The following is a 47,704-nucleotide window of genomic DNA, read 5'->3' on the forward strand; positions in this document are numbered from 1 at the left end:
CCGGAAGCTAAGCCTGCCAGCGCCGATGATACTGCCCTGCACGGGCGGAAAAGTAGGACACCGCCGAACACAAATTACCTCAGCCCCCCGATGAAAATCGGGGGGCTGAGGCATTTTTGCGTTCAGGACGTTTTTGCATTTCGGCGCCGCGGCAATACGTGGCGCCGAAATGGCATTCATCAGTCGAACAGCGTCGGCTCTTCTGCTCCTGATCGGCTCTTTTCCAGATCGAGCAGCAGCCTCTTACGGTCCAGTCCGCCGCCATATCCGGTCAGGCTGCCATTTGCCCCGATAACGCGATGGCAGGGCACGATGATGCCGACGGGATTGTGTCCATTCGCCAATCCGACGGCTCGTGAAGCACCCGGTGATCCGACCTGTAAAGCGATTTCGCCATATGAACGCGTTTCGCCGTACGAGATGGTCAACAATGCACCCCAGACCCGTCGCTGGAATTCCGTGCCGACGAGGTCGAGTTCCAGATCGAACTCCTGGAGTTCGCCGGCGAAGTACGCGGTGAGTTGCTCGACGGCCTCTGGAAATGCCGACTCATCGGGCTCCCAGCCCTCATGGCTGGGCTCATATGTCTGATCGTCCATCCGCAGGTGCCGGATGCGTCCGTCGCGACCGGCGATCGTGATGGTTCCGACCGGGCTCTGCATCGTCCTGGTCTGCAACGTGGCGGTCATGCCTGCTCCTGTTGTGGTGATTGCGGTGGGTTGGCGGTCAGGGGCGGCCACTGGTTGACCGCGTGATCCAGGGAGGTCCACAGGTATTGGGTGGCGTAGGCGCGCCATGGGCGCCAGTGCGCACTGTGCTCGATCAGCCGGCGTGAATTGTCCGGCAGCCCAGCTTGTTTGGCTGCAGCCTGAACGCCGAGGTCGCTGGCCGGAAACGCATCCGGATCGCCGAGTCCCCGCATTGCGATCACCTCGGCGGTCCATGGTCCGATACCGGGCAGTTCGGCCAACTGAGTTCTCGCCTGCAGCCAGTCCGATCCGGCGTCGAGCTCGAGGGTGCCGGCCGCGAGTGCATCGATCAGCGCCACGAGCGTGCGCCGGCGGGATTCGGGGAAGGCCAGGTGGCTCGGATCGATCTCGGCCAGTTGCGTGACGGACGGGAAGACATGGGTCAGGGTGCCCACCGGGTCGTTGATCGTCGTGCCGTACGCCAGTGCCAGCCGACGCGTGTGTGTCGCAGCGGCCTTCATGGACACCTGCTGACCGATCACCACCCGTAGTGCCAACTCGTTCTCGTCGACCGTGCGGGGGATGCGCTGCCCGGGCGCCTTGGCGACGATAGGGGCAAGGTGCCGGTCGGCATTGAGGACATCGATGACGGCCTCAGGATCGGCGTCGAGGTCCAGGAGTCGCCGGCAGCGGGCGATGGCGGTGGCCAGATCCCGGAAGTCGTCGAGGATCAGCGTGCACTGCACGTGGTCCACGCGTGGCGACAACCCGACTATGCCGGTGCCGTTGGGGAGCCGCAGGGTGCGCCGGAACGCGCCGTCGTGCACCTCTTCGACGCCGGGCACCGCACCGGCCGCCAGGTGGCCGAACACTCCCTCGTAGGCGAAGGGTGTCCGCACCGGTAGCCGGACGGAAAGTGTTCCCGTGCCGGGGGTTTCGTTGGGTTCGAAGCGCGCTTGGGCCCGTTGCCGGAGTTCGGTCGGCGTCAGTGCGCAGACTTCGCGAATGGTGTCGTTGAACTGGCGGATGCTGGAGAATCCCGCGGCGAACGCGACGTCACCGAAGGGCAGTTTCGTGGTCTCGATGAGTACCCGCGCGGTCTGGCTCCGTTGGGCGCGGGCGAGCGCCAACGGGTTCGCGCCGACCTCGGCCTGGAGCAGGCGCTCGAGTTGTCGAGTGGTGTAGCCGAGTCTGGCGGCCAGTCCGGTGACGCCCTCGCGATCGACGGTGCCGTCGGTGATCAGTCGCATGGCGCGGGCGACGACGTCGGTGCGGATGTTCCACTCCGGTGACCCCGGTGATGCGTCGGGTCGACAGCGCTTGCAGGCCCGGAAGCCGGCCCGCTGCGCTGCCGCGGCGGTCGGGTAGAAGCGGACGTTGCGGGCGAACGGCGGCCGGACAGGGCAACTGGGGCGGCAATAGATACCCGTGGTGAGGACGGCCGTGACGAACCAACCGTCGAACCGCGCGTCCTTGGATTGGACTGCCCGGTAGCAGCGGTCGAAGTCGTCGTACATGTCTTCGACAATGTCATGCGGCAGACTCGAGTACTAGCGGAAAATCGACATCAACGTGGCTGGCGAGACATATTTAATCATTTGTCTCGTAAATGGCTGACGTGCGAGTTCCGCCCTGTTATAACTGGAACGCGTTCTAGTCGGGGTCTCGGGGTTCAGGGGAGTTGCATGTCGATCAACAGTCGTGATGAGTTGTCAACTGGCGCAGCCAGATTCGTGGGCCGCGTTGGCGCCTTGGCGGTCGCCCTGGGGATCGGCGCGGCAGTGGCGAGCAGCCCTGGCATCGCCTTCGCCGCTCCGAGTGACGCCGCGGGGGCGCCGTCGGACACTCATGCCAAGAGCGAGAGTCCGGCCAAGAGCGACGGAGACAAGACCGACACGAGCAAGCCGAAGAAGGACAAGGGCACCAAGCGTCCTGGCATCGTGAATCCGGGTAAGAAGTCGTCGAAGCGGCCCGCGGCGCAGGCGGATGTGGAAAAGCCGTCGGCTGCGAAGGATGCGACCGACACCGGCAAGACATCTGAGCCCGACGCGAAACCCGCGACCAAAAAGGTCACCAGGACGCCGGTCGTGACCTCGGCTCAGAAGCCGACGAAGCCGCAGGTGGCCGCGACGGCCAAGGCGGACGCGCCCGTGAGCTCTGTGCCGCGCCTGCACGCGGTCGCGCCGGTGGCGGCACTGGGTGCGCCCGTCGCAGCGGCGAGAGCGGCGGTGTCGCACGCGCTCTCGGCCGTGGGCCTCAACGGGGCGGCGAACGCGTCCGGGAACCCCGTCGCGCCACTGCAGAACGCCGCGTTGTCCGCGCTGCTCGGCGTCACCCGCCGCGAGACGGCATCCACCTCCGCGACAACGGCATTGGCGGCCGCGCCGTCGTCGCTGCAGAGCGTGCCCACGGTGCTCGGCACGTCGCAGCAGTTGGCCGCCGAGCGGAAAGCCACCGCCATCGTGAAGACGGTGCCGATGCAGATCATGAAGGCGATCATCAAGTTTGCGTTCCAGCTGAACGCCAAGCAGCAGTACTCCCAAGTGGGCGGACCGGACCAGGAGAACCTGGACCAGCTGAACCAGGCGGTGGACGAATACGCCCAGCAGGCCGCCATGGAGTACCAGCTGCTCAACCCGATGCGGCCGACGGTGCTGGAAATGGTTATGCCGCCGCATGATTGGTTCGGCCAGGCGATCACCGGCACGCGTATCCTGTACGACAACCCGGACACCATCTACCGGATGATGGCGGTCAATTCGACGTCCACGTACGTGATCAGCGGGAAGTTCGGCCCGGGGGGGCGCCCGGCGGAGACGACCTTCAGCGTGCTGACGGGCCTCGGCGGCAAGACGGCCGCGGTACTCAACGCCAAGGACATGCAGATCAACCCGGACGGTAGCTTCACCGTGACGGTGAGTTCGCGTCCGGCCGAGCCGGGCCAGACCAACCATCTGCAGATTCCGACCGACACGACCTTGATCGTCGCGCGGAACACCCTGTCGGACTGGAACACCCAGGATCCGATGAGCTTGTCCATCGAACGGGTCAGCGGCCCGCGCAACAGTCTGTTCGCGCAGATCGGCGGCTTCGACATTCCCGGTCTGGGCCCGGCTGTCTCCGGCAACCCGTTCCTGACCAACCTGGTCTCGCTGGTCCCGCCGCTTCCGGTGATGCCGCGGTTCCTGCAGGGTTTGGAGGCGTCGGTGATCCTGGCGCTCGGGTTGCGGATGGAACCGCAGTACATGGATGTGGCGACGAAGGATTCGTCGGGAAAGACGAAGCCGCCCAACGTCTTCACCGATCCCGAGAGCAACGCGACGTTCCTGTCGACCCAGGTGCAGAGCCCGGGATACTTCCAACTGGCCGACGACCAGGCGCTGGTGCTGACCATCAAGCCCGGCGACGCCGGCTACTTCGTGGTCCCGGTGACCAACGACTGGACCATCACCAAGAACTACTGGGATCAGCAGACCAGCCTGAACATCGCGCAGTCGGTGGCCAATGCGGACGGCAGCTACACCATCGTGGTGTCGCCGACCGATCCCGGTGTGGCGAACTGGGTGTCCACCGGTGGCCTCAACCAGGGGACCATCTCGATCCGCTTTCAGGACATCGACACCACGGGTACCAACCTGCCGAAGGTGAGTTCGCAGGTGGTGGCGCTCAGTGATCTCGGTAGCGTGCTGCCGGCCGGGACGGTGTATGTCACTGCGGCGCAACGGCAAGCGGCACTGGATGAGCGGAAGGCCGGCTACGACAAGCGCTTCGCGCCTTACCCGCAGGTGTGATTCACCACTCGTGGTTCGGGCACTGCACGTCGACGTAGACGGTCGCGGCCACCGGGCCGCCCGGCTTGAAGTTGCCCGGGTTGTTCACGCCGGTGACCCAGCAGATGTTGAGCGGTTTGACGTCGAAACCGTTGGTCCAGTTGATCTGTACGAGGTAGCCCTCGGCCTGGAGGTTGTTGATGACGTCGGCCGCCGAGCCCCCGGTGTCGAGGGTGGGATCGGCCGCCGCCTGCGGAGCGAGCGCGAACGCCACGGCGAGCGCACCGACAGCTGCAGCCATGACGGGATATCGCTTCATGCTCACCATGATCCTCCGGATCTGTGTGAAGCAGATGTGAATTTCAGGCCAGGATCGCCAACTGCGTCGGTTCGGACAGGCCACGCAGCGTCACGGTGTCGCCCAATGCCCAGTGCGCTCTTTCGGATTCGCTGACCGCGTCGAGCATGTCCGCGGCGGCCGCCAGCTGCCCCGGTACCGACTTGGCGAGCTCGCACAGGCGGGCCGCCTCGTTGACCGGTTCACCGATGACCGTGTACTCGAACCGCTCCTTGGCCCCGACGTTGCCGGCCACCACGGTGCCGGCCGCGACCCCGAGGCCGGCCTGCAGTTCGGGCACTTCGTCGCGCAGGCGTGACGCGATGGCCCGGGCGGCGGCGAGCGCGTCACCCTCGGTGCACTGCAGCGATACCGGCGCGCCGAACACCGCCAGCACCGCGTCGCCCTCGAACTTGTTGACGAACCCGTGGTGCCGGTCCACCTCGTCGACGATGACGGCGAAGAAGCGGTTCAGGAGGTCGACGACCTCGACGGCCGGGCGGCTGGTCACCAGCTGGGTGGAGCCGATGACGTCGACGAAGATCACCGCGGCGTGCCGCTCTTCGCCGCCGAGTTGCGGCTTCTCCTGTTCGGCGAGCGCCGCGACCTCACGTCCGACGTGCCGGCCGAACAGGTCGCGTACGCGTTCGCGTTCGCGGAGCCCGTGCACCATCGAGTTGAATCCGCGTTGCAGCTGGCCCAGTTCGGTGCCGTCGAAGACGACCAGATCCGTGGTCAGGTCGCCCTGCTCGACTCGGCTGAGTGCCTGTCGCACAATGCGGATCGGGCTGGCCGTCAGCCAGGCCACGATCCACATCAGCAAGGCGCCGAAGACCAACGCGAACACCGCGAGCACCAGGACGGCGAACGCGAATTGGGTTGGCGTGAGCGTGCTTTGGGTCAAGGCGAACACCGCGGCCAGCAGCACGCCCAGCATCGGCACGCCGGAACCGAACGCCCAGACGACCATGGTCCGGCCCATGATGCCCGGTGACAGCCGCGACGGCGGCCGGCCGGCCTGCAGGGCGTCGGCGGCAACGGGGCGCAGCGCGAACTCGGTGTACAGGTTGCAGCTGGTGGATACGACGATGCCGGGGAACGTGACGCCCAGCAGCAGTTTGGGGATGAACTGGGTGTCATGCATCGCGTAGAGCGTCGTCAGCAGTACGGCGCCGGCGCCCCACAGGGAGAGCAGCACGCGCGTCAGCTGGCCCGGGGCGCGGAAGGTGTTGCGCTGGTCCTCGACCGTCGGCGTGCGTTCTTCGATGGCCCAGCGCACGCTCTGGATCACCCTGTTGGTCGCCCACACCACGCCCACGAGGAAGGCGAACACGATGTACGCGGGCGCCACGATGGTGGTGATCCACCAGACATCGGCCCGGAAGACGTTGGGGGTCGGGAACAGCACCGTCTCGATGAGGATCGAGACGCCGACGCCGATCATGTTCGCGACGATCACGAAGGTGGTCAGGATGAGTTGGATGCGGATGCGTCGCCGGCGCTGGGTCTCGGAAACGCGGCCCAGAATCCACGATCCGTATTCGGGTGTGGCCTGCAGGCTGCTACGCGGGGTGATGGCTTCCCGTATCCGTGCCAGGCGCGTCGTCCCGGTCTGGTCCGCAGTCATTGGCCGTCAGCCTAGTTCGTGGGGCGGGTCCGGACCGGGATTCAATACCCCTAAGGTGGTTCGGGTGCGTCTCGTGATCGCCCAGTGCACCGTTGACTACGTCGGACGTTTGACCGCACATCTGCCGTCGGCCCGTCGCCTCCTGTTGTTCAAGGCGGACGGATCGGTGAGCGTGCACGCCGACGACCGCGCCTACAAGCCGCTGAACTGGATGACGCCGCCGTGCTGGACCGTCGAGGAGGCGCCGGTGGACGGCGTTTCGGCTCTGGTCTGGGTCGTCGAGAACAAGGCCGGTGAGCAGCTACGGATCACGGTCGAGGACATCGAGCACGACTCCAGCCATGAGCTCGGGGTCGATCCCGGCCTGGTGAAGGACGGTGTGGAGGCGCACCTGCAGGAGCTGCTCGCCGAGCATGTCGAGCTGCTGGGTGTCGGCTACACGTTGGTGCGCCGCGAATATCCGACGCCGATCGGTCCGGTCGACCTGTTGTGCCGCGACGAGACCGGTGCGTCGGTCGCGGTGGAGATCAAACGGCGTGGTGAGATCGACGGCGTCGAGCAGCTGACGCGGTACCTGGATCTGCTCAACCGGGACAGCGTGCTGGCGCCGGTGGCCGGGGTGTTCGCCGCTCAGCAGATCAAGCCGCAGGCGCGCACACTCGCCACGGACCGTGGAATCCGTTGCGTCACTTTGGACTACGACAAGATGCGCGGCATGGACAACGACGAGTTCCGGTTGTTCTGATGCCTCGGCGACGTCCGGAGCGGCCTCGGCGCGATCCGCCGCCACTGCTCGGGCTGTCGTCGCGCCGGGTGGAGACCGGGCCCGACGGGTATGACTACGAGGTGCGGGCCGTCGCCGGTTCCCGCGCGGTCAAGACCTATCGGTGCCCGGGATGCGATCACGAAATCCGCCCGGGCACAGCGCATGTGGTCGTGCTGCGGGTCGACGACGCCGAAGACCGCCGGCATTGGCACACGCCGTGCTGGGCGAACCGGGGCAACCGGGGACCGACGCGAAGGTGGTCCTAGCTCGAGCTCAGTGCTCGGCATCCTTGGCCGGCTCGACCAGTTCGATCAGCACGCCGCCGGCATCCTTCGGGTGGATGAAGTTGATGCGCGAGTCGGCGGTGCCGCGGCGCGGGGCTTCGTACAGCAGGCGGACGCCGTCGGCGCGCAGACGCTCGGACAGGGCGTCGATGTCGCTGGTCCGGTAGGCCAGCTGCTGCAGGCCGGGGCCGCGGGTGTCGATGAACTTGGCGATGGTCGACTTCTCGTCGAGCGGGGCCAGCAGCTGAATCTGTGCGCTGCCGACGGGCGCGCCACGGACGGAGAGCATGGCCTCACGGACGCCCTGGTCCTCGTTGACCTCTTCGTGCAGGACGATCATGCCGAGGTGGTCGTGGTACCACCGGATGGCGACGTCCAGATCCGGCACGGCGATCCCGACGTGATCAATAGCGGTCACGAGGGCGCTGGCCAGCGCCGGACGGGCATCGACGTGTTCGGTGGTCATAACGTAAAGGTAACCTGATACGACCGAATTTGCGCCTGTGGGATCGGCCACATTAGCCGTTACAGATTTGTTGGAGGATGGAAATGACGACCTCGGTAATTGTTGCTGGAGCCCGCACTCCAGTTGGCAAACTGATGGGTTCGCTGAAGGACTTCTCGGGTAGCGACCTGGGTGCCATCGCGATCAAGGGCGCGCTCGAGAAGGCCGGCGTCGACGCCTCGCTGGTCGATTACGTGATCATGGGCCAGGTCCTGACCGCCGGTGCCGGGCAGATGCCGGCCCGCCAGGCGGCCGTCGGCGGCGGCATCCCGTGGGACGTGCCGTCGCTGTCCATCAACAAGATGTGCCTGTCGGGCATCGATGCGATCGCGCTCGCTGACCAGCTGATTCGCGCCGGGGAGTTCGAGGTCGTGGTGGCCGGTGGCCAGGAGTCCATGAGCCAGGCCCCGCACCTGCTGCCGAAGAGCCGTGAGGGCTACAAGTACGGCAACGTCACCGCGCTGGATCACCTGGCGTACGACGGCCTGCACGACGTGTTCACCGACCAGCCGATGGGCGCCCTGACCGAGCAGCGCAACGATCAGGACAAGTTCACCCGTGCCGAGCAGGACGAGTTCGCCGCGCAGTCGCACCAGAAGGCCGCGGCCGCGTGGAAGGACGGCGTCTTTGCCGACGAGGTGGTTCCGGTGTCGATTCCGCAGCGCAAGGGCGACCCGATCGAGTTCGCCGAGGACGAGGGCATCCGCGGCAACACCACCGCCGAGTCGCTCGGTGGCCTGAAGCCGGCGTTCCGCAAGGACGGCACCATCACCGCGGGCTCGTCGTCGCAGATCTCCGACGGCGCCTGCGCCGTCGTGGTCATGAGCAAGGAGAAGGCCGAGTCGCTCGGCCTGACCTGGCTGTGTGAGATCGGCGCGCACGGCGTCGTCGCCGGCCCGGACTCGACGCTGCAGAGCCAGCCGGCCAACGCCATCAAGAAGGCCGTCGAGCGCGAGGGCATCACCGTCGACCAGCTCGACGTCATCGAGATCAACGAGGCCTTCGCGGCGGTGTCGCTGGCCTCGACCAAGGAGCTGGGCGTCGACGGCGCCAAGGTCAACGTCAACGGTGGCGCCATCGCCATCGGTCACCCGATCGGCATGTCCGGTGCCCGTATCACGCTGCACGCGGCGCTGGAGCTGGCCCGCAAGGGTTCGGGCTACGCCGTCGCCGCGCTGTGCGGCGCCGGTGGCCAGGGTGACGCCCTGATCCTGCGTCGTCCGTAGTTTCCCGCGAGGTGTGAACTACGCCTCGTAGTAGTCAGCCCGTCACTCGGGCACAATGGCGCCATGAACGCTGTTGTGCCCCGGGTGGCGGGCTGGTTTCGTTTGATCGCTCTGGCCGAGGCCGTCAGCTGGGTCGGGCTGCTGACCGGCATGTACTTCAAGTACCTCGGTACGCCACGCACCGAGATCGGCGTGCAGATCTTCGGCATGGTCCACGGCGTGGTGTTCCTGGCGTTCGTGGCCACCGGGCTGGTGGTCGGCTGGGCCGCGCGCTGGTCGCTCGTGACGTGGGTGGCTGCGGCGGTGTCCAGCATCGTGCCGCTGGCCAGTGTGGTCTTCCTGCGCTGGGCCGAGCGCAACGGGGCGTTGGCAGTCGGTGCCGCTGCCGCAGAGGCCGAACCGGAGACGTCGGCCGTCGCGTGACAAACTGGAGAGCGTGACTCGTCCGCGTCCTATCGGTCCCGCGCTGGCTGGCGCGGTGGACCTCTCCGCGCTCAAAAACCGTCCCGCTGAAGGTGCTGCCGGTGCCGGTGGCGCACCCGGTGGTATCGAGATCACCGAGGCCAATCTCGAAGCCGAGGTGCTGATCCGCTCCGGTGAGGTACCGGTCGTCGTGCTGCTGTGGTCGCCGCGCAGCGACTCGAGCGTCCAGCTGGGGCAGACCCTGTCCGCGCTGGCCGCCGAGGATGGCGGCAAGTGGTCGTTCGGCACCGTGAACGTCGACACCTCTCCGCGCATTGCCCAGATGTTCGGCATCCAGGGCGTCCCGACGGTCGTCGCGCTCGCCGGCGGCCAGCCGATCACGAGCTTCGAGGGTGGCCAGCCGGCCGACCAGCTGCGGCGCTGGGTGGACTCGCTGCTGCAGGCGACGGCCGGCAAGCTCGGTGGCGGCGGCGAGGGCGAGGACGAGCAGGTCGACCCCGCACTCGCACAGGCCCGCGAGTTCCTCGACAGCGGCGATTTCGACGGCGCCCTGGCTGCGTACCAGGCGATCCTCGATGCCGACCCGAACCACGTCGAGGCCAAGGGCGCCGTGCAGCAGATCGCCTTCCTGCAGCGTGCGTCCGCGCAGCGGCCGGAGGCCGTGCGTCTCGCCGATGCCTCGCCCGACGACATCGACCTGGCTTTCGCCGCCGCCGACGTGCAGCTCTTCCAGCGTGACGTCGACGGCGCGTTCAATCGGCTCATCGCACTCATCAAGAAGACCTCGGGCGACGACCGCACCCGCGTGCGGACCCGGCTCATCGAGTTGTTCGACCTGTTCGACCCGGCCGACCCCGAGGTCATCGCGGGCCGGCGCAATCTCGCCAACGCGCTCTACTAGGCATCACTGAGCCGGCACAGAGGCCCAGAAGTCGGTGACGGCTTGAGCGATCAGGTCGGTGTCGACCAACAGCGGGCCGACGTGTCCGGCGCCGGTGAGTGCGACGACGCGTGCGTCGGGCATGGTGGCGGCCGTGGCGCGGGCGTGGGCGGGGCTCCAGTGCTGGTCGCCGAGATCGCCGGTCATCAGCAGCGTCGGGACGGTGACGGCGGTGATCTGCTCGGTCAGCGCATGCCAGCTGTGCATGTATTGGATTGTGCGCCTTACTGATTCGCGGTCCATTGCGCGGAACGCGGCTTCGAGCTCGGCCGCCTGATCGGTGCGCGTGGTGTCGGCGCCACCGAGAAGCACGTCGAACAGAATCCTGGTCAGCAGGGGATCGGGTCCGAGCAGCCGGTAGGCGACGGCGAGCGGGTACGTCTGGGTCCAGCGCTGACGTCGGCTGACGGGCCGCAGCGGGGCGGCGATGGTGGTCAGGCTGCGCAGCCGGTGCGGTTGGGTCGCGGCCAGCGTGATGCCGACGTGTCCGCCCCAGGCGTTGCCGATCCAGTCGACGGTATCGAAACCGAGTGCGTCGATCACTTCGCCTGCGGCACTTGCACATTCGTCGAGGGTGAAATCCCGGCGGATGGGGCTGCTCGTGCCGTATCCGGGTCCGTCGATGGTCACCACCTGTCGCTGGGCGGCGAGGGTGTCGACGAGCGGACCCCAGCTGCGTGAGTCCACCCAGAGGCTGTGCCACAAGACGGCGGCAGGCCCTGTCCCGGTGCGATGTACGTGCAGATCTCCGAGGCTGGTCGGGACTTGGGTGTCGAGTGTCGTCATCGCGACCTCCATACAGGTTGTATGCTGCTACCATACAACCTGTATGGTCACCGTCAAGGGGGATTCGCGGGAGCGGCTCGTCGCAGTCGCGACCGAGTTGTTCGGCGAACAGGGCTACCACCAGACCGGTACCGAGGAGATCGTCCGCCGTAGCGGCGTCACCCGTGGCTCGCTCTATCACCATTTCGCGGACAAGGAAGCGCTCTTCGAAGAGGTCTTCGACCGTGCCGATCAGGTGGTGAGCGGGCGGGTTCGGGCCGCTGCCGCGGCGGCGGCCGACCGCGGCGAGGACGCGTGGTCGGTGTTCCTCGCCGGCTGGGATGCCGTGCTGGACACCGCGGTCGATGCGCCGCTGCAGCGCATCCGCGTGGTCGACGCGCCCGCGGTGCTCGGCTGGCAGAAGTGGCAGGAGCGCAACGCGCGGTACACCCTGGCCAATATCGAGGCCGGTCTCGTCAGCCTGCTGGAACAGGGTGTGCTTGCGCCGCAGCCGATTTCACCGCTGGCCCTGCTGCTGATGGGACTCAGCAACCAGGCCGTGGCCGCGATCGCGGGCGCGCCTGATCCCGTTCGCGCGCGCCGCGACATCGGTGCCGCGGTGCGTCGCCTGCTTGACGGGCTGCGCACCTAGTCTCGCGAGCAGACGTAAAACTGTCGATTTCACCCACAAATCGACAGTTTTACGTCTCCTCACGGAGGGAACTCAGGCAGGTTTGAGCCAGAGCGCCGACAGTGGCGGGAGGACCAGGACGGCGGAGGCGGGACGGCCGTGCCAAGGTTCGTCGGTGGCCTCGACCGCGCCCATGTTGCCCGCGCCGGCGCCGTGATAGACGGTCGCGTCGGTGTTCAGCAGCTCCTGCCACGTCCCGGCGTGCGGCAGGCCCAGCCGGTACTGCGAGTGCTCGCTGCCGGAGAAGTTGAAGACGCAGGCGATCGCCGACCCGTCGTCACCGAACCGCAGGAAGCTCAGCACGTTGCTGTTGGAGTCGTTGGCATCGATCCAGGAGTAGCCCTCGGGGCTGCTGTCGCGGGACCACAGCGCGCGGTTGTCCCGGTAGATGCCGTTGATGTCCCGCACCAGCTGCTGCACGCCGGTGGAGAAGCTGTGCTCGCCGAGCTGGAACCAGTCGAGCCCGCGTTCCTCGGACCATTCGGCGCGCTGGCCGAATTCCTGTCCCATGAACAGCAATTGCTTGCCCGGGTGCGCCCACTGGTAGGCCAGCAGCTGACGGAGGCCGGCCGCCTTGGCGTGGTCGCCGCCGGGCATCCGGGTCCACAGTGTGCCCTTGCCGTGCACGACTTCGTCGTGGCTGACCGGTAGGACGTAGTGCTCGCTGTAGGCGTACAGCATCGAGAACGTCATCTCGTGGTGGTGGTAGCTGCGGTGCACCGGGTCGTGGCTGATGTAGTCCAGGGTGTCGTTCATCCACCCCATGTTCCACTTCATCGAGAAGCCAAGGCCGCCAAGGTTTGTCGGGCGGGTGACGCCGGGCCACGAGGTGGATTCCTCGGCGATGGTGACGATGCCGGGAACCAGCTTGTGGACGGTGGCGTTCATCTCCTGCAGGAACTGCACCGCCTCCAGGTTCTCCCGGCCGCCGTAGATGTTGGGAGTCCAACCACCTTCGGGGCGCGAGTAGTCCAGGTACAGCATGGAGGCGACGGCGTCGACGCGGAGACCGTCGACGTGGAACTCCTCGAGCCAGTACAGCGCGTTGGCGACCAGGAAGTTGCGGACTTCGTTGCGGCCGAAGTCGAAAACGTAGGTGCCCCAGTCGAGTTGCTCGCCACGGCGGGGGTCGGCGTGTTCGTACAGCGGCGTGCCGTCGAAACGGCCCAGCGCCCACGAGTCCTTGGGGAAGTGCGCCGGCACCCAGTCGACGATGACGCCGATGCCGGCCTGGTGCAGCGTGTCGACCAGATAGCGGAAGTCGTCGGGAGTGCCGAGCCGTGACGTCGGCGCGTAGTACGACGTCACCTGATATCCCCAGGACCCGCCGAACGGGTGCTCGGCCACGGGGAGCAGCTCGACGTGTGTGAAGCCCTGCGCCACCACGTATTCGGTGAGCTCGACGGCCAGTTCGCGGTAGCTCAGCCCCGGCCGCCAGGACATCAGGTGCACCTCGTAGGTGCTCATGGGCTCGAAGATCGGATTGAGCTCGGCCCGGGCGGCCATCCAGGCGTCGTCCTGCCAGACATGGGAGCTGACAAAGGTTTTCGATGCGGTGAGCGGCGGCACCTCGGTGCTGAAGGCCATCGGGTCGGCGCGATCACTGACGGCGCCGTTGCCGCCGTGGATCCGGAACTTGTAGAGGCTGCCGACTTCGAATCCGGGCCAGAACAGTTCCCACACCCCGGAGGAGCCGAGTGCCCGCATCGGGGCCTCGCTGCCGTCCCAATGATTGAAGTCGCCGATCAGGTTGACGCCCTTGGCGTTCGGCGCCCACACCGCGAACGAGAAGCCCTCCACCACGCCGTCGGGTGTCTTGAACGAACGAGGCTGTGCGCCAAGGATTTCCCACAGCCGCTCGTGCCGGCCCTCGGCCAGCAGGTGCAGGTCCATGTCGCCGAGCGTCGGCAGGAAGCGGTACGGGTCGGCCGTCGTGTGCACGACGTCGCCGGAGTACTCGACCTCGAACCGGTAGTCGGCCAGGTTGTCGAACGGCACTTCGACCGCGAACAGGCCGCCCTCGATGGCTTCCATCGGGTACCGCTTCTTGCCGATCAGCGCCGTGACCCCGAGAGCGTGCGGCCGCAGCGCCCGGATGACCGTGCTCTTGCCGTACTCGTGCGCGCCCAGGATGGAATGCGGATCGTGGTGCTCGCCGGCCAGCAGCCGGGCCACGTCGGCGGCGGGTGGTCGGAGCTGGCTCGTCACGGTTGTCTCCGCAGGAGAGTCAGCCGCTTGTCGTACGGGATTTGCGGCATGTTCAGTATGTGCGCTACCGCTTTGCTCGGGTCTAGTCGCACGTAATTTGCTGCGCCCCATTGATATTCCTCACCGGTGATCTCGTCTCGTACCCAGAACCGGTCGTGGTCCTCCATGCCGAGGGCACCCATGTCCAGCCAGAGCGTTGCCTGCTCCGGGCCGAATGGGTTCAGCGTCAGCACAACGAGGACGGTGTCGCCGGTAACGGGGTCGAACTTGCTGTATGCCAACAACGCATCGTTGTCGACGTGATGGAACTTGATGGTCCGTAATTGGCTCAGTGCCGGATGCACGCGCCGAATCTCGTTGAGCCGCGTCAGCAGCGGCTCCAGGGACCGACCGCCGGCGAGCGCCGCCTCGAAGTCCCGTGGCCGCAGCTGGTACTTCTCGGAGTCCAGGTACTCCTCGCTGCCCTCGCGCACGGCCTGGTGCTCGAACAGTTCGTAGCCGGAGTAGACGCCCCACGACGAACTCAGCGTGGCCGCCAGCACCGCGCGGATCGCGAACATCCCCGGGCCGCCATGCTGCAGGCTGGCATGCAGGATGTCGGGGGTGTTGACGAACAGGTTGGGCCGGTAGAAGTCGGCGTACTTGGCGATCTCCTGGCCGAACTCGGTGATCTCCCACTTGGCGGTGCGCCATGTGAAGTACGTATACGACTGCGTGAAGCCCAGTTTCGCGAGTCCGTAGAGCCGCGCCGGGCGGGTGAATGCCTCCGACAGGAACAGTACGTCCGGATCGATGTTCTTGGCCTGGCCGATGAGCCAGGCCCAGAAGTTCGCGGGCTTGGTGTGCGGGTTGTCGACCCGGAAGATCTTGACGCCGTGCGACATCCAGAACTTGACGACGCGCAGCACCTCGTCATAGAGGCCCGCCGGGTCGTTGTCGAAGTTCAGCGGATAGATGTCCTGGTACTTCTTCGGCGGATTCTCGGCGTACGCGATGGTGCCGTCGGGCAACACGGTGAACCACTCGGGATGGTCCTTGGCCCACGGGTGATCCGGCGCGCATTGCAGCGCCAGGTCGAGCGCCACCTCGAGCCCGTTTTCGCGGGCCGCGGCGACCATGTCGTCGAACTCGTCGATGGTGCCAAGGTCCGGGTGCACCGCGTCGTGCCCGCCCTCGTCACTGCCGATGGCCCACGGGGAGCCGACGTCGCCGGGCGCGGCGGTCACGTTGTTGTTCGGGCCCTTGCGGTGCACCTTGCCGATCGGGTGGACCGGGGGCAGGTACAGGACGTCGAAACCCATTGCGGCAACGCGCGGGATGGCCTTCGCGGTTGTGGAGAACGTGCCGTGCACCGGCCTGCCGTCGGCATCCCAGCCGCCGGTGGACCGGGGGAAGAGCTCGTACCAGGCGCTGAACCGGGCCCGGGGCCTGTCGACCCAGATGCCGTATTGCTCTCCGCGCGTGACCAATTCGCGCAACGGGTACTTGCGCAGCAGGTCTGTCACGTCCGGCGCCAGCGCCGCGCCGGCACGGATGTACGGGTCGCCCGGTTCCCGGAGCCGCCGCGCGGCGGCGAGCAGCGGGGCGCGGTCGTCCTGGGGGACGGCCGTGGCGGCGCGCTCCAGCAGGCCCGCGCCGACCAACAGGTCGTTCGACAGCTCGGCCTCGCTCTGGCCGGCGTCGAGTTTGGCGGTGATGGCGTGCCGCCAGGTCGCGATGGGGTCGCCCCAGCCGTCGACGCGGTACGTCCACAGCCCGACGCTGTCCGGCGTGAACTGACCGTGGAAGACGTCGGGCGTGAAGCCCGGGGCCATGGGCAGCCGGGTCGGCTTGACCTTGGCCCGCGGCGGGGCGGGCGTCGGCGTCGCACCCGGCGGGGTCTCGGCGAGCTGCGGGTAGAGGGGGCCGTGGTAGCGCACCACCAGCGTTGCGGCGACAGCGTCGTGGCCTTCGCGCCACACGGTCGCGCTGATCGGAACCACTTCGCCGACCACGGCCTTGGCGGGGTATCGGCCTGCGGACACCACTGGTGCGACGTCGTCGATCTCGATCCGACCGGCCACCAAATCACTCCTTACCCGGGACTACGGGATTACCCATACCCACCGTAGTAGTCCGTGACACTTGAAGGGCAGTGACCAGTTGGATGGGCAGTTGGGCTGTCACCGAACTGACCCTGCACGTGGAAAAAATGTCAGTAAGGTTGGCTCGTGTGAAAGCCCTTCGCCGGTTCACCGTCCGTGCCCACCTGCCCGAACGTCTCGCCGCCCTGGAGCGCCTGTCCATCAACCTGCGCTGGTCCTGGCACACGCCGACTCAGGAGCTGTTCGCGGAGATCGATCCGGTGCTGTGGGAACAGGTCGGCGCCGACCCGGTGGCGTTGCTGGGGGCGGTCAGTCCCGCGCGTCTGGACGAACTGGCGGCAGACGACGACTTCGTCGGCCGGGTGAACCACCGGGCCGCGGATCTGGACAGCTATCTGACCCGGCCGCTGTGGTACCAGGAGCAGGCCGACCTCGCTGAGGACGGCGGCCCCGCGATGCCGAAGGGCATCGCGTACTTCTCCATGGAGTTCGGCGTGGCCGAGGTGCTGCCGAACTACTCGGGCGGTCTGGGCATCCTCGCCGGCGACCACCTCAAGTCGGCGTCGGATCTCGGCCTGCCGCTGATCGCGGTGGGGCTGTACTACCGGTCCGGTTACTTCAAGCAGTCACTGACGGCCGACGGCTGGCAGAACGAGAACTACCCGTCGTTCGATCCGCAGGGCCTGCCGCTGCGGCTGCTGACCGGGGCCGACGGCCAGCCGGTGCTGGTGTCGCTGAACCTGCCGGAATCACAGGTGCTGCGGGCCCGCGTGTGGGTCGCGCAGGTCGGGCGAGTTCCGTTGCTGCTGCTCGATTCCGACATCCCGGAGAACGAGCACGAGCTCCGTTCGGTGACCGACCGCCTGTACGGCGGCGACCAGGAACACCGGATCAAGCAGGAGCTGCTCGCCGGCATCGGCGGCATCCGCGCGATCCGGGCGTTCACCGAGATCGAGGGCATCGAGGCGCCCGAGGTCTACCACATGAACGAAGGCCACGCGGGTTTCCTTGGCGTGGAACGCATTCGGGAATACATCAGCGGGTCGGGGCTGGATTTCGAGACCGCGCTGGCGGTGGTCCGGTCGTCGACGGTGTTCACCACGCACACCCCGGTGCCGGCCGGTATCGACCGGTTCCCGGTGGAGATGGTCCGACGCTATTTCGACGACACCGTCGCTTCGCCGCTGCTGCCCGAGGTGCCGTTGTACCGGGTGGTCGCGTTCGGCGCCGAGGACGACCCGGACAAATTCAACATGGCGCACATGGGCTTACGGCTCGCCCAGCGGGCCAACGGGGTCTCGCTGCTGCACGGCCGGGTCAGCCGCGGCATGTTCAACGAACTGTGGCCCGGCTTTGACCAGGCCGAGGTACCGATCGGCTCCATCACCAACGGCGTGCACGCGCCCACCTGGGCCGCGCCGCAATGGCTCGAGCTGGGCCGCGAGTTGGTCGGCGTAGAGGGCATGACGGCCGTCGACCAGGCCGCCGGGGAGCCCCAGCTGTGGCAGCGGTTGCACGACGTCGATCCCGGTCACCTGTGGTGGATCCGGTCCCAGTTGCGCGAGTTGCTCATCGCCGATGTGCGGGCCCGGCTGCGGCGGTCATGGCTCGAACGCGGTGCCACCGAGGCCGAACTGGGCTGGATCGCAAAGGCTTTCGATCCTTCGGTCCTGACCATCGGCTTCGCCCGCCGGGTGCCGACCTACAAGCGGCTGACGTTGATGTTGCGTGATCCGGAGCGGCTGGAACAGCTGCTGCTCGATGAGCAGCGGCCGGTGCAGTTGATCGTCGCCGGTAAGTCGCATCCGGCCGACGACGGCGGCAAGGCGCTGATCCAGCAGGTGGTGAAGTTCGCGGACCGGCCCGAGGTGCGGCACCGGATCGCCTTCCTGCCCGACTACGACATGTCGATGGCACGGCTGCTGTACTGGGGTTGTGATGTGTGGCTCAACAACCCGCTGCGTCCGTTGGAGGCGTGTGGCACGTCGGGCATGAAGAGTGCGCTCAACGGCGGGCTGAACCTGTCGATTCGTGACGGCTGGTGGGATGAGTGGTATGACGGCGAAAACGGTTGGGAAATCCCGACTGCCGACGGCGTCACCGATGAGGCTCGTCGCGACGACCTGGAGGCCGCGGCGCTGTACGACCTGATGCAGAACTCGGTGGCGCCGAAGTTCTACGAGCGCAATGAGCACGGCGTCCCGACGCGGTGGGTCGAGATGGTGCGGCACACGCTGCAGTCGCTGGGACCGAAGGTGCTGGCGTCGCGCATGGTGCGCGACTACACCGAGAAGTACTACGGCCCTGCGGCACAGTCGTTCCGGCGAACCGTAGAGCCGATCGACGGTGTGCCGTTCGGCGCGGCCCGCTCGCTGGCGGCCTATCGCCAGCGGGTGACCGAGGCCTGGCCGAAGATTCAGATCACCGAGGTGGACAGCTACGGTCTGCCGGATACGCCTCTGCTGGGTTCCGAGTTGTCGTTGACCGCCACCGTCCAGTTGGCCGGGTTGCGCACCGATGAGGTTGTGGTGCAAGCGGTTCTGGGCCGTGTCGACGCCGGTGACCAGTTGGTGGAGCCGGTGACCGTGCCGATGGCGCACACGGGTTCCGGTGAGGGCGGCGTCGAGGTGTTCTCGGCGACCATCCCGCTGCCGGTGGCCGGCCCCGTCGGATACACCGTTCGAGTGTTGCCGCACAACGCATTACTGGCCGCCGACAACGAGCTCGGGCTGGTCACGCTGGCGTGAGCGCACTGACTGTTGCGGTCGATGGCGGACCGTACGGGCTGGCGGCCGGCCCGGATGGCGCGATGTGGGTGACGTTGGTGTCAGCGGGTGCGGTGGCCCGGATCGATGCCGGGGGCGAGGTGCGGCGGTTCGACGTCGGTACCGACAGCCGGCCGATGCAGATCTGCGCGGGACCCGACGGAGCCGTGTGGTTCACGTGCTCGGGCACTGACCGGCTGGGCCGGATCGCCGGTGACGGTGCTCTGTCGTTCGTCGAATTGGACACGGGCAGTGCACCGTTCGGCATCACCGTCGGGCCCGACGATGCGGTGTGGTTCACCGCGATGGACGCGGGGACCGTCGGCCGGGTGGACGCCGCCGGCACGGTCGAGCTGGTAGCCGCGCCCGGCGGGATGCCGTCGATGATCACTGCAGGTGGTGACGGCGCGCTGTGGTTCACGTTGAATCAGAAATCCGCGATCGGCCGAGTGACGGTTGCCGGCAAGCTCTCGACACGGCCGACGCCGACACCGTCGGCAGGGCCCGTCGGCATCTGCGCGACCCACGATGATGCGGTGTGGTTCACCGCAATCGGAGCGGACAAGCTGGGCCGCATCCCGCTGAACGACGCCATCCAGGAGCTGGATCTGCCGGGCAAGCCGCACGCGGTGGTCGCCGATGTCGCCGACGGGGTGTGGGCGAGCCTGTGGGGCGCGGACGCGATCGCGCGGGTCAGTGCCGACGGCGAGGTCGCCACGTTCGACCTGCCGCCCGGCAGCGAGCCGCACGGGTTGGCCGTCGATCGTGATGGCGCGCTGTGGGTGGCGCTGGAGTCCGGTTTCGTGGTGCGGTTGCCCGTCTAGGCGGGTGCTCGCGCGATGGTCCTGTCGAACTCGATGTGGTGGCCCTGAAGCCACATCATCGAGCGGCCACCGTCTTTCGCCGCCTGCTGGAACATCACCGGCAGGATCAGGTCACGTAGGAACCGCCCCACCGGGCCCGCGGCCTTGCTGTTGGCCGAGCGGTGCCCGTGACGGACGATCTTCTCGACCCGGCGCCGGCGCAGCGACTCGAACGTCGTGAATGCCGTTGGGATATCAGGGCAATCGCGCAGGCACTGCGCGAGAATCACGGCGTCCTCGACGGACATCGACGCGCCCTGCCCGGCCGATGGTGCGGTGGCGTGGGCGGCGTCGCCGATGATGATCTGGTTGCGGTGGTTGTGCCAGCGTTTCACCACCGGCAGGTCGTACGTGGCCCACCCCACCATCGGCCCGGGCGCGGCGTCGACGATGTCGTGCGCCGGCCCGACATCGCCGGACATCAACTGGTGCAGCCAGTTTCGCCAGTCGGCGTCGGTCATGTCGGACAGTGCGCCGCGTTCCGGCTCGCGGGCCATCGGCGGATTGGCGAACCAGACGGTGCCGCCGTCCGGGGTGGGAAACCAGGCGAAGAAGCAGCGCGTGCCGAACTGCATCCGGAATTCTCGCGGCGGGACGTCGACGGTGAAGCCTGGGATGTAGCCGCCGACATTGAGCACCGGCACGTAGCGCGGCGCCCGCGCCGCCGGATCGATCACGCGGCGCACCGCGGAGTGGATGCCGTCGCATCCGATGAGCAGATCACCGGTGGCGCTGCTGCCGTCGGCGAAGCGAGCCTCGACGCGGCCGTCGGAAACCGTTGTCGCGGAGACGAACTCCTTGCCGTAGCTGTATCGGGCGCCGCGTGCCGCGGCCAGGGTGTTGAGTTCGCGGTACAGGTCGGCGCGGCGCATCATGACCGACAGTTGCCCGTCCGGGCGCTGGGCGGCCATCGGGATGCGGCCCAGTTGCTTGCCGGTGCCGGTGAGGAAGCTGATGGTGTCGTTCGGGTAGCCCAGGTTCTCGAGCGGGCCGGCCGCATCGACGGCACGCAGCGCGTCCATGCCATTGGCCTGAAAGTTCAGCCAGGCACCGCGCAGGTCGGCGCCGGAGGGGGAGCGTTCGTAGACGTGGGCGTCGATGCCCACCCGTTGCAGTGCGATGGCCAGCACCGGCCCGGCGACTCCGGCGCCGATGATGAGTGCTTCGGTCATGCGTCTTCCTCGGTTGGTGCCCAGATGTCTTGACAATCAGATAGCTTGATTGTCAAGCAATAGAATGAAAGGTGGATCGCTCGATTGTCAAGCGAAAATCCGGTGGCCGACCGGTTGGGCGCGGCGGTGCAGGGCTACCAGGCCGCGGTCGACGACTTCGACCGCGAGGTCGCGCGCCTGCTCGGTGTCAACGCAACAGACGCGCGGTGCCTGGAGATTCTGATCCAGGAAGCCGCTGGTGTCACCCCGCGCGAGCTGGCCGACCGGTTGGGCCTCACGACCGGCAGCGCCACGACGATGCTCGACCGCCTGGAGAAGGTCGGCTACGTCACGCGCTCCGCGCACCCCAGTGACCGGCGCAAGCTCCTGGTCCACGCCACTGCCACCGCGCGGGCGCGGGCCTTCGAGCTGATCGACCCGCTCGTGGACGACGGCCGGCGGATTCTGCTGAGCCGCTACAGTGGCGCGCAGCTCGAGTTGATCACCGAATTCCTCACGCGGGCAGCGGAATTGCAGCGCGAGCACGTCATGCGGTTGCGGGGGATGTGAGGCTGGGCGCCGGGCTACGAGCTCGGGCGTGTCGGCGCTGTCTGGGACATGTCGCGCCTGGACCCGTCAGCATGTGCTGACAGTGTCACCACATGCTGACGATGTCAGCCATTGCTGACAGGTCCAGGCGCGACATGGTGAGGAGAGAGGTCCCGCGGGCGGAAGTGGTTCGACAGTAAGCCGGGGCTCGTTGACCGTGTTCGCGTCAGCCGCGGCTCGACGCCAGCGTCGGACGGGAACCCCGTCAGCTCGACGCAGCCAACCGCTCCAGAGCGCTGCGTACCCGGACGGGGTCGGTGGTCGACCAGTACGGCGGCAGCGACGACTGCAGGAACCCGCCGTAGCGGGCCGTCGCCATGCGGGAGTCCAGGATGGCGATGACGCCGCGGTCGTTGACGCTACGTAGCAACCGCCCGGCACCCTGCGCCAACAGCAGCGCCGCGTGCGATGCCGCCACGGCCATGAAGCCATTGCCGCCGCGGGCCGCGATGGCCCGCTGCCGCGCCGTCAGCAGCGGATCGTCGGGGCGGGGGAACGGAATTCGGTCGATGATCACCAGAGACAGTGACGGTCCCGGCACGTCGACGCCCTGCCACAACGACAGCGTGCCGAACAACGAGGTCTCGGCGTCGTCGGTGAAGCGGCGCACCAGGGTTGACGTCGAGTCGTCGCCCTGGCAGAGCACGGGGGTGTCGAGGCGCTCGCGCATGATCTCGGCGGCGGCCTTGGCGGCCCGCATCGACGAGAACAGTCCGAGGGTGCGGCCGCCGGCGGCGGTGATCAGTTCGTAGATCTCGTCGAGCTGTTCCTGTGGAGCGGCGTCGCGGCCCGGCGGCGGCAGGTGCTTGGCGACGTAGAGAATGCCCGACTTGGCATGGGAGAAGGGCGATCCCACGTCCATGCCCTTCCACTTCGGTGGCGTCGCGGTACTGTCCTCGGGCACCGACAGGCCCCACGCCCGGGCCATCGACTCGAAGCGTCCACCGATGGTGAGCGTCGCGGACGTCAGCACCGCGGTCACTTCACCGAACAACCGGCCGCGCAGCAGCCCCGCCACCGACAACGGAGCCACGCGCAGGATGTATCGCACTGAGCCCCTGGACTCGTCGCGATCCAGCCACACCACGTCGTAGCGGTCGGGTATGGCCGGCACGAACGAGTCGATGATGCGCGACGCGGTGTCGCTCAGATCGGTCAGTGCGGTGACGGCCTCGCTGCGCGCGGCCGCCGCGGTGGGATCGGACGGCGCGGTGTCGATCGCCATCTTCACTTTGTCGGTCGCATCGCGGACCACCGTCAGGTACGTGGCCAGCTCGTCGTCGAGCACGTCGATGCGGCCCGGTTCCATGTCGTGGATGGCCGAACCCAAGGTGGCGATGGCGGCCTCGAGGCGTTCTGCCAGTTCGGGTTCCACCAACCGGGCGGCCCGCCGGTGCGCCACCGCCATGGACGTGGCGGACAGCTCGCCGGTGGCCACGCTGGTCACGCGGTCCACCAGTTCGTGGGCCTCGTCGACCACCAGCAGCTGGTGCTCGGGCAGGACGTTGACCTCGGAGATGGCGTCGATGGCCAGCAGTGCGTGGTTGGTGACGATGACGTCGACCGCCCCGGCCTTCGCACGGGCCTTCTCGGCGAAACAGTCTGTGCCGTAAGGGCACCGGGTGGCGCCGATGCATTCGCGCGCGCCGACGCTGACCTGTGACCAGGCCCGGTCCAGCACGCCCGGCATCACCTCGTCGCGGTCACCGCTCTCGGTGTCCGACGACCACTCGATGAGCCGCTTGACGTCGCGGCCCAATGCCGAGGCGGCGACGGGGTTGAACAGTTCCTCCTGGGGGAGCTCCTCCTCGACGGAGGCACCGCTGTGAACCTTGTTGAGGCATAGGTAATTTCCGCGGCCTTTGAGCAACGCGAACTCGGGACGGCGGGGCAGGTGCGGCGCCAGGGCATCGGCCAGGCGGGGCAGGTCGCGGTCCACCAACTGGCGTTGCAGCGCTATGGTCGCCGTCGACACCACCACCGGCTGATTCGATGCCACGGCGTGCGCGATCGACGGGACCAGGTACGCCAACGACTTTCCGGTACCGGTCCCGGCCTGGACGGCGAGGTGCTCGCCCTTGTCGAAGGCGTTGCCCACGGCCTTGGCCATCTCGATCTGGCCGCTGCGTTCGGCGCCGCCGAGGGCGGATACCGCGATGGACAGCAGCGCGGCAACGTCGGTCGTCACGCGCCCACCAGTCGGGTGGGGATGGCGGGCTCGCCGGCGGACAGCTTGAGTCCGTCCCAGGGCAGGCTGTGCAGGCCGGCCGCGACGCGCGCGCGGGCGTCGTCCAGCGACGAGTCGTACACGACCGAACCCGAACGGACCAGCGGCACCGTCAGCACCCGGCCGTCCTCCGAGGGAACCGCGTCGGCGGGGTGCACCACTTCCTCGACGATGGTTCCGGACTCCTTCGCCAGCCGCAGGGCCGCCTTGCGGCCGCCGTGAGATTCCTTGTGGCTGCTGCGTTTTGCCACGGGCATGCCGTCGACCTCGACCAGTTTGTAGACCATCGATGCGGTCGGCGCGCCGGAGCCGGTGACCACGGACGTACCCACGCCGTAGACGTCGACGGGTGCGGCGGCCAGGCCGGCGATCGAGTACTCGTCGAGGTCGCCGGACACCACGATGCGGGTCTTGGTCGCGCCCAAGCCGTCGAGCTGGTCGCGCACCTGGCGGGCCATGACGCCCAGGTCGCCGGAGTCGATGCGCACCGCGCCGAGCTCGGGCCCGGCCACGGCGACGGCGTTGGCCACACCCTGGGTGATGTCGTAGGTGTCCACCAGCAGCGTGGTCCCGACGCCCAGCGCGTCGACCTGGGCGCGGAACGCGGCAACCTCGTCGGGGCCGCTCGTCGCGGTGTGCACGAGGGTGAAGGCGTGCGCGCTGGTGCCCCGCGCGGGGACACCGTAGGTCCGCTGTGCCTCCAGGTTCGACGACGCGAAGAACCCGGAGATGTACGCGGCCCGCGCGGCCGCGACGGCCGCCTGCTCGTGCGTGCGCCGCGAGCCCATCTCGATGAGCGGCCGGCCGCTGGAGGCACTGACCATGCGGGCCGCGGCCGAGGCGATCGCGGTGTCGTGATTGAAGATCGACAGCACCAGGGTCTCGAGGATCACGCACTCGGCGAACGTGCCGTGGATCGACAGCACGGGAGAATCGGGAAAGTACAGCTCACCTTCGGGGTAGCCGTCGATGTCGCCGCGGAACTCATAGTCGGCCAGCCAGCGCAGCGTCTCGGCATCCAGGAAGTCCAGTGACGCCAGCGCGGCGTCGTCGAACCGGAAGTCGGCGAGGGCCGAGAGGAACCGCGCGGTCCCGGCGACCACGCCGTAACGGCGCCCGAAGGGCAGCCGCCTGGCAAACACTTCGAACGACGCGCGGCGATGCGCGGTGCCGTCGCGCAGGGCGGCAGCGAGCATGGTGAGCTCGTATTTGTCGGTCAGCAACGCGGCGGTCACAGACCTCACCGTACTGGTTCTGCGAGCGGCAACCACCCGGCTATTCTGGGCTCATGGTTCTCGGTGCCAGCTCGTCGACGGTAGTCGCGCGGACGAGCCCGGCGACTGATGTCGAAGAGGTGGCCGGCCTGGACAGTCCGTGGGTGACCATCGTCTGGGACGACCCGGTGAATTTGATGACCTACGTGACGTACGTCTTCCAGAAGCTGTTCGGTTACAGCGAGGTGCGTGCCACCGAGTTGATGATGCAGGTGCACACCGAGGGCAAGGCCGTCGTCTCGGCGGGCAGCCGGGAGTCGATGGAGGTCGACGTCACCAAACTGCACGCAGCCGGACTGTGGGCAACCATGCAGCAGGACCACTGAGCGGTGCGCAAGTGGAAGCGGGTCAACACGTCGTCGGGCGTGCGAATCAAGTCTGGTCTGGAAGCTCACGAGGTCACGATGTTGCGCAACCTGGTCGGCTCGCTGATCGAGATGCTCGACGATCGCGAATCCTCCTCACCGCGTGACGAACTCGCCGAGCTGACGGGCATGAAGATCGGGCCGTCGCAGGCGCCCGACGACGACACCATGCGCCGGCTGCTGCCGGACTTCTACCACGATCCCGCCAAGCACCCGGACGGCCGCGCTGCCGGTGAGAGCCTCAACGGTGCACTGCGCAGCCTGCACGAGCCCACCATCGTCGACGCCAAACGGCAAGCTGCCCAACGGCTTCTGGATTCCCTGCCGGACCCAGCCGGAAAATTCGAGCTCACCGAGGAGCAGGCCGAGGCCTGGGCGGCCGCGATCAACGATGTCCGTCTGGCTCTCGGCGCCATGCTGGACATCGGACCCGATGGGCCACAACGGCTTTCGCCGGACCATCCGATGGCGGGGCATCTGGAGGTGTACCAGTGGCTGACGTATCTGCAGGAGTACCTGGTGCTGAGCCTGCTGGACGAGCGGTGACAGGCTCCATCACCGACGTCGTCGGCATCCTCGTCGGCAATCACGACCGCATCGAAGACGCCACCCTGGGCGGCGGCTGGGCCACCGGCACCACCGTCGTCCTCGCTCCGCCAGGGACCATCGGGGCGGTCGACGTGCGTGGGGGAGCGCCCGGCACCCGCGAGACCGACCTGCTCGACCCGTCCAACAGCGTGCAGCACGTCGACGCGATCGTCCTCACCGGCGGCAGCGCCTTCGGGCTCGCCGCCGCCGACGGCGTCATGACGTGGCTCGAGGAGCACGACCGCGGGGTGAAGATGCCCGGCGGTCGGGTGCCCATCGTGCCAGGGGCGGTGATCTTCGATCTGCCCGTCGGCGCGTGGGCGAAACGGCCGACGGCGGAGTTCGGCTACGCAGCCGTCGCCAACGCCGGCACCGACGTGCGCACCGGCAACGCGGGCGCGGGCGCGGGTGCACGGGCCGGGGCGCTCAAGGGTGGTCTCGGCACGGCGTCGGTGACGCTCGACAACGGCGTCACCGTCGGCGCGCTCGTCATCGTCAATGCGGCGGGCCACGTCGTCGACCCGCAGACCGGCCTGCCCTGGGCGGCCGACCAGATCGCGCGTTTCGGGCTACAGCCTCCGCCGTCCGACCAGATCGAGGCGTACCGCATCCGCGTGAAGGACCCGAAGCCGCTCAACACGACCATCGCCGTCGTCGCGACCGACGCCGCCCTCAGCCCGGCCGGATGCAAGAAGGTGGCCGTCGCCGCGCACAACGGCCTCGCCCACACCATCCGTCCGGCGCACACCGCCGTCGACGGTGACACCGTCTTCGCGCTCGCGACCGGGCGGGTCCGCATCGAGCCGGACCCCGCGACGCCGGAACAGATGAACCCGGAGACGCGACTCATCTCCGAGATCGGGGCGGCCGCCGCCGACGCGCTCGCGACCGCCGTGATGGTCGGCGTGCTGGCCGCCGAGTCGATCGCCGATATCCCGACCTACCGCGGCCTGCTGCCGGGAGCCTTCGGATAAGGCGCCGCGCCGGTAACCTGGCTCTATGACGCCAGCGAGTAGCGGAGCGGAGCGCGCATGACGTACGACCTGTCGCCCACGTCGTCGAAGCCGAAGCCGCCTGCGCCGTGGAAGGTCGGCGGCGTCACGATCATCAGCTTCGTCGCGCTGCTGTGGCTCATCGAGGGCTGGGACGCGCTGCACAACCAGGAGCTGAATCAGGACGGCATCCGGCCGCTGGAGACCGACGGGCTCTGGGGCATCTTGTGGGCGCCGCTGCTGCACGCCGACTGGGCGCACCTGATCGCGAACACCGGCCCGGCTCTGGTGCTCGGGTTCCTGGTGACGCTTGCGGGCATGGGCCGCTTCCTCGGGGCGACGCTGATCATCTGGATTCTCGGTGGCTTCGGCACCTGGCTGATCGGCAACATCGGTGCGCCGCGCGGTGTGGAGTCCGTCCACATCGGGGCGTCCGGGCTGATTTTCGGATGGCTGACGTTCCTCATCGTGTTCGGGTTCTTCACGCGGCACGCGTGGCAGATCGTCGTCGGCATCATCGTGTTGTTCGTGTACGGGGGTGTGCTGTGGGGCGCGCTGCCGGGGACATTCGGCGTGTCGTGGCAGGGCCATCTGTGCGGTGGCATCGCGGGCGTGTTCGCCGCGTATTTGCTGAGCAGTCCGGAAAGGGAAGCGCGCGAACGGCGTAAGGGTTCAGCTCTGCCGTCGATTCCGACGTAATTTGCTGAATTTCGAATTCGCCGCACGCGGTGTTGCCGGAAGCGTGACCGGTATCGCTTTCGGGACCAATCGAGAAACTGGCCGCCCAATGGTGCCGTCTTTTCGTCGCAGGACGTGTTGACGTGGCAAGCTAGGGGTGTGCGCCTCACCATTCTCGGTTGCTCCGGCAGCGTGGGTGGGCCGGATTCTCCGGCCTCGGGCTATCTGCTGACCGCTCCGGACACCACGCCGATGGTTATCGACTTCGGTGGGGGCGTACTCGGCGCACTGCAGCGTCATGCTGATCCGGGCGCCGTAAATATATTGCTGTCACATCTGCATGCCGACCATTGTCTGGACTTGCCGGGGCTGTTCGTCTGGCGTCGGTATCACCCGAATCCTCCGGTTGGCCGCGCGCTGATGTTCGGCCCGGCGGCCACCTGGCACCGGCTGGGTGCGGCGTCGTCGCCCGAGGGCGGCGAGATCGACGACATCACCGACATCTTCGACATTCAGGTCTGGGTCGACGGCCAGGACGTGGAGATCGGCTCGCTGACCGTGACGCCGCGACTGGTGTGCCACCCGACCGAGTCCTATGGCATGCGCTTCACCGATCCGTCCGGCGCGACGCTCGTCTACTCCGCCGACACTGGCTACTGCGACGCGTTGATCGACCTGGCCCGTGGCGCCGACGTGTTCCTGTGCGAGGCGTCGTGGACCGACTCGCCGGACCGTCCGCCGAAGCTGCACCTGTCCGGCACCGAGGCCGGGCGTGCGGCCCGCGAGGCCGGCGTCAAAGAGCTGCTGCTGACGCATATCCCGCCGTGGACGTCCCGCGAGGACGTCATCAGCGAGGCCAAAGCCGAGTTCGACGGACCCGTGCACGCCGTGGTGTGCAACGAGTCGTTCGACATCACCAGCCGGTAAGCCGCCGCCGCGCTGACGGCGGCCCGCTAGGGTTGTCGGGTGTCCAGACGAGAAGACGGTCGCCTTGACGACGAACTCCGCCCGGTAAAGATCACCCGAGGATTCACCAAGCACCCGGCAGGGTCGGTATTGGTGGAGTTCGGCGAGACGCGGGTCATGTGCACCGCTTCGGTATCCGAAGGTGTGCCGCGCTGGCGCAAGGGTTCCGGGCTGGGCTGGCTGACCGCCGAATACGCGATGCTGCCGGCCGCCACGCATGACCGCTCCGACCGCGAGTCGGTGAAGGGTCGCGTCGGCGGACGGACCCAGGAGATCAGCCGATTGATCGGCCGCTCGCTGCGCGCGTGCATCGACCTCAGCGCCCTCGGCGAGAACACCATCGCCATCGACTGCGACGTGCTGCAGGCCGACGGCGGTACCCGCACTGCAGCGATCACCGGCGCCTACGTGGCGCTGGCTGACGCCGTCACCTATCTGGCCGCCGCCGGACGACTGAAGGATCCGCGCCCGCTGTCGTGTGCCATCGCAGCCGTGTCGGTCGGCGTGGTCGACGGCCGGGTCCGCACGGACCTGCCCTACACGGAGGACTCGCGCGCCGAGGTCGACATGAACGTCGTCGCCACCGACACCGGAACCCTGGTCGAGGTGCAGGGCACCGGCGAAGGTGCGACGTTCCCGCGGTCGACGCTGGACAAGCTTCTCGATGCCGCGCTGGCGGCGTGCGACCAGTTGTTCGCGCTGCAGCGTGAGGCGCTGGAGTTGCCGTACCCGGGTGTGCTGCCGGAGTCGACAGCGCCGGCCAAGAAGGCGTTTGGTGCCTGAGCTCCTCGTCGCTTCGCGCAACGCGAAGAAGCTTGTGGAGTTGCGACGGGTGCTGGACGCCGCAGGCATCACGGGTCTGAACTTGTTGTCGTTGGACGATGTGCCGGCGTTCCCCGAGGCACCCGAAACCGGCGCGACGTTTGAAGAGAACGCGTTGGCTAAGGCTCGTGATGGCTTTGCGGCCACTGGAATCCCTTGTGTCGCAGACGATTCCGGGGTTTCGGTCGACGCGCTGAACGGCATGCCCGGGGTGTTGTCGGCCCGGTGGGCCGGGCGGCACGGGGATGACGCGGCGAACCTGACGCTGTTGTTGGGCCAGATTCAGGACGTGCCGGACGAGCGTCGCGGTGCCGCGTTTGTGTCGTGCTGCGCGCTGGTGTCGTCGTCGGGTTCTGTGGTGGTGCGGGGCGAATGGCCGGGCACCATCGCGCGTGAGCCGCGGGGTTCGGGTGGTTTCGGTTATGACCCGATCTTCGTGCCCGCCGGTGGTTCGGTGTCGGCGGCGGAGCTGACGCCGGCGGAGAAGGATGCGGCGTCACACCGCGGACGGGCGCTGGCGCAGCTGGTGCCGGCGCTGCGGGAGTTGGCTGGTTCCTGAGGGCGCGTTGTCGCACGAAGTCGCCGAGACCAACTGAATGGCGATTGGCGAGCCCGATTTCCGCCATCCGGTTGGTTTCGCCGGAGTTATCCACAGGCTCAGCTCGCTCGTAATGGCGAGAGCTGCGCGCGGCTGCGCACACTGCACCGGTGGGGGAGCCATTCATAGGGAGTGAGGCGTTGTCGGCAGGACGCCTGACCCGGCATCAGTTGCGGACGAACTTTGTCGCCGTGCACAAGGACGTCTACGTGCCGAGAGGCACGAGGCCGACCGCGATCATGCGCGCGAAAGCGGCGTGGCTGCGGTCGAAGCGCCGGGGTGTGCTCGGTGGCTACTCCGCTGCGGCTTTTCATGGCGCGCGGTTTATCGGCGCGGATTGCCCTGCGCACATTTTCGACCGGTATAGCCGCCCCGCGCGGGGCGTTGTGGTCTGGGAGGACGACCTCGACAATGGCGACATATGCCAGATCGGTGAGATGCGTCTGACGACCGCATCGCGCACCGCGGTCGATCTGGCGCGCAGACTTCCGGAGGATCCAGCTGTCGCGGCGATTGATTCCTTGGCGCGGGCCGCCAGGCTGTCGGTTGCCGCCATTGCGGCAGCAGCGGAGCGTCACAATGGCAAGCGGGGGATCGTGCAGGCGCGCAAAACCGTAGCGCTCGTTGACCCAAAGGCACAGTCGCCGCAAGAAACGTTGTTGCGGTTGTTGATCATTCGGGCCGGATTCCCGAAACCGGAGAGCCAGTATCCGGTGTGCAACGAGTACGGCTCCTTGATCGGCGTTGTCGACTTCGCATGGCCGGATTTGATGATCGCCGTCGAGTACGAGGGTAGGCATCACATGGATCCCGAGCAGGTTCGTAAGGACATCGCGCGGGTCGAGGAGATGGTCGAAATGGATTGGCTCGTCATCCGGGTGACGTCGCGCGACCCTGCGGGCGTGGTGCTGCGACGGATCGCCCGTGCACGTGCAGCGCGGGGAGTGGCGGACGACGACGTCGATCTGCGTTTCAATGGCGCGTTGTGGGGCCAGGCGTCGTGACGAAGTTGCCGAGACCAACTGCGCGGCGATCATCGAGGCCGTTTTCCGCCACTCAGTTGGTCTCGACGGTAGCCAGCGTCAGAGATTGCTCGGCTCGGTCAGATAGCCGTCGATGAAGCCATGCAGTGCGGGAGCGAGGTGCGCGACGCCGGAATCGTTGAGCTTCGCCAGCAGGATGATGCCCTGATACTGCGCGAGTAGTGCGTGCGCGAGCTGCTGCGGATCGGTGCCGGGGCGCAGCGCTCCTGCCGCTGCAGCCTCGGTGGCGATGACCGCCATGTGGTGTTCCATCGTCTTGAGGGTGTGGGCCAGATGCTCGCGCAGATCGTCGTCGGTGGTGGACAGCTCCGCGGCGAAGTTGCCGAAGGGGCAGCCCACGGCACGGCCGAATTGCGCTTCGAGGGCCGACTGGATGGCGCCGATGGCGTCCGGGATGGCATGCAACTTATCGGCGGGCGTCGCGGCGGGGGAGTCGGTCAGCTGGCGTTGAAATGCCTTGGCGTGTAAGTCGACAACGGCTTTGGCGAGCTCTGATTTCGACGGAAAGTAGTGATAGAAGCTGCCCTTTTTGATGTCGGTCGCGCGGCAGAGTTCGTCGACGCCGACGGCTTGGTAGCTGCGTTCGAGGAACAGCCGTGCGGCGGTGGCGACCAGGCGGTCGCGGGCGTCGGAACTTCGGGGCACCTGAGAATCGTATTTAATAGTTGACCGGTCGGTCAAGAAGTGGCAAGTTGACGACATGACTACCGCTGAGGTCTTCCGTACACCCGACGAACGCTTCGCGAATCTGCCGGGCTACGACTTCGCCCCCAACTACGTCGACGTCGACGGGTTGCGTCTGCACTATCTCGACGAGGGGCCGCGGGACGGCAAGCCCATCGTCTGTTTCCACGGCGAGCCGACGTGGGCGTACCTGTACCGCAAGATGATCGGCCCGTTCGTCGAGGCGGGCCACAGGGTGATCGTCCCTGACTACGCGGGCTTCGGCCGTTCGGACAAGCCCACCGACCGGCGGTGGTACAGCTACGACCGGCACGTGGAGTTGGTGACCCAGATGCTGGGCGGGCTGGGGCTGCAGGACGCCACCGTCGTCGTGCAGGACTGGGGCGGGCCGATCGGCTTGCGCTGGGCTGTAGAGAACGCGGATCAGGTTGGCGCACTGGCGATTTTCAACACCGGGCTGTTCACCGGCCGGGTGTCGAAAGGCTTCATAGCGTGGCGCGCGTTCGCGGAGGCCAATCCAGACCTGCCCGTCGGCTTCGTGATTCAGGGTGCGACGACGACCGACCTGTCACCCGAGGTTGTCGCTGCCTACGACGCGCCGTTCCCGACCGTGGAATCGAAGGCCGGTGCCGCACAGTTCCCGCTATTGGTGCCGATCGCGGAGGACGCCGCGGGTGCGACGGAGATGAAGGCCGTCACCGATGCGCTGTCGCGGTGGGAGAAGCCGGCGCTGGTGGCGTTCTCCGACCAGGACCCGGTGTTCCCATATCCGCGGGCAGGCGAGGCGTTCGTCGACCTGATCCCGACGGTCGACGAGCAGGTGCGGATCGAAGGGGCCTCGCACTTCCTGCAGGAGGACCGGGGCGAGCAGTTGGCAGTCGAGGTGCTCAAGTACCTGGGTTGAGGTGTGACTAGCGCGACCGTAACGCCAGTGCGGGTTTCGGTCTCGATTTCCGCCTTGGCGTTACGCTCGCGGCCGCCGTGGCTCGTTTATCCACAGGGCTACGCCGACAGGCCTTGGTCAGCGGCCGACGAGTGGGCACACTGCCAGCATGGGGGAGCCGTTCATCGGCAGTGAGGCGTTGGCGGCCGGGATGCTGACGCGTCATCAATTGCGAACGAATTTCGTTGCCGTGCACCAGGACGTGTACGTGCCACGGGGTACACGACCGAACGCGATCCTTCGCGCGAAAGCAGCATGGCTGCGTTCCCGACGCACGGGGGTGCTCGCAGGCTTCTCGGCAGCCGCGCTCCACGGGGCTCGGTACATCGATTCGGCGTTGCCGGCCAACATCATTCACAGTAATCGTCGGCCCGCGCGTGGCATTGTGGTGTGGGCGGACACTTTGGATGGTGACGAGGTGTGCACGATCGGCGAGATGCGACTGACCACTCCATTACGCACGGCCGTCGATCTGGCCCGCAGGTGCCGAGAAGACGTAGCGGTCGCCGCCATCGACGCGCTGGCACACGCGGCGCGCTTGACCGTCGCAGACATGCAGGCCGCGATCGAACGCCATCCTGGGCAGCGGGGACTGAAACAAGCCAGGGTGACGATTGGGCTGGTCGATCCCGGCGCCGATTCGCCAGGTGAGACGCGGTTGCGGCTATTGATCGTGAAAGCGGGCTTCCCTCGGCCAGTCAGCCAGCACCCCATCTACAACGAATTCGGCGTGCTGATCGGCGTGGTTGATCTCGCGTGGCCGGGCCTGAAGGTCGCGGCTGAGTACGAGGGGCGGCACCACATGGACCCCGATCAGGTTCGCAAGGACATTGCGCGGATCGAAGAGATGATCGAGATGGGTTGGCTTGTCATTCGAGTTACCTCCCGCGATCCCAGCGGCGTCGCGCTGCGCAGGATCGCGTCTGCGAGGGCATCGCGTGGTGCGGCCGATGACGTGACGATCCGTCTCTCGCGAGACCTGACAGACGCGGTATGGCCCGCTGGGCGGCAAGCATCGTGACGGTCGGTTCAGTGGGCCCGCGACCGTAACGCCAGGGCGGCCATCGGGCTCGATTTCCGCCCTGTGGTTACAGTCGCGGCGCGTCTCTGGCTTCAGAGGTCGAAACGCTTCTTCACGTCTTCGGTGCGGAAGTGCTCGACGATGATGCCGACGAGCGGGACGGTGCCGGCGAACAGGACGCCGATCGTCTGGCCGAGGGGCCAGCGGACCTTGACCGCCAGGTTGAACGTGCAGAGCAGGTAGGCGAAGTACACCCAGCCGTGGACGATGCCGATCCAGTTGAGACTGGCGTCGTTGAAGATGTAGTGCGCGACCAGCTCGTAGCAGAGCGCGATGAGCCAGAGACCGGTCGCCCAGGCCATCACGCGGTAGGCGGTCAGCGCCTTGCGGATGGTGTCTTTCGACAGGGTGGTCGGCTGCGACTCGGTCATGTGGTGGTCCTGTCCTGTTTGTCGTTCTCGGCCAGTTCGGCCAGGTAGGCGTTGTATTCGTTGAGGGTAGGGTCCGCGGTGTCTTTGGCGGCCTTGGGGCGCTCGGGGAGCAGGCCCTCGGGGATTTCGGTGGGCTCGTTCTTGGGCTGCTGCTCGGGTGGAGCTTCTTCGTAGCGCACGAACTTGTAGTAGCCGTAGAAGCAGAAGGCGCCGAACATCGGCCACTGCAGGGCGTAGCCCAGGTTCTGGAAGGTGCCGGCGCTCGACTGGAACCGCGACCATTGCCACCAGGCCAGGGCCATGCAGCCCAGGGCAGCGACGGTCACCAGCACGATGAGCGCCGGCCTCCTACGCCGTGTAGTGGACATATGGCAACGGTACCGCGCGGGGGTTTGGGTTTGCGATTCGTGCCTGCTAGGGCGCCGATCGGCGGGGTACGTGGTTACCTGTCGGCCGCCGCCACAACCTACGGCGGCCAGCCGCCAGGTTCAGGGTGCCGCGGCCGCGCTATCCTCGTCGTGTTGCGGGCGTGGCGGAACTGGCAGACGCCCGGGCTTTAGGTGCCCGTGTTCGAAAGAGCGTGTGGGTTCGAGTCCCACCGCCCGCACTCTTTCTGCGTTACTGCGCGCTCTTCAGCCGCACCATCCGCGTCGTCGAGCTCTCGTCCAACTCGACGACGTCGGTGCGCGAGCGCAAGAAGTCACTGAAAGACTTGAATCCCAAAGCCTTTTCGCTGAATGACGGATCCATGCGCTTCATCTGCGCCTTGACCGCCGAGTTGTGCAGCCAGTCGACGTCGTCCTTCTCCAGCCCGATATGTAGCGCGCGAGTCAGCAGGGCGGTGGCGGCAGCCTGGGGGTCGTGCTCGGTCTTGGTGCTGCGGCGTGTGCGTTTGGCCGGTTCTGGAGAAGGCTCGCGGACGGGCACGCCGGGCAGGGCGTCGTAGGTGACGAACTCGTCGCAGGCCGCGGCGAGCGCGCGGCTCGAGGAGCCGGCCACGCCGATGCCGACCACGTACCGGCCGAGCCGCTTGCAGCGCTGGGCCAGCGGAATGTAGTCCGAGTCGCCGGCGGCGATCACCACGTGGGTGAGGTCGGGCAGTCGGAACATGTCTTCGACGGCGTCGACGGCGAGCCGGATGTCGGCGCCGTTCTTGCCGTAGGCGGCTGCCGGGAACAGCTGAACGAGGTCGACGGCCCGGCCGACGAGCTGCTGCTGGTAGCCCGCGTTGACGTCAGCGGACCAGTCGGCGTACGCGCGAGTGAGCACCAGCGTGCCGAAGGATGACGCGAAGTCGAGGACCGCGCCGACGTCGACGGTGGCTTGGGTCAGTTTGTCGGGATCGAGTCCCTTGGCCTTGTCTTTCTGAAATGAGTTGCGGCCGTGGACCTGGTCGTAGCGGGAGATGACGATGTTGTCGAAGTCGAGGTAGACCGCGACGCGGGTGGCGGCGGTGTCCGTCATGAACCCAGTGTGGTGCATCGGGGGAGCGCTGTGGCGCGAAACCTCGCAGGCGCATCGTCCGTCGGCTGGTTAACCTGTCGGAATGCTCACGGAACTGGCTGCGCTCCCCGGCGGGTCGTACCGCATGGGTTCACAGGATTTCTACCCCGAGGAAGCGCCGGTGCACGAGGTGACCGTCGCGCCGTTCTCGATCGAACGGCACCCGGTCACCATCGGTCAGTTCGCCGAATTCGTCGCGGACACCGGGTATGTCACCGTCGCCGAGCAGGAGCTGGACCCAGCCGCCTTTCCTGGCGTTCCCGCTGATGAGCTCGTTCCCGGGGCGTTGGTGTTCCACCCCACGGCGGGCCCGGTCGATCTGCGTAATTGGCGGCAATGGTGGGCGTGGGTGCCCGGGGCAAGTTGGCAGCATCCGTTCGGGCCGGAGTCGTCGATCGCCGACCGCCTCGATCATCCGGTGGTGCAGGTCGCCTACCCGGACGCTGCAGCGTACGCGGCCTGGGCAGGCCGGCGGCTGCCCACCGAAGAGCAGTGGGAGTACGCCGCGCGCGCGGGTGCGACCACGGCCTACGCCTGGGGTGACGAAGTGCGGCCGGACGGCCAGCTGATGGCCAACACGTGGCAGGGCCGATTCCCGTACCGCAACACGGGAGCACGAGGCTGGGTCGGCACGTCTCCGGTTGGCACGTTCCCGCCCAACGATTTTGGGTTGTTCGACATGATCGGCAATGTGTGGGAATGGACCACCACCCGGTACACGCCACGGCACAGCGCCGCTCCTGAAGTGTCCGGCTGCTGTCCGCCGCCCGGCGGTGACCCGTCGGTGATGCAGACCCTCAAGGGCGGCTCGCACCTGTGCGCGCCGGAATACTGCCACCGTTACCGGCCCGCGGCGCGGTCGTCGCAGTCGCAGGACAGCGCGACGTCGCACATCGGCTTCCGCTGCATCGCCGACTGAGGTGGCGAAAGCGGCGCCCAAACGCCGCCGCATAGTCCCTGGCCTAGGGCTTTACGTGAGATCAGGTGGCGTAACACTGTACGTATCGCCACCCGTGGTCATCGGTGGCACAGTGAGGTCATGACCCGCCGCCCGCACATCCCGCCGAAGGACTTTCCCCGTCCTGCGGCCCGGGAGTATGCGGGCACCCGCGCCGACGCGGCCCGGTGGGCGCGTGATGTGTTGCGCGGCCAGATCCTCGACGGTGTGTACGGAGGCTTGGCCGCGGCGCGGCCGATGCTGCCGCCGGAGAACGAGCTGGCCGCCGAATTGGGCGTGAGTCGCAACGCAATTCGTGAGGCGCTGGAGCTGCTGCGCGGTGAGGGGCTGATCACCCGGGTGCAGGGCGCCGGGACGTTCGTCACCGGCGCGAAGCTCAGCCAGCGGATCGACCGACTGGAAGGCCTCGCCGAATCGCTTGCCGGGCATCAACTTCCGGTGGAGAACACCGTGATGTCGGCGCGTGAGTCGGTCGCCTCGCCGTTCGTCGCGGCGAAACTCCAAGTGCCCGAGGGTGCGCCGATTCTCTTCATCGAGCGCCTGCGGTCGGTCGGCGGCGTACCACTGTCCCTGGACACCACGTCGTTGCGGATCGGGGCCATCCCCGTCGACGCCAATCTGGCCGACCAGGACGTCTTCGCGCTGATCGAGACCGAACTCGGGATGCGCCTGGGGTGGGCCGAGATCACCGTGGAATCGGTCTCGGCCGACGCCGACACCGCCAAGCTCCTGCAAATCCGTCCTGGCGCACCGCTTCTGCTGCTACACCGGCTGACCCACCTCGAAGACGGCACACCCTTCGACCTCGAGACCGTGCGGTACCGCGGCGACCGCTGTTCGTTGATCACCACCGCCGCAAGAGATTCCGCGCCGCCGCCACCGTAGTCGGCACCTCTGCAATCAATCACCCGAACCCCTTACCGATTAACGCAATCGATAGAGAGGTAGTACAGCCATGCCCGAACAACCCAACATCGTCTATTTTCACGTCGACAATCTCGGCATGGGAGAGCTCGGCTGCTACGGCGGCGGCATTCTGCGCGGCGCCGACACGGCCCGAATGGACGCCTTCGCCGCCGAATCGCTGAAACTGTCGCACTTCGTCGTCGAACCGCAGTGCACGCCAACGCGATCGGCGTTGATGACGGGCCGGTACCCGATCCGGTCCGGCAACCACACCATCGCCCTCGGCGGCAACGGCGGCGGCATCGTCGCGTGGGAACGCACCATGGGCGACATCCTGTCCGAAGCCGGTTATGCCACCGCATGTTTCGGCAAGTGGCACATCGGCGCCGAGGACGGCCGCTGGCCGACCGATCACGGCTTCGACGAGTGGTACGGCCCGGCCCGCACCTACGACGAATGCCTGTGGCCCGACGACCCCTGGTACAAAGCCGAACGCGACGGCTACTCCTACATGTACGACGGCACCAAGGAAGGCGGCGTCAAGGACACCGACCAACAGCTCACGGTCAAACTCAAGGGTGAGGTGGACGGCGAATACGACCGCCGGGCAAAGGCTTTCATGAAGCGCAGCGTCGACGCTGGAAAGCCCTTCTACCTGTACCACAACCACTCGCTGATGCACTTCCCGATGGAGGTCCGTCCCGAGTTCAAGGGCAAGAGCACCAACGGCAACTGGGGCGACTCACTGCTGATGCTCGACCACGACTTCGGCAGCATCCTGGACTACCTGGCCGAGCTGGGCATCGAGGACAACACCATCGTGATCATGGCCGGCGACAACGGCGCCGAGGACCATCTGGCCGGCCGGGGTACCGCGGGCTTCTTCGACGGCTCCTACTTCAGCTCTGCTGAGGGCGGCATCCGGACGCCGTGCCTGATCCGCTGGCCCGGTCACGTGCCGGTGCGCGAGAGCAACGAGATGGTGCACGTCACCGACATGTTCCCGACCCTGCTGCGCTGGGTGGGCTGCGACGTGCCCGACGACCGCATCATCGACGGCATCGACCAACGCGAATTCTTCGGCGGTGCAGAGGAATCCAAGCGCGACGGCTGCATGGTCTGGCTCAACGAGGAGCTGCACGCGGTGAAGTGGTCGCAGTTCAAGATCAACTTCAAACGGCAGCAGCACTTCCACGACCCCGAAATCCCGCTGGGCTTCGCCCGCATCACCAACCTCCTCGAGGACCCGAAGGAACGCGAGGCCGTCAACCAGACCTGGGTGCGGTGGTGGGTGATGCAACACGCCTACCGGTTCATCCAGGAATTCGAGGCCAGCGTCGAAACCGAACAACTCATCCCGGCCGGAGCGCCCATCGATTTCGTCCCTGCCCGCAACCAATAGCACCAGCCCAGCACGGCCCCCGCACGTCGGGGGCCGTGCCCGACTGTCGAAGGAGTGCAGCCGTGTCCAGCTATGGCGCCCAATCGATCACGATCCTCGAAGGGCTCGACGTCGTCCGGAAACGCCCGGGCATGTACATCGGGTCGACCAGCGAGCGCGGCCTGCACCACATGGTGTGGGAGGTGGTCGACAACGGCGTCGACGAGGCCATGGCCGGCCACGCCAGCCGTGTCGATGTCACGCTGCTCGCCGACGGCGGCGTCGAGGTCAGCGACGACGGCCGCGGTATCCCGGTCGCCATGCACGCCACCGGTATTCCCACCGTCGACGTCGTGATGACCCAACTGCATGCCGGCGGCAAGTTCGACGGCGACTCCTACCAGGTGTCCGGTGGCCTGCACGGCGTCGGCGTCTCGGTGGTGAACGCGTTGTCGACGCGGCTCGAGGTGTGTATCCACCGGGACGGGTACGAATGGTCCCAGCACTACGACCGCTCGGTGCCCGGCACCCTGCAGCAGGGCACGCCGTCGACCCGCACCGGCACCACGGTCCGATTTTGGTCGGACCCAGAGATTTTCGAGACCACCGAGTACAGCGCCGAGACCATTGCGCGCCGCCTGCAGGAGATGGCATTCCTCAACAAGGGGCTGGTGCTGTCGCTGACCGACCGGCGCCGCGATGACGCCGACACCCGCGTCTTCCACCACCCCGGCGGGCTGATCGACTACGTCCAGCACCTCAACCGCGTGAAAGAGCCCATCCAGCCGAGCATCATCGCGTTCGACGGCGCGGGAGACGGACATCAGGTCGAGGTCGCGATGCAGTGGAACGCCGGCTACTCGGAGTCGGTGCATACCTTCGCGAACACCATCAACACGCACGAGGGTGGTACCCACGAAGAAGGTTTCCGCGCGGCGCTGACCTCAGTGGTGAACAAGTACGCCAAAGACAAGAAACTGCTGAAAGACAAAGACCCGAACCTCACCGGTGACGACATCCGGGAGGGACTGGCCGCCATCGTCTCCGTGAAAGTGGCTGAGCCGCAGTTCGAAGGGCAGACCAAGACCAAGCTCGGGAATGCCGCGATCCGGTCCTTTGTGCAGAAGGTCTGTCATGAGGAGCTGACGCACTGGTTTGAGGCGAATCCAGCGGAGGCAAAGGTCATCGTCACCAAGGTGGCGTCGTCGGCGCAGGCCCGTGTCGCCGCGCGGAAGGCGCGGGAGCTGGTGCGGCGCAAGAGCGCGACCGACATCGGGGGTCTGCCCGGCAAGCTGGCCGACTGCCGCTCCACCGACCCGACGAAGTCGGAACTGTATGTGGTGGAGGGCGATTCGGCCGGTGGTTCGGCCAAGAGCGGCCGGGACTCGATGTTCCAGGCGATTCTGCCGCTGCGCGGCAAGATCATCAACGTCGAGAAGGCGCGCATCGACCGCGTGCTGAAGAACAACGAGGTCCAGGCCATCATCACGGCCCTGGGCACCGGTATTCACGACGAGTTCGACATCTCCAAGCTGCGGTATCACAAGATCGTGCTGATGGCCGACGCCGACGTCGACGGTCAGCACATCTCGACGCTGCTGCTGACGCTGCTGTTCCGCTTCATGAGACCCCTCATCGAGTATCGCCACGTGTTTCTGGCGCAGCCGCCGCTGTACAAGCTGAAATGGCAACGCGGTGAACCGGAATTCGCGTATTCCGACCGGCACCGTGATGCACTCCTGGACGCGGGGCTCACAGCGGGGAAGAAGATCAACACCGACGACGGTATCCAGCGCTACAAGGGTCTGGGTGAGATGGACGCCAAGGAGCTGTGGGAGACCACCATGGATCCGTCCATCCGCGTCCTGCGTCAGGTGACACTCGACGACGCCGCGGCCGCCGACGAACTGTTCTCGATCCTGATGGGTGAGGACGTCGAAGCGCGCCGAAGCTTTATCGTGCGTAACGCCAAGGACATTCGTTTCCTCGACGTGTGAGGGACCAGCGTTTATCTCACAAAGACAAACCCTTGTGTCCAGTTCCACATGTGCCAAAGGGGTACCGGTCTGTGTTGGTCGACATCACTTCGCGTTGATTGGCCCGCACGTCGTCTCTCCCTGCGGCATGTGCGGTCTGGACCCGTCAACGTGCGCTGACGATGTCAACACAGGCTGACCTTGTCAGCCTCAGCTGACAGCTCCGGATGCGACATGATGAGCACAGAGGTCCGGCCGGCTCATCAGGTGGACGCAGCGGCATCGGTCAGGTCAGCGACTCGTCAGACTGGCGACACCATCGAGGAGGAGCGACGGCGCCAAATCGAGACGCCCTAGCCAAGCGGCATGAGGTACATCAGCACCAGCATGCCCTCGGCGATCACTGCGAGACCGACCGCCGGCAGGTACCGCATCGCAGAATAGTGTCCGCGGGCCAACTGCCGGCGCCGGCTCGCGCCGAAGCCGCACACCACGGCGGCGAGCACCGCGACAGCGGCCACGAGGACGATGCGCGTCGCGTCGTGACCGCCGTGGAACGTATCGGCGTTGCGCAGCAACACCAGAACACCCGAGGTCGCGATCGCCAGCCCCGTGCGATTCCACGCCAGCGCCGTGCGTTCGGACTGCAGGCCGCGATCCGGGGCCAGCGTCATCGCACCGTGGCGCTGATCGCCAGGACGATGGTGATCAGTCCGATCAGCGCCAGTCCGGTGGTCAGGAACGTGGGGGCGGAGGCCGGCGGCAGGGGCTCGTCGTTGCGGATGGCCCGGTCCACCTGGGTCCAGCGCCGCAGTCCCGTGACCGCCGTCAGCACCGCCATGGCGCCGACGCCGACGCCCAGCACGTGCCGTAAGCCCGGTATCGCCAGCTCCGGCATGAACTGGACGACGGCCACCGCGGCGGCCATCAGCCCGAGCGATGTGCGTTGCCAGGCCAGGAACGTACGCTCATTGGCGAGGGTGAACCGGTAGTCGGGCTCGATCGGGGTACGCGTGGACGTCACGCTCGAAATGTCCATGGCTACAAGACTTTCCGATAACTCTGTGTCACGCCAGGGCGCTCGAGGTGGCGTAACAGAGTGTTAATTCACGGTATCGGCGGCGCGGCGCAATCGGCGCGAATGGGTGCCTGACCTGCGGTTTCGGCCCTCGTAGATGGCGTAACTACCGCGCAACCTCAGATGACAGCGAGGTAACAGAAGCGGTTGACCCTTGTGGACATGGACAAGCAACAGCGAACTGGCAGCCCGTGGCAGGCCCGCTCGGTTGCTCTGCTGACCGCACTCACGGTTGGTGGGGCCCAACTGCTGACGGGGTGCGGCATGCTGTCGGAACCGACCGTCGTCGTCAACGTCGGTTACCAATCCAAGACCATCAACACCGTCAACGCCGGCACGCTGCTGCGCGATCGCGGTGACTTCGAGAACCAGCTCAAGCAACTGGGCGCGGCGACCAACACGAAATATCGCGTGGTGTGGCAGGACTTCGCGTCCGGTGCGCCGCTGACGGCGCAGATGATCGCCACACATGTCGACATCGGATCGATGGGCGACTACCCGCTGCTCACCAACGGCTCCAAGACGCGCAAATACGATGACGCGGCAACGGAATTGGTCGCGACCACCGGTTACAACCTGCGTGGTTCGCTCAATCAGGTCGTGGTGCGGTCGGACTCGTCGGCGCGCACGCTCGCCGACCTGACCGGTAAGAAGGTGTCCACCAGCCTCGGCTCGGCCGGCGACGGCATGCTATCCACCGCGGTGAAAACCGTTGGCATCAACAAGGACTCGCTGCACATCGTCAATCAGGATCCGTCGGTCGGAGCGTCGTCGATCGACGGCGGTCAGGTCGACGCCCTCGCGCAGTTCGTGCCGTGGCCACAACTGGTGATCTACCGCAATCAGGGGCGTCTGCTCTACGACGGCGGCGACAACAATGTGCCCACCTTCCACGGTGTCGTCGCGCGCCGGCAGTTCGTCGACGGCCATCCCGAGGTGATGGCGGCGTTCCTGCGGGCGATGAAGAGCACCACCGACGAGATCGTCGCCCATCCGCTCAAGTCGGCCCTGCGGGTCAGTGCGCTGACCGGGATCGAGCCCGAAGTGATCTACCTCTACAACGGTCCCAACGGCTTCGTGAGCTTCGACATGACGCTCAAGGACCAGGTGCTGGCGGCGTTCAAGCCGATCAAGGCCTACCTGGTGGGGCGCGGCGCGGTGACAAAGGACTTCGACGTTCCCAAGTTTGTCAACGACGGATACCTGCGGCAGCTGTTCGGACCCGACTACGCTCAGCGGCAGGCCAGTGTCGCCAATCCGATGACGCTCACCGGATTCGACGAGGTGTGCGGACTGCCGGTCAACGACACGGCCCAGGCCTCCGAAGTGTGGACGTCCGGAACCGCCACCGCCGTCTCCGCCACCCCGAGCTGTCTGCTGCGCCGCCTGGCCGCGACACCGCACGTCCGGGCCTCCTATGTACCCGACACGTTGACCGGACTGCGGATCTTCGCCGATCACGCTGTCTGGCTTGCTGATCCGGCCGTGCCGCCGACCCAGCGGTACAAGCCCTTCGCCACCGCCGCAGGCGCCGATACCTACCGGACCAATCACCCACAAGCAGTCTCCGTCGGCTACGCCGCTGCCATCGGGCAGTCCCGCACCGCCGGCTGATCACACCATCAGGAGAGAAAGGAAACGCATGACCGAGCTCATGACCAGACCCACGTTGGCCGTCCCTCGACTGTGGTCACCGGCGAACCGCACCGGAAAGTCTTTGCGGCACAAAATGGCCGACCTGCTGTCGACGTCCGCCGCACGGCGGGTCCCGGCACTGCTGCTGCCACTCATCCCAATTGCCGTCTTTCTGACGCTGTGGCATCTGCTGACGGCCCACAACGTCGTCGCATGGTTGCGCTTCAACCGGATGCCGGCGCCGGAGGCTGTGTTCCACACGCTGATGGCGCGGGCCAGCTCGAGCGGCTTCTATGACGACCTGCTGGCGAGCCTGCAGCGCATTCTGCTGGGCTTCGGTCTGGCGGCGGTGATCGGCATCGGGTTGGGTGTGTTGATCGGCCGCTCGGAGATCGCTCGAATGACGTTGCGGCCGTTCATCGAACTGATTCGGCCCATCCCGGCGATCGCGCTGGTGCCGCTTACCATCCTGCTGTTCCCATCCAGCGAGCAGGGGATCGTGTTCATCACGTTCTTCGCCGCGTTCTTCCCGGTGGTGGTCAGCACCATCCACGCCATGGACTCGATGCCGAAGGTGTGGGAGGAAGCCGCACGGACCATGGGCGCCGGCCGAATGTCGTTGTTGCTCCACGTGATCATCCCGGGAGCGCTGCCGGGCATCTTCGCCGGACTCTCGGTCGCGATGGGTGTGGCGTGGATCTGCGTGGTCAGCGCCGAGATGATCTCGGGCCAGTACGGCATCGGCTACTACACGTGGCAGGCCTACGGGTTGCTCGACTACGCCGGTGTCGTGGTCGGCATGATCTCCATCGGTGCGCTGGGACTCGGTACCGCGTGGTTGGTGGAGCGGGTCGGACGGCGGGTCAACCGCTGGCTGCCGAGGGCCGCCCGATGAGCGCCGGCGCCGTCGATCTGCAGCAGCTGCAACTGGGCTTCAATGGTGTGGTCGCCGCCAACATCAGCCTGGCCATCGAGGGTGGCGAAGTGGTCGTCTTCCTCGGGCCGTCCGGCTGCGGCAAGTCGACCATCTTGCGGGCGCTGGCCGGGCTGCTCAAGCCCATGGGCGGCACCGCCACGGTGGACGGGGCACCCGTCACCGGCAATGCGGCCCAGTGCGCCATGGTGTTTCAGGAGGACGCGCTGTTTCCGTGGCGCAGTGCGCTCAAGAACGTCGAGTTTCCGCTCAAGCTCCGTGGCGTGCGCGGCAAGGAGCTCAAGGAGACGGCGACGGCACGGCTCGAGCAGGTCGGACTCGGTGCCTACCTCGATCACCTGCCGAGCCAGCTCTCAGGCGGTATGCGCCAGCGGGTGCAGCTGGCCCGCACTCTGGCCTGCAAGCCGCGGGTGATGCTGATGGATGAGCCGTTCGGCGCGCTGGACGCGCAGACCCGGCTGGAGATGCAGCAGCTGCTGATGTCGGTGTGGGAGCAACACAAGATGACGCTGCTGTTCGTCACCCACGACGTCGACGAGGCGCTGCTGCTGGCTGACCGGGTTGTGCTGCTCAGCCACCGGCCCGCCACTGTCGCCGATGTCATCACCATCGAGCAACCCCGCACGCCCGAGGCGCAATTCGAGGAGTCCTACCAGCGGCGCCGCCGCGACATCCTGGACTTCCTCGGCCATCGCCCGGCTGCCTGACCAAACTGGCTTTCCGCCAAGGAGATTCGATGAGCATCACCCTGCTCGGGTTCCGCGCGTCCACATCCCGTGCCGACCGGCCGTCCCTGCGCTCACCCGCCGTGCTGCGCACTGAGGTGCTGGCCGGTCTGGTCGTCGGGCTGGCGCTGATCCCGGAGGCCATCGCCTTCTCCGTCATTGCGGGCGTCGACCCCCGCGTTGGGCTGTTCTCGTCGGTGACCATGGCGATCACCATCGCGTTCGCCGGGGGACGCCCGGCCATGGTGTCGGCCGCGACGGCGGCGGTGGCACTGGTCGTCGCGCCGGTGGCTCACGAACACGGCGTCGGGCATCTGGTGGCCACCATCGCGTTGGCCGGGGTGATCCAGATGCTGCTGGCGTTTCTCGGGGTCGCCAAGTTGATGCGGTTCATTCCGCGCAGCGTGATGGTCGGCTTCGTCAACGCACTCGCGATCCTGGTATTTGTCGCCCAGCTTCGGCACCTGATCGACGTGCCGTGGCTGGTATATCCGCTCACCGCGGCGGGCATCGCGATCATGGTGCTGCTGCCCAAGCTGACCACCGCGGTGCCGCCACCACTGGTCGTGGTGCTGGTGCTGACCGTGGCGGTCGTGGCCTTCGGGTGGCACGTCCCGAACGTGGGAGATCAAGGGGCCCTGCCGGATTCGCTGCCGATGCCCCGTATACCGCACGTGCCGGTCGATCTGCAGACGCTGCAGATCATCGCGCCGTACGCGGTGGGGGCAGCACTGGTCGGGCTGCTGGAATCGCTGATGACGGCCAAACTCGTCGACGACATCACCGATACGCCGTCGAACAAGACCCGGGAGGCGTGCGGGCAGGGCATCGCCAACGTGGTGACCGCGCTGTTCGGCGGCATGGGTGGTTGCGCAGTGGTGGGGCAGACGATGATGAACGTCAAGATCGCCGGCGCCCGGACGCGGCTCTCGACGCTACTCACCGGGGTGTTCGTCCTGATCCTGGTGCTGGCCCTCGGGGACCTGGTCGGCCGGATCCCGATGGCGGCCCTGGTCGCGGTGATGATCGTGGTCTCGGTGGCCACCTTCGACTGGCACAGCGTGGCGCCGCGGACGCTGAAAGTGTTGCCGCGCAGCGAAACTCTTGTGATGGTCATCACGGTGTGCGCGACCGTCGCCACCGGGAACCTGGCGATCGGCGTCGCGCTCGGTGTGCTGGCCGCGATGGTCGCTTTCGCGCGCCGGGTCGCGCATTTCACCTCGGTGTCGTTGATGGAGCCGGGGACGTACCGGGTGAGCGGCGACCTGTTCTTCGTATCGAGCAACGATCTGGTTCATCAGTTCGACTACGCGGGTGACCCCGCCGACGTCGTCGTGGACTTGTCGGGCACCGCGGTGTGGGATGCCTCGTCTGTCGCGACGCTGGATGCGATCCGGATGAAGTACGCGTCGCGCGGAAAGACGGTGCAGTTCGTTGGTCTCGACGACGCGAGCTCGGACCGGCTGAATCGGTTGTCGGGACGTCTCGGAATTTAGCGGCCAGCGGCCGCGCCGTTGCGCCAGAATGGAGGCGTGAACGTGAACTGGCGAGGTGTCCTCGGTGTCGTTGTCGGGCTGCTGATCGGGCTGCTCATGGGCGGACCGATCGCCGGCCAGGCGCACGCCGCCGCGGCCGCGCCCGCCGGGGACGTCATCTCCATCGGTGACCCGCACGCGCTCGGGCAGATCGACCTCTACCTGGATCCCATCTGCCCGTTCAGCGGCAAGTTGATCCGGTCCGACGGCGAGGAGCTGGGGCGGCGCATCGACAGCGGCGCGCTGCGGGTGAACGTCCGCTTGGTGAACTTCCTCGAAAAGTACTCGGCCAGTGGCACATACGACCGGCGCGCGATCTACGCAGCCTTCGTCGCGGCCGGCGAATCGAAGTCGAGTGAGGTCGCGTGGCGCTTCATCCAGCAGATCTTCTCGAAGGAGAACCAGCCACGCGAAGGCGGCGACACGGACCTGAGCAACGACCAGTTGGCCGAGCTGGCTGGTCGGGCGGGTGCGCCGCAGTCGGCGCAGGACCTGATCCGGCTCGGCCTGCCCGTCGGCTACGACGCCAAAGTCATCGCCGCCAACAACCTCAAGCTTCTGCATGAGTTTCCGGAGCCGGGGGTGCCGCTCGTCGTCATCGATGGGCAGGTCGTCAACGACGAGGAGTGGCTGAGTCGGCTGCCGGCCTGACCAGGACCACGCCTAGGAGCCTGCTGAATAAGGCGGTTTTGGGGCGGGGTGCCTCAAGGCGCTCTGTGGCGCGTGTGTGTTGTGAGT

General features: G+C 67.0%; 46 protein-coding genes and 1 tRNA gene. 30 read left to right on the forward strand and 17 right to left on the reverse strand.

All coding sequences use genetic code 11. The annotated features are described in order from the left end of the window. Window positions 1–179 precede the first annotated feature (179 nt). Both ACJH6J_RS25110 and ACJH6J_RS25115 read right to left on the reverse strand, forming a co-directional pair. Window positions 180–689 (reverse strand): methylated-DNA--[protein]-cysteine S-methyltransferase, encoded by a 510-nt coding sequence (locus ACJH6J_RS25110; RefSeq protein ID WP_406802743.1) that lies wholly within the window; start codon window positions 687–689, stop codon window positions 180–182. After that, on the reverse strand, window positions 686–2,206 hold the full coding sequence (locus ACJH6J_RS25115; protein ID WP_406802742.1) for a DNA-3-methyladenine glycosylase 2 family protein: 1,521 nt from the start codon (window positions 2,204–2,206) through the stop codon (window positions 686–688). The genes ACJH6J_RS25110 and ACJH6J_RS25115 overlap by 4 nt, the downstream gene beginning before the upstream one ends. A 168-nt stretch (window positions 2,207–2,374) precedes the next feature. Between ACJH6J_RS25115 and ACJH6J_RS25120 the strand changes: the two genes are divergently transcribed. Further along, a complete protein-coding gene (locus tag ACJH6J_RS25120) occupies window positions 2,375–4,480 on the forward strand; it encodes a DUF1214 domain-containing protein (RefSeq protein ID WP_406802741.1) in 2,106 nt (701 codons plus the stop codon). A 1-nt stretch (window position 4,481) separates the two neighbouring features. On the opposite strand, the gene ACJH6J_RS25125 is transcribed toward ACJH6J_RS25120, so the two are convergent. Together ACJH6J_RS25125 and ACJH6J_RS25130 are read right to left on the reverse strand one after the other, a co-directional pair. Then, complete coding sequence (locus ACJH6J_RS25125) at window positions 4,482–4,778, reverse strand: hypothetical protein (protein WP_406776204.1); 297 nt, start codon at window positions 4,776–4,778, stop codon at window positions 4,482–4,484. Between the two features lie 43 nt (window positions 4,779–4,821). Further along, window positions 4,822–6,423 carry an adenylate/guanylate cyclase domain-containing protein gene (locus tag ACJH6J_RS25130; RefSeq protein WP_318987093.1) on the reverse strand — a complete coding sequence of 534 codons (1,602 nt, stop codon included), beginning with the start codon at window positions 6,421–6,423 and terminating at the stop codon, window positions 4,822–4,824. A gap of 64 nt (window positions 6,424–6,487) precedes the next feature. Between ACJH6J_RS25130 and nucS the strand changes: the two genes are divergently transcribed. Continuing rightward, window positions 6,488–7,168, forward strand: a complete 681-nt coding sequence (gene nucS / locus ACJH6J_RS25135) for an endonuclease NucS (protein ID WP_020102410.1) — start codon at window positions 6,488–6,490, stop codon at window positions 7,166–7,168. Then, window positions 7,165–7,455, forward strand: coding sequence for a hypothetical protein (locus ACJH6J_RS25140; RefSeq protein ID WP_406802746.1), 291 nt, complete (start codon window positions 7,165–7,167; stop codon window positions 7,453–7,455). The genes nucS and ACJH6J_RS25140 overlap by 4 nt, the downstream gene beginning before the upstream one ends. 7 nt (window positions 7,456–7,462) lie before the next feature. On the opposite strand, the gene mce is transcribed toward ACJH6J_RS25140, so the two are convergent. Next, on the reverse strand, window positions 7,463–7,939 hold the full coding sequence (gene mce, locus ACJH6J_RS25145) for a methylmalonyl-CoA epimerase (RefSeq protein WP_406802739.1): 477 nt from the start codon (window positions 7,937–7,939) through the stop codon (window positions 7,463–7,465). Window positions 7,940–8,022: 83 nt separating this feature from the next. Here mce and ACJH6J_RS25150 point away from each other — a divergent pair, with 83 nt between their 5' ends. The 3 genes from ACJH6J_RS25150 to ACJH6J_RS25160 all read left to right on the forward strand — a co-directional run bounded on the left by ACJH6J_RS25150 (window position 8,023) and on the right by ACJH6J_RS25160 (window position 10,528). Then, window positions 8,023–9,204 (forward strand): acetyl-CoA C-acetyltransferase, encoded by a 1,182-nt coding sequence (locus ACJH6J_RS25150; RefSeq protein ID WP_318987095.1) that lies wholly within the window; start codon window positions 8,023–8,025, stop codon window positions 9,202–9,204. Window positions 9,205–9,267: 63 nt separating this feature from the next. After that, window positions 9,268–9,627 carry a DUF3817 domain-containing protein gene (locus tag ACJH6J_RS25155; protein ID WP_318987096.1) on the forward strand — a complete coding sequence of 120 codons (360 nt, stop codon included), beginning with the start codon at window positions 9,268–9,270 and terminating at the stop codon, window positions 9,625–9,627. Window positions 9,628–9,640: 13 nt separating this feature from the next. Then, entirely contained in the window at window positions 9,641–10,528 is an 888-nt protein-coding gene (locus tag ACJH6J_RS25160; protein WP_212812486.1) for a tetratricopeptide repeat protein, read from the forward strand. Between the two features lie 3 nt (window positions 10,529–10,531). Here the strand turns inward: ACJH6J_RS25160 and ACJH6J_RS25165 are convergent, their stop codons facing one another. Then, a complete protein-coding gene (locus ACJH6J_RS25165; RefSeq protein WP_406802738.1) occupies window positions 10,532–11,353 on the reverse strand; it encodes an alpha/beta fold hydrolase in 822 nt (273 codons plus the stop codon). Window positions 11,354–11,396: 43 nt separating this feature from the next. Here ACJH6J_RS25165 and ACJH6J_RS25170 point away from each other — a divergent pair, with 43 nt between their 5' ends. Continuing rightward, a complete protein-coding gene (locus ACJH6J_RS25170; RefSeq protein ID WP_406802737.1) occupies window positions 11,397–11,984 on the forward strand; it encodes a TetR/AcrR family transcriptional regulator in 588 nt (195 codons plus the stop codon). 72 nt (window positions 11,985–12,056) lie between these two features. On the opposite strand, the gene glgB is transcribed toward ACJH6J_RS25170, so the two are convergent. Both glgB and ACJH6J_RS25180 read right to left on the reverse strand, forming a co-directional pair. Then, window positions 12,057–14,231, reverse strand: coding sequence for a 1,4-alpha-glucan branching protein GlgB (glgB, locus tag ACJH6J_RS25175; protein ID WP_406802736.1), 2,175 nt, complete (start codon window positions 14,229–14,231; stop codon window positions 12,057–12,059). Beyond that, on the reverse strand, window positions 14,228–16,294 hold the full coding sequence (locus ACJH6J_RS25180; RefSeq protein ID WP_406802735.1) for an alpha-1,4-glucan--maltose-1-phosphate maltosyltransferase: 2,067 nt from the start codon (window positions 16,292–16,294) through the stop codon (window positions 14,228–14,230). Before ACJH6J_RS25180 ends, glgB begins: the two co-directional genes overlap by 4 nt. Window positions 16,295–16,443: 149 nt before the next feature. On the opposite strand from ACJH6J_RS25180, the gene glgP reads away from it, so the two are divergent. Continuing rightward, the gene (gene glgP, locus ACJH6J_RS25185) at window positions 16,444–19,062 is read left to right on the forward strand and encodes an alpha-glucan family phosphorylase (protein WP_406804707.1); all 2,619 of its coding nucleotides are present in this window, start codon (window positions 16,444–16,446) and stop codon (window positions 19,060–19,062) included. Continuing rightward, window positions 19,059–19,904: a virginiamycin B lyase gene (locus tag ACJH6J_RS25190; RefSeq protein WP_318987102.1), complete on the forward strand. Its 846-nt coding sequence runs from the start codon at window positions 19,059–19,061 to the stop codon at window positions 19,902–19,904. The genes glgP and ACJH6J_RS25190 overlap by 4 nt, the downstream gene beginning before the upstream one ends. On the opposite strand, the gene ACJH6J_RS25195 is transcribed toward ACJH6J_RS25190, so the two are convergent. Continuing rightward, window positions 19,901–21,115: an NAD(P)/FAD-dependent oxidoreductase gene (locus ACJH6J_RS25195; protein WP_318987103.1), complete on the reverse strand. Its 1,215-nt coding sequence runs from the start codon at window positions 21,113–21,115 to the stop codon at window positions 19,901–19,903. The genes ACJH6J_RS25190 and ACJH6J_RS25195 overlap by 4 nt on opposite strands. Window positions 21,116–21,217: 102 nt before the next feature. On the opposite strand from ACJH6J_RS25195, the gene ACJH6J_RS25200 reads away from it, so the two are divergent. Further along, window positions 21,218–21,664: a MarR family transcriptional regulator gene (locus ACJH6J_RS25200; protein ID WP_318987104.1), complete on the forward strand. Its 447-nt coding sequence runs from the start codon at window positions 21,218–21,220 to the stop codon at window positions 21,662–21,664. A gap of 244 nt (window positions 21,665–21,908) precedes the next feature. Here ACJH6J_RS25200 and ACJH6J_RS25205 read toward each other — a convergent pair whose 3' ends face one another. Next, window positions 21,909–23,891 (reverse strand): ATP-dependent DNA helicase, encoded by a 1,983-nt coding sequence (locus ACJH6J_RS25205; protein ID WP_212812477.1) that lies wholly within the window; start codon window positions 23,889–23,891, stop codon window positions 21,909–21,911. Next, window positions 23,888–25,165, reverse strand: a complete 1,278-nt coding sequence (locus tag ACJH6J_RS25210; protein ID WP_406784746.1) for a nicotinate phosphoribosyltransferase — start codon at window positions 25,163–25,165, stop codon at window positions 23,888–23,890. The genes ACJH6J_RS25205 and ACJH6J_RS25210 overlap by 4 nt, the downstream gene beginning before the upstream one ends. Window positions 25,166–25,218: 53 nt before the next feature. Between ACJH6J_RS25210 and clpS the strand changes: the two genes are divergently transcribed. The 8 genes from clpS to ACJH6J_RS25250 all read left to right on the forward strand — a co-directional run bounded on the left by clpS (window position 25,219) and on the right by ACJH6J_RS25250 (window position 31,217). Beyond that, window positions 25,219–25,530 (forward strand): ATP-dependent Clp protease adapter ClpS, encoded by a 312-nt coding sequence (gene clpS / locus ACJH6J_RS25215; RefSeq protein ID WP_029119224.1) that lies wholly within the window; start codon window positions 25,219–25,221, stop codon window positions 25,528–25,530. A 3-nt stretch (window positions 25,531–25,533) separates the two neighbouring features. Beyond that, on the forward strand, window positions 25,534–26,115 hold the full coding sequence (locus tag ACJH6J_RS25220) for a DUF2017 domain-containing protein (protein ID WP_318987106.1): 582 nt from the start codon (window positions 25,534–25,536) through the stop codon (window positions 26,113–26,115). After that, entirely contained in the window at window positions 26,112–27,131 is a 1,020-nt protein-coding gene (locus tag ACJH6J_RS25225; protein WP_318987107.1) for a P1 family peptidase, read from the forward strand. The genes ACJH6J_RS25220 and ACJH6J_RS25225 overlap by 4 nt, the downstream gene beginning before the upstream one ends. A 57-nt stretch (window positions 27,132–27,188) precedes the next feature. Further along, window positions 27,189–27,848 (forward strand): rhomboid family intramembrane serine protease, encoded by a 660-nt coding sequence (locus tag ACJH6J_RS25230; protein WP_318987108.1) that lies wholly within the window; start codon window positions 27,189–27,191, stop codon window positions 27,846–27,848. Window positions 27,849–27,986: 138 nt separating this feature from the next. Beyond that, window positions 27,987–28,754 carry a cyclic nucleotide-degrading phosphodiesterase gene (locus tag ACJH6J_RS25235; protein WP_318987109.1) on the forward strand — a complete coding sequence of 256 codons (768 nt, stop codon included), beginning with the start codon at window positions 27,987–27,989 and terminating at the stop codon, window positions 28,752–28,754. A gap of 39 nt (window positions 28,755–28,793) precedes the next feature. After that, the gene (gene rph, locus ACJH6J_RS25240; protein ID WP_029105438.1) at window positions 28,794–29,576 is read left to right on the forward strand and encodes a ribonuclease PH; all 783 of its coding nucleotides are present in this window, start codon (window positions 28,794–28,796) and stop codon (window positions 29,574–29,576) included. After that, complete coding sequence (gene rdgB, locus ACJH6J_RS25245; protein WP_406776191.1) at window positions 29,566–30,174, forward strand: RdgB/HAM1 family non-canonical purine NTP pyrophosphatase; 609 nt, start codon at window positions 29,566–29,568, stop codon at window positions 30,172–30,174. Before rph ends, rdgB begins: the two co-directional genes overlap by 11 nt. A 149-nt stretch (window positions 30,175–30,323) precedes the next feature. Next, the gene (locus ACJH6J_RS25250) at window positions 30,324–31,217 is read left to right on the forward strand and encodes an endonuclease domain-containing protein (RefSeq protein ID WP_406804708.1); all 894 of its coding nucleotides are present in this window, start codon (window positions 30,324–30,326) and stop codon (window positions 31,215–31,217) included. 78 nt (window positions 31,218–31,295) lie between these two features. Here ACJH6J_RS25250 and ACJH6J_RS25255 read toward each other — a convergent pair whose 3' ends face one another. Next, window positions 31,296–31,901: a TetR/AcrR family transcriptional regulator gene (locus tag ACJH6J_RS25255; RefSeq protein WP_406802727.1), complete on the reverse strand. Its 606-nt coding sequence runs from the start codon at window positions 31,899–31,901 to the stop codon at window positions 31,296–31,298. A 55-nt stretch (window positions 31,902–31,956) separates the two neighbouring features. Between ACJH6J_RS25255 and ACJH6J_RS25260 the strand changes: the two genes are divergently transcribed. Then, window positions 31,957–32,844, forward strand: coding sequence for a haloalkane dehalogenase (locus ACJH6J_RS25260; RefSeq protein ID WP_406802726.1), 888 nt, complete (start codon window positions 31,957–31,959; stop codon window positions 32,842–32,844). 148 nt (window positions 32,845–32,992) lie between these two features. Beyond that, window positions 32,993–33,904 (forward strand): hypothetical protein, encoded by a 912-nt coding sequence (locus ACJH6J_RS25265; RefSeq protein WP_406802725.1) that lies wholly within the window; start codon window positions 32,993–32,995, stop codon window positions 33,902–33,904. A 92-nt stretch (window positions 33,905–33,996) separates the two neighbouring features. Here ACJH6J_RS25265 and ACJH6J_RS25270 read toward each other — a convergent pair whose 3' ends face one another. After that, window positions 33,997–34,335 (reverse strand): DUF3817 domain-containing protein, encoded by a 339-nt coding sequence (locus ACJH6J_RS25270; protein WP_029119231.1) that lies wholly within the window; start codon window positions 34,333–34,335, stop codon window positions 33,997–33,999. Continuing rightward, the gene (locus ACJH6J_RS25275; RefSeq protein WP_053854173.1) at window positions 34,332–34,703 is read right to left on the reverse strand and encodes a hypothetical protein; all 372 of its coding nucleotides are present in this window, start codon (window positions 34,701–34,703) and stop codon (window positions 34,332–34,334) included. The genes ACJH6J_RS25270 and ACJH6J_RS25275 overlap by 4 nt, the downstream gene beginning before the upstream one ends. Before the next feature lie 155 nt (window positions 34,704–34,858). Between ACJH6J_RS25275 and ACJH6J_RS25280 the strand changes: the two genes are divergently transcribed. Further along, window positions 34,859–34,942: transfer RNA gene (locus ACJH6J_RS25280), tRNA-Leu, on the forward strand. Between the two features lie 11 nt (window positions 34,943–34,953). On the opposite strand, the gene ACJH6J_RS25285 is transcribed toward ACJH6J_RS25280, so the two are convergent. After that, window positions 34,954–35,799, reverse strand: coding sequence for an NYN domain-containing protein (locus ACJH6J_RS25285; RefSeq protein ID WP_406804709.1), 846 nt, complete (start codon window positions 35,797–35,799; stop codon window positions 34,954–34,956). An 82-nt stretch (window positions 35,800–35,881) separates the two neighbouring features. On the opposite strand from ACJH6J_RS25285, the gene ACJH6J_RS25290 reads away from it, so the two are divergent. The 4 genes from ACJH6J_RS25290 (at window position 35,882) to gyrB (ending at window position 41,080) form a co-directional block, all read left to right on the forward strand. Next, the gene (locus tag ACJH6J_RS25290) at window positions 35,882–36,757 is read left to right on the forward strand and encodes a formylglycine-generating enzyme family protein (RefSeq protein WP_406804710.1); all 876 of its coding nucleotides are present in this window, start codon (window positions 35,882–35,884) and stop codon (window positions 36,755–36,757) included. A 219-nt stretch (window positions 36,758–36,976) separates the two neighbouring features. Beyond that, a complete protein-coding gene (locus ACJH6J_RS25295; RefSeq protein WP_318987130.1) occupies window positions 36,977–37,681 on the forward strand; it encodes a GntR family transcriptional regulator in 705 nt (234 codons plus the stop codon). A gap of 70 nt (window positions 37,682–37,751) precedes the next feature. After that, a complete protein-coding gene (locus tag ACJH6J_RS25300; protein ID WP_406804711.1) occupies window positions 37,752–39,104 on the forward strand; it encodes an arylsulfatase in 1,353 nt (450 codons plus the stop codon). 62 nt (window positions 39,105–39,166) lie between these two features. Continuing rightward, the gene (gyrB, locus tag ACJH6J_RS25305; RefSeq protein ID WP_406804712.1) at window positions 39,167–41,080 is read left to right on the forward strand and encodes a DNA topoisomerase (ATP-hydrolyzing) subunit B; all 1,914 of its coding nucleotides are present in this window, start codon (window positions 39,167–39,169) and stop codon (window positions 41,078–41,080) included. Between the two features lie 332 nt (window positions 41,081–41,412). Here gyrB and ACJH6J_RS25310 read toward each other — a convergent pair whose 3' ends face one another. Continuing rightward, the gene (locus ACJH6J_RS25310) at window positions 41,413–41,733 is read right to left on the reverse strand and encodes a DUF202 domain-containing protein (protein ID WP_212812462.1); all 321 of its coding nucleotides are present in this window, start codon (window positions 41,731–41,733) and stop codon (window positions 41,413–41,415) included. Then, window positions 41,730–42,098 (reverse strand): YidH family protein, encoded by a 369-nt coding sequence (locus ACJH6J_RS25315; RefSeq protein WP_212812461.1) that lies wholly within the window; start codon window positions 42,096–42,098, stop codon window positions 41,730–41,732. The genes ACJH6J_RS25310 and ACJH6J_RS25315 overlap by 4 nt, the downstream gene beginning before the upstream one ends. A 201-nt stretch (window positions 42,099–42,299) precedes the next feature. On the opposite strand from ACJH6J_RS25315, the gene ACJH6J_RS25320 reads away from it, so the two are divergent. The 5 genes from ACJH6J_RS25320 (at window position 42,300) to ACJH6J_RS25340 (ending at window position 47,617) form a co-directional block, all read left to right on the forward strand. Continuing rightward, complete coding sequence (locus ACJH6J_RS25320) at window positions 42,300–43,751, forward strand: ABC transporter substrate-binding protein (RefSeq protein WP_318987119.1); 1,452 nt, start codon at window positions 42,300–42,302, stop codon at window positions 43,749–43,751. Window positions 43,752–43,779: 28 nt separating this feature from the next. Continuing rightward, window positions 43,780–44,667: an ABC transporter permease gene (locus tag ACJH6J_RS25325; protein ID WP_406784748.1), complete on the forward strand. Its 888-nt coding sequence runs from the start codon at window positions 43,780–43,782 to the stop codon at window positions 44,665–44,667. After that, window positions 44,664–45,413, forward strand: a complete 750-nt coding sequence (locus ACJH6J_RS25330; protein WP_406784749.1) for an ABC transporter ATP-binding protein — start codon at window positions 44,664–44,666, stop codon at window positions 45,411–45,413. The genes ACJH6J_RS25325 and ACJH6J_RS25330 overlap by 4 nt, the downstream gene beginning before the upstream one ends. 29 nt (window positions 45,414–45,442) lie before the next feature. Then, complete coding sequence (locus ACJH6J_RS25335; RefSeq protein WP_406784750.1) at window positions 45,443–46,927, forward strand: SulP family inorganic anion transporter; 1,485 nt, start codon at window positions 45,443–45,445, stop codon at window positions 46,925–46,927. A gap of 96 nt (window positions 46,928–47,023) precedes the next feature. Next, the gene (locus tag ACJH6J_RS25340; RefSeq protein WP_406784766.1) at window positions 47,024–47,617 is read left to right on the forward strand and encodes a DsbA family protein; all 594 of its coding nucleotides are present in this window, start codon (window positions 47,024–47,026) and stop codon (window positions 47,615–47,617) included. Window positions 47,618–47,704: the final 87 nt, after the last annotated feature.

Source organism: Mycobacterium sp. SMC-18 (genome assembly GCF_045310895.1).
Lineage (GTDB): Bacteria > Actinomycetota > Actinomycetes > Mycobacteriales > Mycobacteriaceae > Mycobacterium.

Coding starts and splice junctions, on each gene's coding strand:
- mce (WP_406802739.1), bottom strand. CDS start 7,939: ATGACCACCGAACACGTCGATGCCCGTCCGGCGCTGGCCAGCGCCCTC.
- ACJH6J_RS25335 (WP_406784750.1), top strand. CDS start 45,443: ATGAGCATCACCCTGCTCGGGTTCCGCGCGTCCACATCCCGTGCCGAC.
- ACJH6J_RS25290 (WP_406804710.1), top strand. CDS start 35,882: ATGCTCACGGAACTGGCTGCGCTCCCCGGCGGGTCGTACCGCATGGGT.
- ACJH6J_RS25130 (WP_318987093.1), bottom strand. CDS start 6,423: ATGACTGCGGACCAGACCGGGACGACGCGCCTGGCACGGATACGGGAA.
- ACJH6J_RS25150 (WP_318987095.1), top strand. CDS start 8,023: ATGACGACCTCGGTAATTGTTGCTGGAGCCCGCACTCCAGTTGGCAAA.
- ACJH6J_RS25330 (WP_406784749.1), top strand. CDS start 44,664: ATGAGCGCCGGCGCCGTCGATCTGCAGCAGCTGCAACTGGGCTTCAAT.
- ACJH6J_RS25285 (WP_406804709.1), bottom strand. CDS start 35,799: ATGACGGACACCGCCGCCACCCGCGTCGCGGTCTACCTCGACTTCGAC.
- ACJH6J_RS25115 (WP_406802742.1), bottom strand. CDS start 2,206: ATGTACGACGACTTCGACCGCTGCTACCGGGCAGTCCAATCCAAGGAC.
- ACJH6J_RS25125 (WP_406776204.1), bottom strand. CDS start 4,778: ATGAAGCGATATCCCGTCATGGCTGCAGCTGTCGGTGCGCTCGCCGTG.
- ACJH6J_RS25300 (WP_406804711.1), top strand. CDS start 37,752: ATGCCCGAACAACCCAACATCGTCTATTTTCACGTCGACAATCTCGGC.
- ACJH6J_RS25195 (WP_318987103.1), bottom strand. CDS start 21,115: ATGACCGAAGCACTCATCATCGGCGCCGGAGTCGCCGGGCCGGTGCTG.
- clpS (WP_029119224.1), top strand. CDS start 25,219: ATGGTTCTCGGTGCCAGCTCGTCGACGGTAGTCGCGCGGACGAGCCCG.
- ACJH6J_RS25270 (WP_029119231.1), bottom strand. CDS start 34,335: ATGACCGAGTCGCAGCCGACCACCCTGTCGAAAGACACCATCCGCAAG.
- ACJH6J_RS25265 (WP_406802725.1), top strand. CDS start 32,993: ATGGGGGAGCCGTTCATCGGCAGTGAGGCGTTGGCGGCCGGGATGCTG.
- ACJH6J_RS25165 (WP_406802738.1), bottom strand. CDS start 11,353: ATGACGACACTCGACACCCAAGTCCCGACCAGCCTCGGAGATCTGCAC.
- ACJH6J_RS25315 (WP_212812461.1), bottom strand. CDS start 42,098: ATGGACATTTCGAGCGTGACGTCCACGCGTACCCCGATCGAGCCCGAC.
- ACJH6J_RS25275 (WP_053854173.1), bottom strand. CDS start 34,703: ATGTCCACTACACGGCGTAGGAGGCCGGCGCTCATCGTGCTGGTGACC.
- ACJH6J_RS25170 (WP_406802737.1), top strand. CDS start 11,397: ATGGTCACCGTCAAGGGGGATTCGCGGGAGCGGCTCGTCGCAGTCGCG.
- ACJH6J_RS25230 (WP_318987108.1), top strand. CDS start 27,189: ATGACGTACGACCTGTCGCCCACGTCGTCGAAGCCGAAGCCGCCTGCG.
- ACJH6J_RS25325 (WP_406784748.1), top strand. CDS start 43,780: ATGACCGAGCTCATGACCAGACCCACGTTGGCCGTCCCTCGACTGTGG.
- ACJH6J_RS25260 (WP_406802726.1), top strand. CDS start 31,957: ATGACTACCGCTGAGGTCTTCCGTACACCCGACGAACGCTTCGCGAAT.
- ACJH6J_RS25110 (WP_406802743.1), bottom strand. CDS start 689: ATGACCGCCACGTTGCAGACCAGGACGATGCAGAGCCCGGTCGGAACC.
- ACJH6J_RS25120 (WP_406802741.1), top strand. CDS start 2,375: ATGTCGATCAACAGTCGTGATGAGTTGTCAACTGGCGCAGCCAGATTC.
- ACJH6J_RS25340 (WP_406784766.1), top strand. CDS start 47,024: ATGGGCGGACCGATCGCCGGCCAGGCGCACGCCGCCGCGGCCGCGCCC.
- ACJH6J_RS25310 (WP_212812462.1), bottom strand. CDS start 41,733: ATGACGCTGGCCCCGGATCGCGGCCTGCAGTCCGAACGCACGGCGCTG.
- ACJH6J_RS25320 (WP_318987119.1), top strand. CDS start 42,300: ATGGACAAGCAACAGCGAACTGGCAGCCCGTGGCAGGCCCGCTCGGTT.
- ACJH6J_RS25155 (WP_318987096.1), top strand. CDS start 9,268: ATGAACGCTGTTGTGCCCCGGGTGGCGGGCTGGTTTCGTTTGATCGCT.